52 protein-coding genes and 1 other annotated feature (2 of these 53 only partly in view) are annotated in these 56,747 nt (G+C 56.8%); of the genes, 27 read left to right on the forward strand and 25 right to left on the reverse strand.

Going from position 1 to position 56,747, the window contains the following annotated elements:
* The 5 genes from ppiB to mnmH all read left to right on the forward strand — a co-directional run.
* Positions 1-151: the 3' portion of a peptidylprolyl isomerase B gene (ppiB, locus tag ACNQ0T_RS10145; RefSeq protein ID WP_000256009.1), read on the forward strand. 344 nt of this gene lie to the left of the window's left edge; only the last 151 of its 495 coding nucleotides appear in the window; its start codon lies beyond the left edge, outside the window; it ends in the stop codon at positions 149-151.
* A 3-nt stretch (positions 152-154) separates the two neighbouring features.
* Positions 155-877, forward strand: a complete 723-nt coding sequence (gene lpxH, locus ACNQ0T_RS10150) for a UDP-2,3-diacylglucosamine diphosphatase (RefSeq protein WP_038415557.1) — start codon at positions 155-157, stop codon at positions 875-877.
* Between the two features lie 118 nt (positions 878-995).
* A complete protein-coding gene (gene purE, locus ACNQ0T_RS10155) occupies positions 996-1,505 on the forward strand; it encodes a 5-(carboxyamino)imidazole ribonucleotide mutase (protein WP_023299481.1) in 510 nt (169 codons plus the stop codon).
* On the forward strand, positions 1,502-2,569 hold the full coding sequence (gene purK / locus ACNQ0T_RS10160; protein WP_023299480.1) for a 5-(carboxyamino)imidazole ribonucleotide synthase: 1,068 nt from the start codon (positions 1,502-1,504) through the stop codon (positions 2,567-2,569). Before purE ends, purK begins: the two co-directional genes overlap by 4 nt.
* A gap of 84 nt (positions 2,570-2,653) precedes the next feature.
* Positions 2,654-3,724, forward strand: a complete 1,071-nt coding sequence (gene mnmH / locus ACNQ0T_RS10165; RefSeq protein WP_032624724.1) for a tRNA 2-selenouridine(34) synthase MnmH — start codon at positions 2,654-2,656, stop codon at positions 3,722-3,724.
* A 122-nt stretch (positions 3,725-3,846) separates the two neighbouring features.
* On the opposite strand, the gene ACNQ0T_RS10170 is transcribed toward mnmH, so the two are convergent.
* The 3 genes from ACNQ0T_RS10170 to ybbA form a co-directional block, all read right to left on the reverse strand.
* Entirely contained in the window at positions 3,847-4,992 is a 1,146-nt protein-coding gene (locus ACNQ0T_RS10170; protein WP_105322513.1) for a porin, read from the reverse strand.
* 182 nt (positions 4,993-5,174) lie between these two features.
* Positions 5,175-7,589, reverse strand: a complete 2,415-nt coding sequence (ybbP, locus tag ACNQ0T_RS10175) for a putative ABC transporter permease subunit YbbP (protein ID WP_063199680.1) — start codon at positions 7,587-7,589, stop codon at positions 5,175-5,177.
* Positions 7,586-8,272, reverse strand: a complete 687-nt coding sequence (ybbA, locus tag ACNQ0T_RS10180) for a putative ABC transporter ATP-binding protein YbbA (protein WP_023299477.1) — start codon at positions 8,270-8,272, stop codon at positions 7,586-7,588. The genes ybbP and ybbA overlap by 4 nt, the downstream gene beginning before the upstream one ends.
* Here ybbA and tesA point away from each other — a divergent pair.
* From tesA to ACNQ0T_RS10195, 3 genes are read left to right on the forward strand one after another with little or no spacing between them, the layout of a single operon-like run.
* Entirely contained in the window at positions 8,243-8,875 is a 633-nt protein-coding gene (gene tesA, locus ACNQ0T_RS10185; protein ID WP_003858933.1) for a multifunctional acyl-CoA thioesterase I/protease I/lysophospholipase L1, read from the forward strand. The genes ybbA and tesA overlap by 30 nt on opposite strands.
* Positions 8,856-9,665 (forward strand): SDR family oxidoreductase, encoded by an 810-nt coding sequence (locus ACNQ0T_RS10190; protein ID WP_096216772.1) that lies wholly within the window; start codon positions 8,856-8,858, stop codon positions 9,663-9,665. Before tesA ends, ACNQ0T_RS10190 begins: the two co-directional genes overlap by 20 nt.
* A 58-nt stretch (positions 9,666-9,723) precedes the next feature.
* Entirely contained in the window at positions 9,724-10,578 is an 855-nt protein-coding gene (locus ACNQ0T_RS10195) for a co-chaperone YbbN (protein WP_417930002.1), read from the forward strand.
* A 49-nt stretch (positions 10,579-10,627) separates the two neighbouring features.
* Here ACNQ0T_RS10195 and fetB read toward each other — a convergent pair whose 3' ends face one another.
* Both fetB and fetA read right to left on the reverse strand, forming a co-directional pair.
* Entirely contained in the window at positions 10,628-11,410 is a 783-nt protein-coding gene (fetB, locus tag ACNQ0T_RS10200) for an iron efflux ABC transporter permease subunit FetB (protein ID WP_022647290.1), read from the reverse strand.
* Complete coding sequence (fetA, locus tag ACNQ0T_RS10205) at positions 11,403-12,074, reverse strand: iron efflux ABC transporter ATP-binding subunit FetA (RefSeq protein ID WP_045621269.1); 672 nt, start codon at positions 12,072-12,074, stop codon at positions 11,403-11,405. Before fetA ends, fetB begins: the two co-directional genes overlap by 8 nt.
* Positions 12,075-12,216: 142 nt before the next feature.
* Between fetA and ACNQ0T_RS10210 the strand changes: the two genes are divergently transcribed.
* The 3 genes from ACNQ0T_RS10210 to ACNQ0T_RS10220 all read left to right on the forward strand — a co-directional run bounded on the left by ACNQ0T_RS10210 (position 12,217) and on the right by ACNQ0T_RS10220 (position 14,589).
* Positions 12,217-13,071 carry a hypothetical protein gene (locus ACNQ0T_RS10210; protein WP_417930003.1) on the forward strand — a complete coding sequence of 285 codons (855 nt, stop codon included), beginning with the start codon at positions 12,217-12,219 and terminating at the stop codon, positions 13,069-13,071.
* Between the two features lie 154 nt (positions 13,072-13,225).
* Positions 13,226-14,140: an SPFH domain-containing protein gene (locus ACNQ0T_RS10215; RefSeq protein WP_003858941.1), complete on the forward strand. Its 915-nt coding sequence runs from the start codon at positions 13,226-13,228 to the stop codon at positions 14,138-14,140.
* Positions 14,137-14,589, forward strand: a complete 453-nt coding sequence (locus ACNQ0T_RS10220) for an NfeD family protein (protein WP_417930005.1) — start codon at positions 14,137-14,139, stop codon at positions 14,587-14,589. The genes ACNQ0T_RS10215 and ACNQ0T_RS10220 overlap by 4 nt, the downstream gene beginning before the upstream one ends.
* On the opposite strand, the gene cueR is transcribed toward ACNQ0T_RS10220, so the two are convergent.
* Positions 14,586-14,996, reverse strand: coding sequence for a Cu(I)-responsive transcriptional regulator (gene cueR, locus ACNQ0T_RS10225; protein ID WP_017383222.1), 411 nt, complete (start codon positions 14,994-14,996; stop codon positions 14,586-14,588). The genes ACNQ0T_RS10220 and cueR overlap by 4 nt on opposite strands.
* Positions 14,997-15,104: 108 nt before the next feature.
* Between cueR and copA the strand changes: the two genes are divergently transcribed.
* The 3 genes from copA (at position 15,105) to ybaK (ending at position 19,179) form a co-directional block, all read left to right on the forward strand.
* A complete protein-coding gene (copA, locus tag ACNQ0T_RS10230; RefSeq protein ID WP_417930006.1) occupies positions 15,105-17,603 on the forward strand; it encodes a copper-exporting P-type ATPase CopA in 2,499 nt (832 codons plus the stop codon).
* A 103-nt stretch (positions 17,604-17,706) separates the two neighbouring features.
* Positions 17,707-18,501: a TraB/GumN family protein gene (locus tag ACNQ0T_RS10235; RefSeq protein WP_023299471.1), complete on the forward strand. Its 795-nt coding sequence runs from the start codon at positions 17,707-17,709 to the stop codon at positions 18,499-18,501.
* Between the two features lie 198 nt (positions 18,502-18,699).
* Positions 18,700-19,179 carry a Cys-tRNA(Pro)/Cys-tRNA(Cys) deacylase YbaK gene (ybaK, locus tag ACNQ0T_RS10240; RefSeq protein WP_063137862.1) on the forward strand — a complete coding sequence of 160 codons (480 nt, stop codon included), beginning with the start codon at positions 18,700-18,702 and terminating at the stop codon, positions 19,177-19,179.
* Positions 19,180-19,300: 121 nt separating this feature from the next.
* Here ybaK and ushA read toward each other — a convergent pair whose 3' ends face one another.
* Positions 19,301-20,953, reverse strand: coding sequence for a bifunctional UDP-sugar hydrolase/5'-nucleotidase UshA (gene ushA / locus ACNQ0T_RS10245; RefSeq protein WP_063147922.1), 1,653 nt, complete (start codon positions 20,951-20,953; stop codon positions 19,301-19,303).
* A 164-nt stretch (positions 20,954-21,117) separates the two neighbouring features.
* On the opposite strand from ushA, the gene ACNQ0T_RS10250 reads away from it, so the two are divergent.
* Together ACNQ0T_RS10250 and ybaL are read left to right on the forward strand one after the other, a co-directional pair.
* On the forward strand, positions 21,118-22,338 hold the full coding sequence (locus ACNQ0T_RS10250; RefSeq protein WP_022647282.1) for an MFS transporter: 1,221 nt from the start codon (positions 21,118-21,120) through the stop codon (positions 22,336-22,338).
* Between the two features lie 232 nt (positions 22,339-22,570).
* The gene (gene ybaL / locus ACNQ0T_RS10255) at positions 22,571-24,247 is read left to right on the forward strand and encodes a YbaL family putative K(+) efflux transporter (RefSeq protein WP_022647281.1); all 1,677 of its coding nucleotides are present in this window, start codon (positions 22,571-22,573) and stop codon (positions 24,245-24,247) included.
* A 106-nt stretch (positions 24,248-24,353) separates the two neighbouring features.
* On the opposite strand, the gene ACNQ0T_RS10260 is transcribed toward ybaL, so the two are convergent.
* The 9 genes from ACNQ0T_RS10260 to ACNQ0T_RS10300 form a co-directional block, all read right to left on the reverse strand.
* Complete coding sequence (locus ACNQ0T_RS10260; protein ID WP_417930007.1) at positions 24,354-25,658, reverse strand: inosine/guanosine kinase; 1,305 nt, start codon at positions 25,656-25,658, stop codon at positions 24,354-24,356.
* Positions 25,659-25,720: 62 nt separating this feature from the next.
* Positions 25,721-26,683, reverse strand: a complete 963-nt coding sequence (gene hemH / locus ACNQ0T_RS10265; protein ID WP_017383216.1) for a ferrochelatase — start codon at positions 26,681-26,683, stop codon at positions 25,721-25,723.
* A 124-nt stretch (positions 26,684-26,807) separates the two neighbouring features.
* Complete coding sequence (gene adk, locus ACNQ0T_RS10270) at positions 26,808-27,452, reverse strand: adenylate kinase (protein WP_022647279.1); 645 nt, start codon at positions 27,450-27,452, stop codon at positions 26,808-26,810.
* 229 nt (positions 27,453-27,681) lie between these two features.
* On the reverse strand, positions 27,682-29,556 hold the full coding sequence (gene htpG, locus ACNQ0T_RS10275) for a molecular chaperone HtpG (protein ID WP_015571245.1): 1,875 nt from the start codon (positions 29,554-29,556) through the stop codon (positions 27,682-27,684).
* A 110-nt stretch (positions 29,557-29,666) separates the two neighbouring features.
* Positions 29,667-30,272: a recombination mediator RecR gene (recR, locus tag ACNQ0T_RS10280; protein ID WP_006809843.1), complete on the reverse strand. Its 606-nt coding sequence runs from the start codon at positions 30,270-30,272 to the stop codon at positions 29,667-29,669.
* A complete protein-coding gene (locus tag ACNQ0T_RS10285) occupies positions 30,272-30,604 on the reverse strand; it encodes a YbaB/EbfC family nucleoid-associated protein (RefSeq protein ID WP_003858972.1) in 333 nt (110 codons plus the stop codon). Before ACNQ0T_RS10285 ends, recR begins: the two co-directional genes overlap by 1 nt.
* A 53-nt stretch (positions 30,605-30,657) precedes the next feature.
* Positions 30,658-32,586, reverse strand: coding sequence for a DNA polymerase III subunit gamma/tau (gene dnaX, locus ACNQ0T_RS10290; protein ID WP_023299467.1), 1,929 nt, complete (start codon positions 32,584-32,586; stop codon positions 30,658-30,660).
* Positions 31,264-31,328: a sequence feature (DnaX frameshifting element), on the reverse strand. (Overlaps the previous gene by 65 nt.)
* Positions 32,587-32,674: 88 nt before the next feature.
* Positions 32,675-33,226: an adenine phosphoribosyltransferase gene (gene apt, locus ACNQ0T_RS10295; RefSeq protein ID WP_000127359.1), complete on the reverse strand. Its 552-nt coding sequence runs from the start codon at positions 33,224-33,226 to the stop codon at positions 32,675-32,677.
* Positions 33,227-33,377: 151 nt separating this feature from the next.
* Positions 33,378-33,755, reverse strand: a complete 378-nt coding sequence (locus tag ACNQ0T_RS10300) for a DUF454 family protein (protein WP_001189855.1) — start codon at positions 33,753-33,755, stop codon at positions 33,378-33,380.
* A 50-nt stretch (positions 33,756-33,805) separates the two neighbouring features.
* On the opposite strand from ACNQ0T_RS10300, the gene priC reads away from it, so the two are divergent.
* Both priC and rsmS read left to right on the forward strand, forming a co-directional pair.
* Entirely contained in the window at positions 33,806-34,333 is a 528-nt protein-coding gene (priC, locus tag ACNQ0T_RS10305) for a primosomal replication protein N'' (RefSeq protein WP_022647276.1), read from the forward strand.
* Positions 34,334-34,345: 12 nt separating this feature from the next.
* A complete protein-coding gene (rsmS, locus tag ACNQ0T_RS10310; protein ID WP_022647275.1) occupies positions 34,346-34,540 on the forward strand; it encodes a pleiotropic regulatory protein RsmS in 195 nt (64 codons plus the stop codon).
* A gap of 33 nt (positions 34,541-34,573) precedes the next feature.
* Here the strand turns inward: rsmS and mscK are convergent, their stop codons facing one another.
* Both mscK and acrR read right to left on the reverse strand, forming a co-directional pair.
* The gene (gene mscK, locus ACNQ0T_RS10315; RefSeq protein ID WP_171932943.1) at positions 34,574-37,951 is read right to left on the reverse strand and encodes a mechanosensitive channel MscK; all 3,378 of its coding nucleotides are present in this window, start codon (positions 37,949-37,951) and stop codon (positions 34,574-34,576) included.
* Between the two features lie 113 nt (positions 37,952-38,064).
* Positions 38,065-38,718, reverse strand: coding sequence for a multidrug efflux transporter transcriptional repressor AcrR (acrR, locus tag ACNQ0T_RS10320; RefSeq protein ID WP_032621623.1), 654 nt, complete (start codon positions 38,716-38,718; stop codon positions 38,065-38,067).
* Positions 38,719-38,859: 141 nt separating this feature from the next.
* Here acrR and acrA point away from each other — a divergent pair, with 141 nt between their 5' ends.
* The 6 genes from acrA to ACNQ0T_RS10350 all read left to right on the forward strand — a co-directional run bounded on the left by acrA (position 38,860) and on the right by ACNQ0T_RS10350 (position 45,696).
* Positions 38,860-40,053, forward strand: a complete 1,194-nt coding sequence (gene acrA, locus ACNQ0T_RS10325; RefSeq protein ID WP_022647272.1) for a multidrug efflux RND transporter periplasmic adaptor subunit AcrA — start codon at positions 38,860-38,862, stop codon at positions 40,051-40,053.
* Between the two features lie 22 nt (positions 40,054-40,075).
* Positions 40,076-43,222, forward strand: a complete 3,147-nt coding sequence (acrB, locus tag ACNQ0T_RS10330) for a multidrug efflux RND transporter permease subunit AcrB (RefSeq protein ID WP_023299464.1) — start codon at positions 40,076-40,078, stop codon at positions 43,220-43,222.
* Positions 43,223-43,731: 509 nt separating this feature from the next.
* On the forward strand, positions 43,732-44,106 hold the full coding sequence (tomB, locus tag ACNQ0T_RS10335) for an Hha toxicity modulator TomB (protein ID WP_006809850.1): 375 nt from the start codon (positions 43,732-43,734) through the stop codon (positions 44,104-44,106).
* 28 nt (positions 44,107-44,134) lie between these two features.
* Positions 44,135-44,353 carry an HHA domain-containing protein gene (locus ACNQ0T_RS10340; RefSeq protein ID WP_015571250.1) on the forward strand — a complete coding sequence of 73 codons (219 nt, stop codon included), beginning with the start codon at positions 44,135-44,137 and terminating at the stop codon, positions 44,351-44,353.
* Between the two features lie 207 nt (positions 44,354-44,560).
* Positions 44,561-45,112 carry a maltose O-acetyltransferase gene (gene maa, locus ACNQ0T_RS10345; protein ID WP_022647270.1) on the forward strand — a complete coding sequence of 184 codons (552 nt, stop codon included), beginning with the start codon at positions 44,561-44,563 and terminating at the stop codon, positions 45,110-45,112.
* A 116-nt stretch (positions 45,113-45,228) separates the two neighbouring features.
* Positions 45,229-45,696, forward strand: coding sequence for a YlaC family protein (locus ACNQ0T_RS10350; RefSeq protein WP_022647269.1), 468 nt, complete (start codon positions 45,229-45,231; stop codon positions 45,694-45,696).
* Here the strand turns inward: ACNQ0T_RS10350 and ACNQ0T_RS10355 are convergent.
* Complete coding sequence (locus ACNQ0T_RS10355; protein ID WP_023299463.1) at positions 45,668-47,128, reverse strand: PLP-dependent aminotransferase family protein; 1,461 nt, start codon at positions 47,126-47,128, stop codon at positions 45,668-45,670. The two genes, ACNQ0T_RS10350 and ACNQ0T_RS10355, sit on opposite strands and share 29 nt — an antisense overlap.
* A 102-nt stretch (positions 47,129-47,230) precedes the next feature.
* Between ACNQ0T_RS10355 and ACNQ0T_RS10360 the strand changes: the two genes are divergently transcribed.
* On the forward strand, positions 47,231-47,941 hold the full coding sequence (locus ACNQ0T_RS10360) for a GNAT family N-acetyltransferase (protein WP_155025761.1): 711 nt from the start codon (positions 47,231-47,233) through the stop codon (positions 47,939-47,941).
* On the opposite strand, the gene ykgO is transcribed toward ACNQ0T_RS10360, so the two are convergent.
* Together ykgO and ACNQ0T_RS10370 are read right to left on the reverse strand one after the other, a co-directional pair.
* Positions 47,938-48,078, reverse strand: coding sequence for a type B 50S ribosomal protein L36 (gene ykgO / locus ACNQ0T_RS10365; RefSeq protein WP_003859006.1), 141 nt, complete (start codon positions 48,076-48,078; stop codon positions 47,938-47,940). The genes ACNQ0T_RS10360 and ykgO overlap by 4 nt on opposite strands.
* Positions 48,079-48,080: 2 nt before the next feature.
* Positions 48,081-48,341, reverse strand: coding sequence for a type B 50S ribosomal protein L31 (locus ACNQ0T_RS10370; protein ID WP_015571255.1), 261 nt, complete (start codon positions 48,339-48,341; stop codon positions 48,081-48,083).
* 215 nt (positions 48,342-48,556) lie between these two features.
* On the opposite strand from ACNQ0T_RS10370, the gene ACNQ0T_RS10375 reads away from it, so the two are divergent.
* Entirely contained in the window at positions 48,557-50,116 is a 1,560-nt protein-coding gene (locus tag ACNQ0T_RS10375; RefSeq protein ID WP_045622297.1) for an EAL domain-containing protein, read from the forward strand.
* 51 nt (positions 50,117-50,167) lie between these two features.
* Here ACNQ0T_RS10375 and ACNQ0T_RS10380 read toward each other — a convergent pair whose 3' ends face one another.
* The 3 genes from ACNQ0T_RS10380 to ACNQ0T_RS10390 form a co-directional block, all read right to left on the reverse strand.
* Positions 50,168-53,257 carry a beta-galactosidase gene (locus tag ACNQ0T_RS10380; RefSeq protein ID WP_417930009.1) on the reverse strand — a complete coding sequence of 1,030 codons (3,090 nt, stop codon included), beginning with the start codon at positions 53,255-53,257 and terminating at the stop codon, positions 50,168-50,170.
* Between the two features lie 103 nt (positions 53,258-53,360).
* Positions 53,361-54,431, reverse strand: a complete 1,071-nt coding sequence (locus ACNQ0T_RS10385; RefSeq protein ID WP_045307885.1) for a LacI family DNA-binding transcriptional regulator — start codon at positions 54,429-54,431, stop codon at positions 53,361-53,363.
* A 75-nt stretch (positions 54,432-54,506) separates the two neighbouring features.
* On the reverse strand, positions 54,507-55,118 hold the full coding sequence (locus ACNQ0T_RS10390; protein WP_022647263.1) for a YczE/YyaS/YitT family protein: 612 nt from the start codon (positions 55,116-55,118) through the stop codon (positions 54,507-54,509).
* Positions 55,119-55,202: 84 nt separating this feature from the next.
* On the opposite strand from ACNQ0T_RS10390, the gene ACNQ0T_RS10395 reads away from it, so the two are divergent.
* Positions 55,203-56,624 carry a PLP-dependent aminotransferase family protein gene (locus ACNQ0T_RS10395; protein ID WP_022647262.1) on the forward strand — a complete coding sequence of 474 codons (1,422 nt, stop codon included), beginning with the start codon at positions 55,203-55,205 and terminating at the stop codon, positions 56,622-56,624.
* Positions 56,625-56,694: 70 nt separating this feature from the next.
* Here ACNQ0T_RS10395 and ACNQ0T_RS10400 read toward each other — a convergent pair whose 3' ends face one another.
* Positions 56,695-56,747, reverse strand: partial view of a hypothetical protein gene (locus tag ACNQ0T_RS10400; RefSeq protein WP_006809861.1) — the 3' portion only. The gene runs 163 nt beyond the window's last position; 53 of the gene's 216 nt are visible here — the last part of the coding sequence; its start codon lies off the right edge, out of view — the gene reads right to left on this strand; its stop codon occupies positions 56,695-56,697.

A 56,747-nucleotide genomic window follows, 5' to 3' on the forward strand; every position in this document is an offset into this window, starting at 1 on the left:
GCAAGGCTGGGGCTACTGCGTATTCGCAGAAGTGGTTGAAGGCATGGACGTGGTCGACAAGATCAAAGCCGTTTCTACTGGCCGCAGCGGTATGCACCAGGACGTTCCTAAAGAAGACGTTGTGATCACAAGCGTGACCGTCAGCGAGTAATTCGTGGCGACACTCTTTATTGCGGATCTGCATCTGCAAACAGAAGAACCGGCGATAACCGCCGGTTTTCTGCGTTTTTTACGCGGTGAAGCGAAAAGCGCCGATGCGCTGTACATTCTGGGTGACCTGTTTGAGGCCTGGATAGGCGACGACGATCCGAACCCGCTGCACCGTGAGATGGCAGCGGCCATTAAAGCGCTGGTGGATTCCGGCGTCCCCTGCTATTTCATTCACGGCAACCGTGATTTCCTGATCGGCCAGCGCTACGCCCGCGAGAGCGGCATGACGCTGCTGCCGGAAGAGCAGGTGCTTGACCTCTATGGCCGCAATATTCTGATCATGCACGGCGACACGCTCTGCACTGACGATACCGGCTACCTGGCGTTTCGCGCCAAAGTTCACACCCCGTGGATCCAAAAAGTGTTCCTCGCCCTGCCGCTGTTTATTCGCAACCGCATCGCCGCCAGAATGCGCGCGGGCAGCAAGGCCGCCAACAGCAGCAAATCGATGACCATCATGGACGTCAACCCGCAGGCGGTAGTGAAGGTGATGGAGAAGCATCGCGTTCAGTGGCTGATCCACGGCCATACCCATCGTCCCGATGTGCATTCCCTTATCGCCAACGGCGAGCCCGCCCATCGCGTGGTTTTAGGCGCCTGGCACAGCGAAGGATCGATGGTCAAAGTCACGCCGGAAGGTGTGGAACTGATCGCCTTCCCGTTTTAACCCTCCTCGTTTTTTCGCCCATTTCACGACCACGCAACCGTTTTCCTTGCCGGTATTACATGCTATTCTCTGTGCCCTCGAAAGCAGTGTGTTCCGCACCACAGGAGTTTTAAGACGCATGTCTTCCCGCAATAATCCGGCGCGTGTCGCCATCGTGATGGGGTCCAAAAGCGACTGGGCTACCATGCAATTCGCCGCCGAAATCTTTGAAATCCTGAATGTTCCGCACCACGTCGAAGTGGTTTCCGCGCACCGTACGCCGGATAAACTGTTCAGCTTCGCCGAAAGCGCCGAAGAGAACGGTTACGAGGTGATCATTGCCGGTGCGGGCGGCGCAGCACATCTGCCGGGCATGATTGCCGCCAAAACCCTGGTGCCGGTACTGGGCGTGCCGGTACAGAGCGCCGCGTTAAGCGGGGTTGATAGCCTGTACTCTATCGTCCAGATGCCGCGCGGTATCCCTGTCGGTACGCTGGCGATTGGTAAGGCGGGTGCCGCAAATGCCGCCCTGCTGGCCGCGCAGATCCTCGCGACGCATGATAATGACTTACATCAACGCCTGGCGGAGTGGCGTAAAGCCCAGACCGACGAGGTGCTGGATAACCCGGATCCGCGGGGTGCAGCATGAAGCAGGTTTGCGTTCTTGGTAATGGTCAGCTTGGCCGGATGCTACGTCAGGCCGGTGAGCCGCTGGGTATTGCCGTCTGGCCCGTCGGGCTGGACGCCGAGCCGGAAGCCGTGCCGTTCCATCAGAGCGTGATCACCGCCGAAATTGAACGCTGGCCGGAAACCGCCCTGACCCGCGAGCTGGCGCGCCATAACGCCTTTGTGAACCGCGACGTCTTCCCGATCATCGCCGACCGTCTCACGCAAAAGCAGCTGTTCGACAAGCTCGGCCTTGCGACCGCGCCGTGGCAGCTGTTGTCCGACAAAAGCGAGTGGAATGACGTCTTCGCCATGCTGGGCGATCTGGCGATCGTGAAGCGTCGTGTCGGCGGCTACGACGGTCGCGGGCAGTGGCGCCTGCGCGCGAACGACACCGCCGAGCTGCCGGACGACTGCTACGGCGAGTGCATCGTTGAGCAGGGCATAAACTTCAGCGGTGAAGTGTCGCTGGTGGGCGCGCGCGGGCATGACGGGCACACCGTTTTTTACCCGCTAACGCATAACCTGCATCAGGACGGGATTCTGCGCACCAGCGTCGCCTTCCCGCAGGCCAATGCTGACCAGCAGGCGCAGGCGGAAGAGATGCTCTCTGCCATCATGCATGAGCTGGGCTATGTGGGCGTAATGGCGATGGAGTGTTTCGTCACGCCATCGGGTCTGCTGATCAACGAACTTGCGCCGCGCGTGCACAACAGCGGCCACTGGACGCAAAACGGTGCCTCCATCAGCCAGTTCGAGCTGCACCTGCGCGCCATCACTGACCTGCCGCTGCCGCAGCCGGTGGTGACCAGCCCGTCGGTGATGATCAACCTGATCGGCACCGATCTGAACTACGACTGGCTGAAGCTGCCGCTGGTGCACCTGCACTGGTACGACAAAGCGGTGCGCCCGGGTCGTAAGGTCGGCCACCTGAACCTGAACGATACCGACACGGACCGCCTGAGCGCCACGCTGGAAGCGATTGTTCCCCTGCTACCGCCAGAATACGCGAGCGGGATTGTCTGGGCGCAGTCAAAACTGAAGTAAGTAACCCCCGCCGGGGAGTTGACCTTCCCCTTCCCCGGCGTACAATTCCCGCCCATTGCTGCTTAGCTTTCTTCTGGAACCACCATGAACGATGGAACGGACTATCGCGCGATCCTCGCGTCCGATACCCCTTTAATCGACGTTCGCGCGCCGATCGAATTTGTCCAGGGTGCGATGCCCGCCGCACTCAACCTGCCCTTAATGAACGACGACGAGCGTGCCGCCGTCGGCACCTGCTATAAACGCCAGGGTCCGGACGCCGCACTGACGCTCGGCCATAGCCTGGTCAACGGCGAGACGCGAGAGGCGCGCATCAACGCCTGGCGCGAAGCCAGCCTGGCCCATCCTAAGGGCTACCTTTGCTGCGCGCGCGGTGGCCAGCGCTCACATATCTCCCAGGCCTGGCTTAAAGAGGCGGGAATCGATTATCCGCTGATCCGCGGCGGCTATAAGGCCCTGCGCCAGACGGCAATTCAGGTGACGATTGAGCAGTCACAAAAACCGATGGTGCTTATCGGTGGCTGTACCGGAAACGGCAAAACGCTGCTGGTGAAGCAGCATGCGCAGGGCATCGATCTGGAAGGGCTGGCGCACCATCGCGGCTCGTCATTTGGCCGCACGCTCACCCCGCAACTTTCTCAGGCGAGCTTCGAGAATCACCTTGCCGTCGAGCTGCTAAAAAAAGATGCCGCGCGCTGGGTGCTGGAGGATGAGGGCCGGATGATTGGCTCTAACCACCTGCCGGAGTGCCTGCGCGACCGCATGGCGGAAGCGCCTGTCGTTGTGGTCGAAGATCCGTTTGAGATCCGTCTTGAGCGGCTGCGCGAAGAGTATTTCGACCACATGTGGGCCGACTTTTCTGCCGCCTACGGTGAAGAAGCGGGCTGGAAAGCCTACAGCGAATACCTGCATCACGGCCTGTTCGCCATCCGCCGTCGTCTGGGGCTGCAACGATTCGCGGAATTTACCGCGCTATTGGATTCCGCGCTTCTGGAACAACAGCGCTCTGGAAGCACTGACGCGCACTTCAGCTGGCTTGTGCCGCTGCTGAAGGACTATTACGACCCGATGTACGGCTATCAGCTGGAGAAGAAAGCGGAGAAGATTGTTTTTCGCGGGACGTACGAAGAAATTGCCGAGTGGCTTGATCGCTGAAAAAAGCCGGGTGGCGAGGTAAAAGCAAAACGGCAACCTGGGTTGCCGTTTTTAATGTTTTTTCCCTCTCCCCGTGGGAGAGGGTCAGGGTGAGGGCATCAGGCCGCACCCTACATGACAACTCAGAAGTCGTAACGCAGACGCACCAGGTTCATGTCGCCCAGGTTGTCGGTGCTGGAGGTGAACACGTGTTCGTAATCCACGCGGAAACCGTAGTCCAGCTGGAAGCTGATACCTACGCCGTTGTCGATGCGCTGGTAGTTACGGCCGTTCACGTACTCAATGCGGTCGCCCATGAAGTACGGCTGAATGGATTTCACCGCATACTGACCGACCGGGAATTTGTATCCTGCGAAGTATTCAATACCCCATGCATCACCGGCGAAGTAGTCGTTAACGGACACTTTTTTGGTGGTCATGAAGTTCTGATACCAGCCGCCGCCTGCGGAGAAGGTCCAGTTATCCGGCGTCCAGCTCAGTGCGGTGCCGAGAATGTTCTGGTCGTAGGATTTGCTGTCGCCGTTGTCCGGATTACGCATGTCCGCGCGGGTGTAGTTCCACGCTGCGCCCCAGGTCAGATCGGTGGTCAGGTGGTAATCGATACCCAGTGAACCGCCGCCTTTGCGCTTGTAGCGCAGGCCGTTGCCCGGCAGGTATTCGCTGTCTTCAAACAGGTAAGAGGCGTAGATGTCAGCATCGCCCACGGTTTTCTTGTACTTCAGCATCTGGCGTGAACGGTAAGAGCCGTCGTAGTCGCCGTTGATCCCGTTACCCGACGCCTGACCAATCATGTCGTAGTCCCAGATATCGGTTTTCGCGCCCACCACGTCATAGTACACGCTGTTCTGCTGGCCGAAGGTCAGCGTACCCCAGGTGTCGCTCTTCAGACCGGTGTAGAGCATACGGCGTGAGGTGTCGTGCGCGCCGTCGGCGTAGTGGTTATCCCAGTTAAACTGCGCCGGAATGTTCACACCCAGCTCGTAGTAGGTGATCCAGCTGATGTCATCGAACAGGTAGTAGTCTGCCGCGAAACGGAAACGGGTACCGCCGTCAAAACCGTTACGCTTGTAGCCGTTTTTGCCGTCATCACCGGTCATGTTCTGGAACTGAGGACGGATGCTGCCGCCAACGGTGAAGTTCAGACGGCTCAGCGGGTTACCCGCCTGCGGATCCTGTTTCAGAAGGGTGATTTCCGCCTGAGATGCGAAAGAAGCCAATGCCACTGCTGCGCCGATCGTTGTCGCCAGCGCTGTTTTTCTTATAGTCATTCTTTTTCCTTGATAGACACGCTGCTAAATATTTAGCTGGTGAATATTAACTGGAAAAATTCGGGCTGTGTGGGCGGGTTTTTAATGTTTTGTGCTACTAAATGCATGGGTATTAACGATTTGTGCTATTAAGCGATGACACACCAGCAGAAATGCCGGTGCGTCATCATCACGCAAGTAAACTAACTGACAAACTGGCGGAACAGCGCTTTACCTTTCAACAGCCGCGTCCCGAGCCAGCCACCGCACAGGGACAGCAGCACCGCGCCGCAGACGGGCAACGTTAACCACAGCCGCCAGTCAGGCTCCCATGGAAAATCAAAGACTTTCGTCTGAAGCACCGCCAGTGCGGTTTCCGCCCCGATGGCCGCCACCAGGCCCGCCACCAGCCCGAGCAGGGCAAATTCGCTCCACAGCGTGGCGCGCAGCAGCCGTTTACTGGCCCCCAGCGTGCGGTAGACCACCAGCTCCTGATGACGCTGACGCATGCCGACCTGCACCTGCGCCAGCAGCAGCAATAGGCCGCAGACGGTCACCAGCACCACCATCACCTCCAGGGCGCGGCTCACCTGTTCCAGCACCTGCCCGACCTGTTTGAGGATCGCGCCGATATCCAGCAGGCTCACCGTCGGAAATTCCCGGTTCAGTTGCGTCAGCATGCCGTTGCCGTTTTCCCAGCGGAAGCTGGTCAGCCAGCTCTGGGGCTGTCCGTCCAGCGCGCCCGGCGGGAAGATGAAGAAGAAATTTGGCCGCAGGCTTTCCCAGTCCACTTTGCGCAGGCTGGTGACTTTGGCGGTGAAATCCTGGGTATCACCGGTAAAGGTCACGCTATCGCCGAGCTTCACGTTCAGGCGTGTCGCCAGCCCCTCCTCCATCGACACTTCCCCCGCTTTCGGCGGCCAGGTGCCGGCAACGATCGGGTTATGGTCCGGACGTTTCGCCTGCCAGGTCAGGTTGAGCTCGCGGTTGAGCGATTCATCCTTATTTCCCTCCGTGGACTGGCCGTTGATCTGCGTCAGGCGGGCGCGCACGATCGGATAGAACGATTCCGGAATAATGTGATGCTCAGACAGAAACCCCTTCAGCGGCGTCACCTGTTCGGGAGCAATGTTGATCAGGAAATAGTTCGGGCTTTCCGGCGGAAGCTGCTGCTGCCAGCGATCCAGCAGATCCCCGCGCAGCACCAGCAGAAGCGCCAGCAGCATAAACGACAGCGAAAATGCCGAGAGCTGGCTGAGGGTAGACCACGGCTGGTGCAGCAGTCGGTTAACCGCCAGCCGCACCGGCAGCGATCTCACCGTCAGCTTTTTGAGAAGATTGAGCAATAGCCAGCCCACCACGCCGCACAGCAGCGCCAGCACCACCGCGCCCGCCAGCACCGCCCACAGCAGCGTACTGCCGCCCATCAGCCAGGCCAACAGCCCGACTGCCACCGCAATAATCACCGGCAGATAGAACTTCAGCGGCCAGACGCTGGCCACCACATCCCGGCGCAGCACGCGCAGCGGCTGGGTGGCGAGCAGCAGCCGGTAGGGGCGTAACCCCACCAGCAGGGAGATCGTCGTCATCGCGCCGATGGCCCACAGCCACGGCCAGAGGCTGGCAGGCGGCAGCGCAGCGGGCAGGACCGGTTTGAGCAGCACCATCAGCAGCTTTTCAAACAGCAGCCCTATCGCCCCGCCGGTCAGAGCCGACAGCGCCAGCACCATCAGCCACTGGCCGACAATCAGCTTGCGCAGCTGTGCCCGGCCCGCGCCGAGAGTTTTGAGGATCGCCACCAGATCGTAACGGCTGCGGCAGTAGTGCCCCATTGCCACGGCAACGGCCGCAATGGCCAGCAGCAGGGTTAACAGCGCCGACAGCAACAGAAACTGCTGAGAACGCTCGAGGGATTTGCCGAGCGCCCCGTCATCCTGCTCCAGCCCGTACCAGCGATGTTCCGGCTTGAGCTGAGGCAGGAGCCATTTTTCATACGCCTCCAGTTGAGCAGGCGTTCCGCCAAACTTATACCGCCATGTGACGCGGCTACCCGGCTGGACGGCGTTGGTTTTCGCCACATCAGCGGTGTTCATCAGCAGGCGCGGCGCGAGCTGGAACGGATTAAATCCGGAATCGGGCTCCTGCACCACTTCCCCGGCAATTTTGAGGGTCGCGTCGCCGACGTCGATACTGTCGCCGGGTTTCAGGTTCAGCAGCGCCATCAGACGCGATGCCAGCAGTACCGTACCGGCCGTCGGTTTTAGCCCCGGCGGACTGGTTTGTAAGTCACCATACATCGGGTAGATGTCATCCACGGCTTTTACGCTCGCAAGCTGTGGCGTGTCGCCCGCAAAGGTCATGGTCTGGAAGGTGATTTGCTCTCCCACCTTCAGCCCCTCTTTGCGCGCTTCCTCAATCCAGCCCGGCGGCACGGGGCGAGAACTTTGCAGAGCCCGGTCCCCCGCCATAAATTCCCGACTCTGCTGGCTAAGCCCTTTCTCCATACGATCGCTGACGCTGCCGAGCGCCAGCACGCAGGCCACCGCCAGGCTCAACGCCAGCCAGACAATCAGCAGAGAGGGCGAGCGCCATTCGCGCCAGAACCAGCGGGCAATCATGCTTCCTCCTGAAGAACACCGTTCACCAGCCGCAGGCGGCGGTCGCAGCGGGCGGCCAACTGCGGGTCGTGGGTAACCAGAATCAGCGTGGTGCCGTGTTCGCGGTTGAGTGAAAACAGCAGATCGGCAATTTTGTCCCCGGTTTTACGGTCGAGATTGCCCGTGGGCTCATCGGCAAACAGCACTTCCGGGCGCCCGTTAAACGCCCGGGCCAGCGCCACGCGCTGCTGCTCACCGCCGGAAAGCTGTGCCGGAAGGTGGTCGAGACGTTTTCCCAGCCCCAGCTGTTCCAGCAACGCTTTGGCGTGATCGCGGCTTTCGCGGGTATTTTCACCGCGCAGCAGGCCGGGCAGCTCAACGTTTTCCAGTGCGTTGAGGGTTGGGATCAGCATGAATGACTGAAAGACAAACCCGATATGCCGGGCACGCAGCGCGGCGCGCGCCTCTTCATCAAGCGCGTGGAGGGGCTGGCCGACCAGGTTCACTTCCCCGCTGCTGCCATCGTCCAGCCCGGCGAGAATGGCCAGCAGCGTGGACTTACCGGAACCGGATTCGCCAATCAGGGCGATGGTTTCGGCACGTTTGACAACGAGTTCAACTCCGGTGAGGATGGAAAGCTCGTGTTCTCCCTGACCGACGGACTTCTTAAGACAATGAACTTCAACAATGTTTTCCGCTGGCATTTGCCCTTCCTGTTTTTGATGCTGATGACCTTCCGCGCGGCGGCTGCGGACACGTTATTGATTCTGGGCGACAGCCTGAGCGCGGGCTATCGTATGGCCGCCAGTGCGGCCTGGCCCGCCCTGCTCAATGATAAATGGCAGTCCCGGGCGTCTGTCGTTAACGGCAGCATCAGCGGCGATACGTCGCAGCAAGGCTTATCGCGCCTGCCTGCCCTGCTTAAGCAGCATCAACCGCGTTGGGTGCTGGTCGAACTGGGCGGTAATGATGGTTTGCGCGGCTTCCAGCCACAGCAAACGGAGCAAACGCTGCGGACTATTTTGCAGACCATTAAGGCTGCTAACGCCCAGCCGCTGCTGATGCAAATTCGCCTGCCCGCTAACTACGGCCGTCGGTATAATGAGGCGTTTAGCGCGATCTATCCTAAGCTTGCCAAAGAGTTTGATATTCCGCTGCTGCCATTTTTCATGGAAGAGGTCTATCTGAAACCCCAGTGGATGCAGGATGATGGCATTCACCCCAATCGCGATGCCCAGCCGTTCATTGCCGACTGGATGGCAACCCGGCTGGCTCCTTTAGTAAAACATGACTCGTCAAACAGCTGAGAACCTGACAGGTAAAGTTATGCAAAAATCGGTCTTAATAACAGGATGTTCCAGCGGAATTGGCCTTGAAAGCGCCCTTGAACTGAAACGTCAGGGGTTTTGGGTGCTGGCAGCCTGCCGCAAACCCGAAGATGTCGAACGCATGCGAGGGCTGGGATTTACCGGCATTCTGCTGGATCTCGATTCGCCAGAGAGCGTGGAGCAGGCCGCCGATGAGGTTATCGCCCTGACCAGCAACCGTCTTTACGGCCTGTTCAACAATGCGGGCTACGGCGTGTACGGCCCGCTACAGACCCTCTCGCGGGAACAGCTGGAGCAGCAGTTCTCCGCAAACTTTTTTGGGGCGCATCAGCTCACCATGCGCCTTCTCCCCGCCATGCTGCCGCACGGCGAAGGGCGGATTGTCATGACCTCCTCGGTGATGGGCCTGATCTCCACGCCGGGACGCGGGGCTTACGCTGCCAGTAAATATGCGCTTGAAGCCTGGTCCGATGCGTTGCGCATGGAGCTGCGCCACAGCGGCATTAAGGTCAGCCTGATTGAACCGGGCCCCATCCGCACCCGCTTTACGGAAAACGTTAACCAGACGCAGGCGGACCAACCGGTCGAAAATCCCGGTATCGCGGCGCGTTTTACGCTTGGGCCAGAAGCCGTGGTTGCCAAAGTGCGCCACGCATTTGAGAGCGATACCCCTAAAATGCGCTATCCGGTGACGCTGGTGACCCATGCCGTCGGCTGGTTGAAACGCCTGCTGCCGGGGCGGATGATGGACAAAATTTTGCAGGGTTGAGTTGAAGCGACGACGCTTACCCCCATGTAAAGAGTAAACCGATAAAAGAGAATGCCGCATGTCCGTACAGAATATCGTCAACATAACTGAAGCTAACCTGCAACAGACACTCGAACAGTCAATGACTACACCGGTGCTGTTCTACTTCTGGTCTGAACGCAGCCAACACTGCCTGCAGCTGACGCCGGTCCTGGAAAGCCTTGCCGCGCAGTACAACGGTCAATTCATTCTGGCGAAGCTGGATTGTGACGCCGAATCGATGGTGGCTTCCCAGTTTGGCCTGCGTGCGATCCCAACCGTCTACCTGTTCCAGAACGGTCAGCCGGTGGATGGCTTCCAGGGGCCGCAGCCGGAAGAGGCGATCCGCGCCCTGCTGGATAAAGTCCTGCCGCGCGAAGAAGAGCTGAAAGCGCAGGAAGCCATGGCGCTGATGCAGGAAGGCAAGTACGACGAGGCGCTGCCGCTGTTAAAAGACGCGTGGCAGCTGTCGAACCAGAACAGCCAGATTGGTCTGCTGCTGGCAGAGACCCAGATTGCGCTGCACCGCCCCGAAGACGCGGAAGCCGTGCTGAAAACGGTGCCGATGCAGGATCAGGACACCCGCTATCAGGGCCTGGTGGCGCAGATTGACCTGCTGAAACAGGCGGCGGATACCCCTGAAATTCAGCAACTTCAGCAGCAGGTGGCGGACAACCCGGCGGATGCCGCGCTGGCAAGCCAGCTGGCGCTTCAGCTTCACCAGGTGGGGCGTAATGAAGAGGCGCTGGAGCTGCTGTTTAGCCACCTTCAGAAGGACCTGGGCGCCGCAGACGGTCAGGCGCGAAAGATGTTCCAGGAGATCCTGGCCGCGCTCGGCACCGGTGACGCGCTGGCGTCTAAGTATCGTCGTCAGCTGTACGCATTGCTATACTAACAAAAATGCCCGGTGGCGCTAACGCTTGCCGGGCCTACAAAAGCCGATATTACCCCGTCTTTTTCAACTGCGTCACCACCAGCTGGTGGCGCGCGTTGTAAAACTTCCGATAGGTCAGATAGCAGGCAATAATCGTCGACAGGCTCGCCGTAGAGAGCAGCATAAACGTCACCATAATCTGGTATTTAATCGCTTTTACCGGATCGATACCGGCAAAAATCAGCCCCGACATCATGCCCGGCAGGCTCACCAGACCCACGGTTTTGGCGGAATCCACCGTTGGGATCAGCGATGAACGAATGCTGTCGCGGATCAACCGCGCCGAGGCCACCTTCGGCGTCGCGCCCAGGCTTAGCTTCTCCTGAAGCTGTTGCTGTTCACTGCTGAAGCGTTGCCCCAGATTGTTGTAGCATAACCCGACCGCCACCATCGCATTGCCCGCAATCATCCCGGAAATGGGGATCACCTGCATCGGCGTAAATTCTATCGAGCCGGAGAGCACCAGTACCGCCAGCGTTAACGCGGTCCCGGTGGTGATGGCAATAAACGACGAGAGGAACGCTTTATCGATGTATTTACTGCGTTTCTGCGCGTTCCATGCCGCGTTAAAGCAGATAAACAGCACCATCAACAGGGTCAGCACGGCATGATTGACGTTGAAGATGTATTTCAGCACATAGCCGACGATGATGAGCTGAATGACCGCGCGAACGATACTCCACAGAATATCTTTTTCCAGCCCCAGCTTCTCCCGGTAGCTGACCACAATCGCCACCAGCACCAGGACCATCGACAGCGCCAGCGATTCGTTGGTTATGTTATGTTCACCCACGGTGAGCCTCCTCCATTTTCCCGCCCTGCGGCCTGAGCGTGATGACATCATCCGCATGGCTAATTTCGTTTGAATCGTGCGTCACCCACAGCACGGCAATATCCTGTTCACGGACGTAGCGATGAATAATCTCATTGACGTTGCGCGTGTTAGCGTCATCCAGCGCGCTGGTGATTTCGTCCAGCAAAAGCACCTTCGGCAGGAATTGCAGGTTACGGATCAGCGAGACGCGCTGCTTTTCCCCGCCTGACAGTTCGGCAGTCGATTTGGTCAGCGTCTCCGGCGGAAGCCCAAAACGGGTCAGATCGTCCGCAAACTTTTTCGGATCGGGCGTTTGGTTGCGGATGTGCCAGGGGAAAACCAGATTGTCGTACACCGTGTCGCCAAACAGGGATGGCGTTTGCACGCAGTATGACACCTGCTGGCGATAGCTTTCCGGTGTAAGCGTGGCGATATCTTTCCCTTCAAACAGGATGGTTCCCTCCGTTGGACTCAGTAGCGAAGCCACGATTTTCAGGAGGGTGCTTTTGCCGCAGCCGGAAGGGCCGGTTATGAGTTTAAATTCGCCCGGAGAGAGACAAAAATCGACGTGCTGAAGGATGGTGTTATCACCCACACGAAAGCCAACATCCCTGATATCCAGAAGATTTTTTTTATTATTCATTCCGATTCCGTTAACCGCTGTGATAAGAACAGCCTTTAGCATAATCCTTTCCGCTACGCTGCGCGAATAGCCTTAACCTATCGCAAGTGTTAAACTTTTTGTTCGGTAATTGTCACCTCTATAACTACAGGAAGTCAGCAACATGACACATATCTTTTATGAGTTCTCTTCCCTGAAGCCTGGTGTTCCAGATGTGGAAACATTAATGGAAGTCATCAATTCTTCTGAACTCACGCGTTTTGTCATGGGTGCAGAGGTGGTCGATTTTGTTAAGAAGGCGCTCATCGTTAACACCACGATCGGAAGCTTTAAAAACTGCTATTTTGCTTTCGATGATGGGGCTTACTTTCTCGAGTTTGACGGCAAGGGTAAATCCAGACGCTTTACTGAGGTGCCTGACTGGTTCGTTTCCCCCGCGGAATTTGCCCGCTCGCAATGGCTGATTAACCATGATCTGGCCGATGTGAAGGCGACGGCGTTTATTGACGTGCTAATGTCCTACCCGCTTAAAGAGCGCCGGTCGCACTGCAATCTACTGTTTGGTCTGGATCTGCATAAGGTCAATGTGGTTCCGGCGCCTACAGCCCCTGCCGGAAAAATGGGCAATAAAAACGGAAAAACCACCAAGCCTCGCGTCACGGATCTCGGCTCTTTTGAGCTTTTTACCGCGTTCTTTGCACGCATGAAAACCGCCGTCAATGCAAATGAGTTCCCCACCTTACAGGTGCTGACAGGCCAGAAGGATCTTGCAAAAGCGCCGCACAGCTTAAAGCAAGGGATCAGAACCTGGTTTAAGGGGATTACCGGCGATCTGCCGCCGAACAACAAACGTGTCGGAGCGGGCAATGCAGTACTGTTCTGCGCTCCCGTGCGCGAGCAGATCCAGCAGATAGAGGCCATCGGCCTGGAAAAATACTATCAGGGCTTATCGAAAGCCATCGCTGACGCCGGGGATGGGTTTATCACCGACTTCAGCTATACCTGGTCTGAAGAGTAACGCTATGCGCCCCGCTCTCCTGGCGGGGCGTTTTAATTTTACCAGTCCGGTTCCCACCTCTTTACAGGGGCGAAATCCCGCCCGTTAACCGATATACTTACGTTCAACAAATACGCAATTTTTCTCGTTACGGCATGCAAAACAGGAGGTTTTTATGCTCATCGTTGTTCCTGTCCTTATTTTCGTTGCGCTGGTTATCGTGGGCGCAGGCGTCAAAATTGTCCCGCAGGGTTACCAGTGGACCGTCGAACGTTTCGGTCGCTACACCAATACCCTTCAGCCGGGTTTAAGCCTGATCGTCCCCTTCATGGACAGAATTGGGCGTAAAATCAACATGATGGAGCAGGTGCTGGATATTCCTTCCCAGGAAGTCATCTCTAAGGATAACGCCAACGTCACCATCGATGCGGTGTGCTTTATTCAGGTGATTGATGCGCCGAAAGCGGCCTATGAGGTGAGCAACCTGGAGCTGGCGATCGTCAACCTGACGATGACCAACATCCGTACCGTGCTTGGCTCGATGGAGCTGGACGAAATGCTCTCCCAGCGCGACAGCATTAATACCCGCCTGCTGCACATTGTTGATGAAGCCACCAATCCGTGGGGGATCAAAGTGACCCGCATTGAGATCCGCGACGTGCGCCCACCGGCAGAGCTGATTGCTTCCATGAATGCGCAGATGAAGGCCGAGCGTACCAAACGCGCCTATATTCTTGAAGCCGAAGGGGTGCGTCAGGCCGAGATCCTGAAAGCGGAAGGGGAAAAACAGTCGCAGATCCTGAAAGCCGAGGGCGACCGTCAGTCTGCCTTCCTCCAGGCAGAAGCGCGTGAACGTTCGGCAGAAGCGGAAGCCCGCGCGACGCAAATGGTTTCCGAGGCGATTGCCGCCGGGGATATCCAGGCTGTGAACTACTTCGTCGCGCAAAAATATACCGATGCGCTGAAGGAGATCGGCTCTGCGAACAACAGCAAAGTGGTGATGATGCCGCTGGATGCCAGCAGTCTGATGGGATCTATCGCCGGAATTGCCGAGTTGATCAAAGACGGCGGAAACGAGCGTAAAAAATGATTGAGCTCATCGTTGCACATCCTCATGCGTTCTGGCTAAGCCTTGGCGGCTTGCTGCTGGCCGCCGAGATGCTTGGCGGCAACGGTTATCTGCTGTGGAGCGGTGTTGCCGCTGTGATTACCGGGCTTGTCGTCTGGCTGCTGCCTGTCGGCTGGGAGTGGCAGGGCGCGCTGTTTGCCGTGCTGACGCTGCTGGCCGCCTGGCTGTGGTGGCGCTGGCTGAACAAACGGGTGAAGGCGCAGAAGCCGGTCGACGCGCATCTCAATCAGCGTGGGCAGCAGATCGTGGGTAAACGTTTTACGCTTGATAACGCGCTGATCCACGGACGCGGTCATATGCGCGTGGGGGACAGTTCATGGCCGGTAGTGGCCGATGATGACCTCAGCGCCGGCACGCGGGTTGAGGTCATTGCGGTAGAAGGCATTACCCTGCGGGTTAAAGCCTGTTAGGCGTGGGTTTTACGGTGGCAGCAGCCGGAAAGATTGTCGATAATCGGGCACTCGGCGCTGTCATCTCCCGGGCAGGATTCTGCCAGCTGTAGCAGTTGCTCACGCATCGCCTGTAATTCGATGATATGGCGTTCGATCTCCGCCACTTTTTCCAGCGTACGTTTTTTCACGTCGGCACTGTGGCGTTTCGGATCGTTAAACAGGTTAACCAGCTCGCCGCACTCTTCAAGGTTAAATCCTACCTGTCTTGCCTGGCGCAGTAACGTCAGTTCATCAAGATGCAGCTGCGTATAGCTGCGGTAGCCGTTCTCACTGCGCAACGGTGGCGTCACCAGCCCTTTTTCCTCATAAAAGCGAATCGCTTTGCTGGTTAAGCCGGTTTTTTTCGCAACATCGCTGATATTCACATTTCCCCCTTGACCTTCCCCTTGATGGAAGGTTTAACCTTCATAACAGTTAGCGAAAAGCAGAGTGAAGGTCAACAATTGACCAGAACATTATACGGGAGTTTTGTTATGTCTCACACTATTGACCTGACACTGGACGGCCTCTCCTGCGGCCACTGTGTCAAACGTGTTAAAGAAAGCCTGGAGCAGCGTCCTGACGTGGAAAGCGCTGAGGTGACTATCGATCATGCCGCCGTGACCGGCAGCGCCAGCGCCGACGCGCTGATTGATACCATTAAACAGGCCGGTTACGGGGCGGAGTTAAGCCACCCAAAGGCTAAACCGCTGGCAGAGTCATCATCCCCGTCGGAAGCACTGACAGCGGCCACTCCTGAGCTTCCGGTAGCTGATGATATTGATGACAGCCAACAGCTGCTGATCAACGGCATGAGCTGCGCCAGCTGTGTCTCTCGGGTACAAAACGCCTTACAGGCGGTACCGGGCGTCGCACAGGCACGGGTAAACCTGGCGGAGCGTACTGCGCTGGTGATAGGCAGTGCCTCCGCCGCAGATTTAGTGCAGGCCGTGGAGAAAGCGGGCTACGGGGCGGAGGCCATCGAAGATGATGCCGAGCGCCGCGAGCGCCAGCAGGAAACGGCTGTCGCCACCATGAAGCGCTTCCGCTGGCAGGCGATTGTCGCCCTGCTGGTCGGTATTCCGGTGATGGTGTGGGGCATGATGGGTGACAACATGATGGTCACCGCAGACAACCGCACCCTGTGGCTGGTGATTGGTCTGATTACCCTTGCGGTGATGGTGTTTGCAGGCGGACATTTCTATACCAGCGCCTGGAAGAGCCTGAAAAACCGCACCGCGACGATGGACACGCTGGTCGCGCTCGGGACGGGCGCTGCGTGGCTGTATTCGATGAGCGTTAACGTCTGGCCGCAGTGGTTCCCGATGGAGGCGCGCCATCTCTATTATGAAGCGAGCGCGATGATTATAGGTCTGATTAACTTAGGCCATATGCTCGAAGCCCGCGCGCGTCAGCGCTCGTCGAAAGCGCTGGAGAGATTACTCGATTTAACCCCGCCGACGGCCCGCGTGGTCACCGACGATGGGGAAAAAAACGTTCCTCTCTCAGAGGTGCAACCCGGTATGACGCTGCGTCTCACCACCGGCGACCGCGTACCCGTCGACGGTGAAATCACCCAGGGCGATGCCTGGCTTGATGAAGCCATGCTAACCGGTGAGCCGATCCCCCAGCAGAAATCTCAGGGCGATGCGGTGCATGCGGGTACGGTGGTACAGGACGGCAGCGTGCTGTTCCGCGCCAGCGCCGTTGGCAGCCATACCACACTGTCACGCATCATTCGGATGGTCCGCCAGGCGCAGAGCAGTAAGCCGGAAATTGGTCAGCTTGCCGATAAAATCTCCGCCATTTTTGTGCCAGTGGTGGTCGGTATTGCCCTGCTGAGCGCGGCAATCTGGTATTTCTTCGGCCCGGCGCCGCAGATTGTCTACACCCTGGTGATCGCCACCACGGTACTGATCATCGCCTGCCCTTGTGCCCTTGGTCTGGCCACGCCGATGTCGATTATCTCTGGCGTCGGACGCGCCGCCGAATTTGGCGTACTGGTCCGTGATGCTGACGCCCTGCAACGGGCAAGCGCGCTGGACACCCTCGTCTTTGACAAAACCGGCACGCTCACCGAGGGCAAACCGCAGGTAGTGGCCGTTAATACCATTGGCTGTACGGAGACGGATGCCCTGCGCCTGGCCGCCGCGCTGGAACAAGGCTCCAGTCACCCGCTGGCGCGCGCCATCCTTGAGAAAGCCGGTGATGCCCGCCTGCCGCAGGTAAGCAACTTCCGCACTCTGCGCGGTTTAGGGGTCAGCGGTGAAGCAGAAGGCCATACGCTGCTGCTGGGTAACCAGGCACTGCTAACTGAACACGGTGTTGATACGTCCGTGCTGGACGCTGAGCTGAACGCGCAGGCCTCTCAGGGCGCGACGCCGGTTCTGCTGGCGAGGGATGGTCAGGTGGCGGCGCTGCTGGCCGTGCGCGATCCGTTACGCCAGGACAGCGTGGATGCCTTGCAACGCCTGCACCATGCGGGATATCGCCTGGTGATGTTAACCGGTGATAACCCGACTACCGCTAACGCCATCGCCAGAGAAGCCGGGATTGATGAGGTGATAGCCGGCGTACTGCCAGATGGCAAAGCGGACGCCATCAGGAAATTGCAACGTGATGGTCGTCAGGTGGCGATGGTCGGCGACGGCATCAACGACGCCCCGGCGCTGGCGCAGGCTGACGTAGGTATTGCGATGGGCGGCGGGAGCGATGTCGCCATTGAAACCGCGGCAATCACCCTGATGCGCCACAGCCTGATGGGCGTGGCGGATGCGCTGGCGATTTCGAAAGCCACGTTGCGCAACATGAAGCAGAACCTGCTGGGGGCCTTCGTCTATAACTCGCTCGGCATTCCGATTGCCGCCGGGATTTTGTGGCCGCTGACCGGCACCCTGCTGAACCCGGTTGTTGCGGGTGCGGCGATGGCGCTCTCGTCAATTACCGTGGTGAGCAACGCTAACCGTCTGCTGCGGTTTAAACCGAAAGCGTAGAATCCCGGAAGCAGGCCGGGTAAGCGCAGCGCCGCCCGGCTTTCGCCTATTGCGCCCCCCTTCCCCACGCGCTAGCATGAACCTTTCCGTTTATGGAGCGCGTATGGGTCTGTTTAATCGTATAAAAACATCGTTTCGCGCCCTTTTTCCCCGCCGTTATGCCTGGCCCGGTATGGATATTTCGCTTCCGGGTGGGCAGCAACTGCACCTGGTGGGAAGCATTCATATGGGCACGCAGGATATGTCCCCCCTGCCCTCCGGCCTGATTAAACTACTGAAGCGCGCCGACGCGCTGATCGTCGAAGCCGACATCTCCGGCCATGAATCGCCGTTTGCCGGGCTGGAAAGCGACCGCCCCCTGGCTGAACGTCTTAACGAAACGCAGCTGGCTGAGCTTACCCGTCTTGCGGATGAGTCCGGCGTCTCGCTCTCAATGCTCGACACCCTGCCCCTGTGGCAAATTGCCATGGTGCTACAGGCAACCCAGGCGCAGCGCCTGGGGCTGCGCGGTGATTACGGTATCGATTATCAACTGCTGAATGCGGCAAGGGCGTGCAACCTGTCCGTCATTGAACTGGAAGGCACGGACAGCCAGATTGCGCTTCTTCGCCAGCTTCCTGATGACGGCAAGATGCTGCTGGATGATACCCTGACCCACTGGCACACCAACGCGCGTCTGCTGCAAACGATGATTGGCTGGTGGCTGGATGCGCCGCCCGCAGACGGTAAGCTGGCGTTACCGTCGACGTTCAGTGAATCGTTGTATGATGTGCTGATGAACGCGCGCAACCAGGCGTGGCGGGAGACGCTGTATGCCCTGCCTGCCGGTCGTTATGTTGTCGCGGTTGGCGCGTTGCATTTGTACGGAGAAGGGAATTTGCCGTCGCTGCTGAAATAAAAAAATGGCCAATATTTCTATTGGCCCGTCAAAGAGGAATTTCATCGTTTTTATTATACCGAAGTGACCTTCGGCTACGCCGATTGTCGCTCAAAGTAACCATCACTGCCAATACTATTGCGCAAGATGGTGCTATTTTTTAGACAAACGTCAGGCGTATGCTGCTGGCATGAACCGTCTGTCGTAAGAAGGATAGCCATGACTCCCGCCGTTAAATTACTCGAAAAAAACAAAATTTCTTTCCGGATCCACACCTACGATCACGATCCGAACGAAACCAACTTTGGTGATGAAGTGGTGCGCAAGCTGGGGCTGAACGCGGACCAGGTCTACAAAACGCTGCTGGTCGCGGTGAACGGCGATATGAAGCACCTCGCCGTGGCAGTGACGCCCGTCGCCGGACAGCTTGATCTGAAGAAAGTGGCCAAAGCGCTGGGAGCGAAAAAGGTCGATATGGCAGACCCGCTGGTTGCGCAACGCACTACGGGTTATCTGGTCGGCGGGATCAGCCCGCTCGGCCAGAAAAAGCGTCTGCCGACCCTGATCGATGCGCCTTCGCAGGAATTTGAGACGATCTATATTTCTGGCGGCAAACGCGGGCTGGATATCGAACTGGCCGCAGGCGATCTGGCGAAAATGCTGGACGCGAAATTTGCGGATATTGCGCGCAGGGATTGAGAAAATTGCCCGGTGGCGCTGCGAGGTAAAAGCAAAACGGTAACAGGCGTTACCGTTTTTTTGTGTTCGCGCCCTCTCCCGGTGGGAGAGGGTTGGGGTGAGGGCATCAGGCCGCACAACACTACTGCCAGCTCACCTCGCCCTTCGGCTCATACGCGTTCACGTCAATCGGTGAATTTTGCTGGATAAACTGCTTCAACACTTCCGCATCAATAAACCCGGTATTTACATAGCCCGGTTTGTTATCGATATGCGGATAGCCGTCGCCGCCGGTGGCGTTAAAGCTTAACGTTGCCAGGCGGTAGGTTTTCGCCGGATCAACAGGTTCGCCTTTGATTTTGAGATCGTTGAGCTTACCGTCCTTCGCGACGAAGCTGACGTTAGCAAACTGCGGATACGCTCCGGAGTCCGGCTTCATCTGCGCCACGGCGGTCAGGTAGTCAATTACCTCTTTCCCGCTCATGTCCGCATACACCACCACGTTGCCAAACGGCTGCACTTTGAGCACGTCTTTATAGGTGATGTTTCCGCCATCGATGGAATCACGAATACCGCCGCCGCTCATCACGCCGAAATCCGCATTCGTGCGCGCCATCTGCGCGGCCAGCACCAGACGCCCCATGTTGGTTTGTACGAAGCGGACTTTGCTGCGGTCCCCTTCCAGTCGTCCGTTAAGCGTGCCTATCTTCACGTCCAGCTGCGCTTTCCCTTTGCTCTGGAACGGCGTCAGCAGGGAGAGCATCTGCTGGTTTTCAGCGATCTCTGGCGTGTAGAGTACCCGCTCGCTTTTGCCGTCCGGGTAGGTTACTTTCTTCTTCAGGTTGACCGGGATGAGCTGATAGTGCACCAGCTTCATCTCGCCGTTACGGAATTCGAAATCCGCACGGCCTACGTATTTACCCCACTCGTGGGCCTGTACAATCCAGATCCCGTTCTGACGATCCGGCGCGCACGGCGTGCCGGGCACATAATCTACCTGCTTTTTATTCTCAGAAGCCATGCAGACCGGATCCTGTGAGTGACCGCCCACAATCATCGCCAGCGAGCCCGCAGGAAGGCTGCGCGCCATCTCCACGTCGCCCGGCGCGTTAGAGCCGTGCTGACCGTTGTCGTAATGCCCCATGTGGGTGGTAGCGATAATCACATCCGGTTTTTCATTCTGCTGCAACTCCTGGATCACCAGCTTCGCTTCGTCCGCCGGTTTACGGAATTCGATGTCGGTGAAAAATTCAGGGTTGCCAATTTTGGCCGTATCGTCGGTGGTTAAGCCGATGACCGCGATCTTCAGATCCTGACGCTTAAACAGCGCCCACGGTTTAAACAGGCGCTCGCCGGTGCTTTTCTTATAAATATTGGCGGAAAGGAACGGAAATTTGGACCACTTTTCCTGCTGGCGCAATACGCTCAGCGGGTTATCAAACTCGTGGTTTCCGACCGCCATCGCGTCGTAACCAATTAAATTCATGCCGCGGAAATCAGGCTCGGCATCCTGCAAATCAGATTCCGGTACGCCGGTATTAATATCCCCGCCCGACAGCAACAGCACGCTGCCGCCCTGAGCCGAGACCTCTTTACGAATGCCGTCCACCAGCGTTTTTTGCGCCGCCAGGCCATATTCACCGTATTCGCTGCGCCAGAAATGGCCGTGATGATCGTTAGTATGCAGAATGGTAATTTTATAGGTTTTATCTTTTTCATACGCCTGCGCGGGCAGGCTTGTCAGCCCCCATGCGGCGATGAGCGCCAGCGCGACGCCACGCTTTATTAACTTCATCTTCTCTCTCCCTGACCCATAGACAAACGCAAAAATTACAGTGACTCACAAGAATAGACAAATAAGTTTTCAGAATTGCGACTTTCTTCAAATGTCACGGACGAGTATGTTAGTCGGATAATAATTACTCCCTGCATCTCTAATTACAAATTGACGTGGTATTTATGGCAATCAGTGAATCAACCCAGCCTGTTCAGGGCGTTCCGGCGTCGCCGCCGAAATCGCGCACTTCCTTCAAAGTATTAGGCGCAATCAGTCTCTCTCATCTGCTCAACGACATGATCCAGTCGCTGATTCTGGCGATCTACCCGCTGTTGCAGTCTGAGTTCTCATTAACCTTCGTGCAGATCGGGATGATTACCCTGACCTTCCAGCTGGCCTCTTCGCTGCTACAGCCGGTGGTGGGCTACTGGACGGACAAATACCCGATGCCATGGTCGCTGCCCATTGGGATGTGCTTCACCCTGAGCGGGCTGGTGCTGCTGGCCATGGCGGGCAGCTTTGAGGCGGTACTGGTTGCCGCGGCGCTGGTAGGAACCGGTTCATCGGTGTTCCATCCGGAATCGTCCCGCGTGGCGCGTATGGCCTCCGGCGGACGCCACGGGCTGGCGCAGTCTCTGTTCCAGGTGGGGGGGAACTTTGGTAGCTCCCTCGGTCCTCTGCTGGCGGCGGTAATTATCGCGCCTTACGGCAAAGGCAACGTGGCGTGGTTTGTGCTGGCCGCGCTGCTGGCGATTGTCGTCCTGGCGCAAATCAGCCGCTGGTATGCCGCGCAGCATCGCGTAAATAAGGGAAAACCTGTCGCAAAGATAACTAATCCCCTTCCGCGTAATAAGGTGATCCTTGCCGTCAGCGTGCTGCTGGTGCTGATTTTCTCGAAATATTTCTATATGGCGAGCATTAGCAGCTATTACACCTTCTATCTGATGCAAAAATTCGGATTATCGGTACAAAACGCCCAGTTCCATCTCTTTGCCTTCCTGTTTGCGGTGGCGGCAGGCACGGTGATTGGCGGCCCTGTGGGAGATAAAATCGGACGTAAATATGTGATTTGGGGCTCTATCCTCGGCGTTGCGCCGTTTACGCTTGTTTTACCGTACGCAACGCTGGAATGGACCGGAATATTGACAGTGATTATAGGTTTTATTCTCGCGTCGGCGTTTTCAGCCATTCTGGTCTATGCGCAGGAGCTGCTGCCGGGACGTATCGGTATGGTTTCCGGTCTCTTTTTCGGTTTTGCCTTTGGCATGGGCGGCCTTGGCGCCGCCGTGTTAGGGATGGTTGCAGACCACACCAGCATCTTCCTGGTCTATAAAATCTGCGCTTTCCTGCCACTTCTGGGGATGTTGACCATATTCCTGCCTGACAACCGTCATAAAGCGTAACTACACGGCTGCCAAAGTTAAACTTTGGCAGCCGGATAACCTGATGCCATAAGGCTTTCCTCTCCCTCCCCTCAGCAAATTTATCAAAATCTGCCTTTTTTCGTGCTTATTGCCTTTTTATTGTGATTTCAACAATTATTCATAAACATAAGCGTAAAAATTGTCATAAACTATTAATCGGCTTTTTGGTATTTGCACCAAAAATGGATCACCCATCGCGAAAGGAGACGGAATGCACCACGCCACACCGCTTATCACCACCATTGTTGGTGGACTTGTGCTCGCTTTTATCCTCGGCATGATTGCCAACAAACTGCGTATTTCGCCCCTGGTAGGCTATTTGTTAGCGGGCGTGCTGGCAGGACCCTTTACGCCGGGTTTTGTCGCAGATACCAAACTTGCACCGGAGCTGGCGGAACTGGGCGTTATCCTGCTGATGTTTGGCGTCGGACTGCATTTTTCCCTGAAGGATCTGATGGCGGTAAAGTCGATCGCCATACCGGGAGCGATCGCCCAGATAGGGGTGGCGACGCTGCTGGGCATGGCGCTTTCGGCGGTGCTGGGCTGGTCAATCATGACCGGTATCGTATTTGGGCTGTGTCTTTCAACCGCCAGTACCGTGGTGCTGCTGCGCGCGCTTGAAGAGAGGCAGCTGATAGACAGCCAGCGCGGGCAAATCGCGATTGGCTGGCTGATAGTTGAAGATCTGGTGATGGTGTTGACGCTGGTACTGCTGCCCGCCGTCGCCGGGATGATGGAAAAAGAGAATATCGGCTTCGCTTCGCTGGCGCTGGATATGAGCATTACCATCGGTAAGGTTGTGGCGTTTATTGCCATCATGATGCTGGTGGGCCGCCGTCTGGTGCCGTGGATCATGTCCCGCAGCGCCGCCACCGGCTCGCGTGAACTGTTCACGCTTTCGGTCCTTGCGCTGGCGCTGGGCATTGCCTTTGGCGCTGTCGAGCTGTTTGACGTCTCCTTTGCGCTGGGCGCGTTCTTCGCCGGGATGGTGCTGAACGAGTCCGAGCTGAGCCACCGTGCCGCGCACGATACTCTGCCATTACGTGATGCGTTCGCGGTGCTGTTCTTTGTCTCCGTCGGGATGCTGTTCGACCCGATGATCCTCATCCAGCAGCCGCTGGCCGTGCTGGGTACGCTGGCAATTATCATCTTTGGTAAGTCCGTTGCCGCCTTCTTCCTGGTGCGGATGTTCGGTCACTCGCCGCGCACGGCGCTGACCATCGCCGCCAGCCTGGCGCAGATTGGCGAGTTCGCCTTTATTCTGGCTGGTCTGGGAATGGCCCTGAATCTGCTGCCACAGGCTGGGCAAAATCTGGTGCTGGCGGGGGCGATCCTCTCCATCATGTTGAACCCGGTATTGTTTGCCCTGCTGGAGAAATATCTCGAGAAGACCGAAACCCTCGAAGAGCTGACGCTGGAAGAGGCGACAGAAGAAGAGAAACAGATCCCGGTGGATATCTGCAACCACGCGCTGCTGGTCGGTTTTGGCCGCGTCGGCAGCCTGCTGGGTGAAAAACTGATGGCTCAGGGCATTCCACTTGTAGTGATTGAAACGTCACGCACTCGCGTCGACGAGCTTCGCGAGCGCGGCATCCGCGCGGTGCTGGGCAACGCGGCTAACGAAGAGATTATGAATCTGGCGCATCTGGACTGCGCTCGCTGGCTGCTGCTCACTATCCCGAACGGTTACGAGGCTGGCGAGATTGTCGCCACAGCCCGTGAAAAATGCCCGCATATCGAAATCATAGCCCGCGCCCATTATGATGACGAAGTGGAGTACATTACCGAGCGCGGCGCGAATCAGGTGGTGATGGGTGAGCGTGAGATTGCGAATACGATGCTGACAATGCTGACGAAGCCGCCAGTTGAAGAGGCGGTGACGGGGTAAGTTTTGTGCGGCCTGGTCCCCTCACCCCAGCCCTCTCCCCAAAGGGGAGAGGGTGTTCAAGTTCCCTCTCCCCTTTGGGGAGAGGGCCAGGGTGAGGGGTCTTCTTTTACCTGTCCCAATACGCCTCTTCGAGGCTGTCTTCCCGTTCCGGCAGCCCACGCGTTAAGCGCGGTGAATGCTGGTTCAGCACCTGATAACTCACGCGGTTCGCGTACTTGCACACCTGCGCCAGCGAGGAATAGGTCAGCCAGTTGAAGGTGTGTTTGCTGGAATTCGGCACATTGGTTTTGTGGTAGGCGTTAGCGGTGATGTCGTGCAGCAGCGCGGCCAGCGCACCGTCGCCCGCGCCGTTAGTGTTCATGATCTTCTCGGGGCCACCCATATACGGTGCAATGTGGGAGAAAATACGCAGCGGGTTGATGCAGTCTTTATGACGCATGGCGCGGCTGAACTCGTACTGGTTAAATTCGGCGATTGCGCCCGGCAGCAGCGGGTGCTGGGTTTTCCGCTTGCTCTCTTCTTCCGTGAAGCCCGCCATGTACAGCCCGACCGGCCCGGCGGTGCAGAGCACCAGATCCACCCAGTCCAGCGCCTTATCAGACGCCAGCAGCGGATCGCTTTCGTCGGTCAGCGCTTCGGCTTCTTCTTCATTCATCGCCAGAATCGAGACGTGTTCTTTCAGGAAGGCCTGCCACCACTCCGGGTTGTCGGCAATCACGAATTTGGTGCCCAGCGTCAGAACCACAGGCACGTTGTATTTCTTCGCATACTCAATTGCCTTCATGGTTGCGTCCGGCATTGGTTCGCCCGGCTTGCAGCGCACCAGATAAGACGTCAACACCAGCGCAGACGCGCCCGCGATCACCTCTTCCGGAATACTTTCAGCGCGTAGCTTGTTCATATGGCCGGGGCTGATGGCAAAGGTACGCTCGCCGGAATCGCTTATCAGCGTAAAGCAACGACCAATCGGCCCGTCAACGCCCTGCAAATAGTTCAGATCGGTGCGGCTGGAGGTATTGCACAGGTAGCGGTAGGCGTAGCCACCGATTTCGATATTGCTGCACATCACGCCAAGCAGCACCGAGCGGTCGTCTGCCAGAACGGAGTAGTTGTGCATGGTGTTACCGATGGTGCCGCCAGCAAACTGGTGGGTGATAAGATTTTCGCGCATCAGGTCCTGATACAGCGCTTCGGCAACGTCATCCTCAATCACCAGCGAGTGCCCGGCGCTCAGACCGTAACGTGCGACAAACGCATCATCCACTTTGGCTTCAATGTCCACCAGCGTCTGATCGATACCGACCACCCAGGCAGCGCTGGTTTCGCTTTCCTGCTGAATTTGCTGTAACAGCGGATCGCGGGCATCGACGGGGAAATAGTGTTTGGACTTACGTTTACCGGGAAATTTCATGGTCTGAACTGTGCAAAGAATACGGGCCGGGAATGGTAGCACAAACCCGGCCCGTAACGCGATCAGCGGCGGGTGGTGACCAGTGACACCATCATATCGATGTGTTCAGGGGAGTCGTTAAGCGCAGGAATGTATTCGTATTTCGTTCCGCCGGCCTCCATGAAGAACTCTTTGTTCTGGACGGCAATCTCTTCCAGCGTTTCCAGACAATCCGCCGAGAAGCCCGGCGACATAACCTGAATGTGCTTCACGCCCTTCTCGCCCAGCATTTTTAGCGTTTCATCAGTATACGGGGTCAACCACGGTTCACGACCGAAGCGCGACTGGAAGGTCATCATCACCTTCTCAGGCGGCAGGCCGAGGGCGGAGACCAGCTCGCGGGTGGTATCGCGGCAACGCTGGGGGTAATCGTCCCCTTCGTTCGCGAAACGCTGCGGAATACCGTGATAGGAGAGCAGCAGCAGATCCGGCTCGCCGTGTTTTTCAAACGACGCGCGCGCGCTGCTGGCAAGCGCCTGAATGTACAGCTCGTTATCGGCGTAGTCGCGGATAAAGGTGATGCCCGGTATACGGCGGCGGGTCGCCAGAATGCGTGCCAGTTCGTCCCAGACGGCAGCCACCGTGGAGCACGAATACTGCGGATAAAGGGCCAGCACCACAATGTGTTCAACGCCCTGCGCCAGCAGAGAGTCGACGGCGCTTTCCAGGGATGGCTTACCGTAGCTCATACCGAGCGCAACGGGCATGTCCGGCAGACGGGCGGCCAGCGCCTTCTCCTGACGACGGCTGTAGACCATCAGCGGCGAGCCTTCTTCCATCCACACGGACTGATAGAGCTTTGCTACACGCGGAGAACGAATCGGCAGAATGACACCACGCAGCAGTGGCCACCACAGCAGTCTTGGGGTATCCACGACGCGCGTGTCGCTTAAAAATTGTCGCAGGTAGCGTTTTACCGCCGCTGGAGTAGGTGCTTCTGGGGTGCCCAGATTGGCAAGCAGGATGCCGGTTTTCGCCTGACTCATTCACGCCTCTTAACCATTTGATAGGCTGTCAATTGTAGCGGAAATGCGTTTAAACGAAACCCATTGCTGTAATAGGTAAGATGAGAATTTTTCTCACCCGGGGCTCCGGGTGAGAGAGGTGCGCTTAGCCGAGGATTTTTTCCAGCTCTGCACGTACGTCAGCCACGGCTTTGGTGCCGTCAACTTTCGCGTATTTGGTGTTACCCGCCTGCGCCTCTTTGGAGTAGTAGCCGATCAGCGGTGCGGTCATCTGATGGTATTCCACCAGGCGTTTACGCACGGTTTCTTCCTGGTCGTCTTTACGGGTGGTCAGCTCTTCGCCGGTCACGTCGTCTTTGCCTTCAACCTTAGGTGGGTTGAATTTGATGTGGTAAACGCGGCCAGAGGCAGCGTGCACGCGACGGCCAACGATACGGTCAACGATCAGTTCGTCCGGTACATCGAACTCCAGCACGTAATCCACGTTGATGCCCGCTTCTTTCATGGCGTCAGCCTGAGGAATGGTGCGCGGGAAGCCGTCCAGCAGGAAACCATTGCGGCAGTCTTCCTGAGCAATGCGCTCTTTTACCAGCGCGATAACCAGTTCGTCGGTCACCAGCTTGCCTGCGTCCATGATGTCTTTAGCTTGTTTGCCCAGCTCGGAGCCAGATTTAACAGCGGCACGCAGCATGTCACCAGTAGAGATTTGCGGAATACCGTATTTCTCCATGATGAACTGAGCCTGAGTTCCCTTACCCGCGCCCGGAGCGCCAAGCAGAATAATACGCATTGCGAAAATCCCCTCAAATGTCGATTCAATTTTTCAAAAGCGCTAAACAATACCACCAGAACGGGTATCGCTCAAGGAAGGCGGGGAGGCTGAAACGGTTAACGGGGGGAGATTATTTGGGTTAGTGCGAGAATGCCCCCTCACCCTAACCCTCTCCCCAAAGGGGAGAGGGGACGATTATACCCTCTCCCCTTTGGGGAGAGGGCCAGGGTGAGGGGTAGGTTTTGTATTACGCCAGCAGCAGCGCATTCACACGTTTAATGAACAGGTTAGGATCTTCCAGGGTGCCGCGCTCGGCCAGCAGGGACTGATCCAGCAGCAGTTCAACCCACTCCGCAAAGCGGGCGTCGTCCTGGGTATCCGCCGCGCGTTTCACCAGCGGATGATCCGGATTAAGCTCAAAGATATATTTCACTTCCGGCACGGCCTGGCCCGCCGCCGCGAACAGTTTCGCCATCTGGGTGCTCATTTCGTCCGCATCGGTGGTGACAATGGCTGGCGTATCGGTCAGACGGTGCGTGAAGCGCACCTCTTTCACGCGGTCGCCCAGCAGGGTTTTCACGCGCTCAACGAACGGCTCCAGCGCCTTCTCGGCTTCCTTCGCGCTGTCGTCCACTTCATCCGCCAGCTTATCGATAGACTCGTCGGCTTTAGCAACGGACTGGAAGGATTTACCGTCGAACTCGGTCAGGTAGTTCATCATCCACTCGTCGATGCGGTCAGACAGCAGCAGCACTTCGATGCCTTTCTTACGCAGCAGCTCCAGATGCGGGCTGCTCTTCGCTGCCGCATAGCTGTCGGCGGTGATGTAGTAGATCTTCTCCTGCCCTTCTTTCATGCGGGAGACGTACTCTTCCAGCGATACGGTCTGGGCGGAGGAGTCGTTGTGCGTAGAGGCGAAGCGCAGCAGTTTAGCGATAGCTTCCACGTTCGCGGTGTCTTCCGCCGGGCCTTCTTTCAGCACCAGGCCGAACTGTTTCCAGAAGGTCTGGTATTTTTCCGCATCGTCTTTCGCCAGTTTTTCCAGCATCTGCAACGCTCGCTTGGTCAGGGCGTTACGCAGGTTACGGGTGACGGTGCTGTCCTGGAGAATTTCACGGGAGACGTTCAGCGGCAGATCATTGGAATCTATCAGGCCACGCACAAAGCGCAGGTAGTTCGGCATGAACTGCTCGGCGTCGTCCATGATGAAGACGCGCTGCACGTACAGCTTCAGGCCGTGCTTGTGATCGCGGTTCCACATGTCCCACGGCGCCTGCGCCGGAATGTACAGCAGGCTGGTGTACTCCTGCTTCCCTTCCACACGGTTGTGGCTCCAGGTCAGCGGGTCGGTAAAGTCGTGGGCGATGTGCTTGTAAAACTCGTTGTACTCGTCGTCTTTAATTTCAGCTTTGTTGCGCGTCCACAGCGCCTGCGCCTTGTTGATTTTCTCCCAGGAAACCACGGTTTCGCCGTCTTTCTCTTCCTGTTTTTCAATCTCAACCGGCAGCGCGATGTGGTCAGAATATTTGCTGATGATGGAGCGTACGCGCCAGTCGTTCAGGAAATCGTCTTCGCCTTCGCGCAGGTGCAGAGTGATTTCGGTGCCGCGATCCGCTTTGGTGATATCATCAACGGTGTATTCGCCTTCCCCTTTGGATTCCCACAGCACGCCGTTTTCGGCGCTGTCGCCCGCAGCGCGGGTGCGCACGGTGACTTTATCCGCCACGATGAATGCCGAGTAGAAGCCTACGCCGAACTGACCGATCAGCTGGCTGTCTTTCGCCTGGTCAGAGCCCATGGACTCGAGGAACGCTTTGGTGCCGGATTTAGCGATGGTGCCGAGATGGTCGATCACCTCGTCGCGGTTCATCCCGATGCCATTATCGGCAATCGTCAGGGTGCGGTTCTCTTTATTAAAAGAGACGCGCACGCGCAGTTCGCCATCGCCTTCGTACAGATCCGGGTTGGACAGCGCGCGGAAGCGCAGCTTGTCCGCCGCATCGGAGGCGTTGGAAATCAGCTCACGCAGGAAGATTTCTTTGTTGGAATACAGGGAATGGATCATCAGGTGCAGAAGCTGTTTTACTTCTGACTGGAAACCACGGGTTTCTTGTCCTTTCATCTAAGTCGACCTCAACAATGCCATTTAATGGGGTTGTAAAACGTTGAGTGAGAGATGGGGATAAGGGGGGGGATTTTCAAGCGGAGGCCGCGCACGCAGCCTCCGTTTGGTCAGAAAATAATCTTGTGTCGTCCGGCCAGCGAGTGCGACAGCGTGGTGCCGTCGACCATCTCCAGCTCACCGCCGACCGGCACGCCGTGGGCGATGCGGCTGGCGTCAACGCCGTACTGCGCGCACAGCTCGGCGATGTAGTTGGCGGTTGCCTCCCCTTCCACCGTCGGGTTGGTGGCGAGGATCACCTCTTTGATTGTCTCGGACTCAAGACGCTGTTCAAGACGATCGAGACCGATATCATCCGGGCCGATGCCGTCCAGCGGGGAGAGATGCCCCATCAGCACGAAATAGCGGCCGGAAAACTGCCCGGTTTGTTCGATGGCGTAGATGTCCGCCGGACTCTCCACCACGCAAATCTGACCGTTTTCCTGACGACGCGGGTTCGTGCAGATGTTACAGACGTCCTGCTCGGTAAAGGTCCGGCAATCCGCACAGTGACCAATTTCTGACATGGCGCGGGTCAGAGCCTGCGCCAGGCGCATCCCGCCGCTGCGGTCGCGCTGCAATAGCGTAAACGCCATACGCTGCGCCGACTTCGGGCCAACGCCCGGCAGGCAGCGCAGTGCTTCCATTAACTGCGTGAGCAGCGGACTGGTTTGCATCAGAATGGCATCTTAAAGCCCGGCGGCAGTTGCATACCGCTGGAAACAGAGGCCATTTTCTCTTTCTGGGTTTCGTCGATACGGCGAGCGGCATCGTTAAACGCGGCTGCAACCAGATCTTCCAGCATCTCTTTGTCGTCTTCGAGCAGGCTCGGGTCGATTTCAACGCGACGGCAGTTGTGCGCACCGTTGATGGTCACCTTGACCAGACCGGCACCCGATTCACCCGTGACTTCCAGCTGAGCGATCTCTTCCTGCATCTTCTGCATTTTTTCCTGCATCTGCTGAGCCTGCTTCATCAGGCCACCCAGACCGCCTTTTCCACCAAACATAGGCTTCTCTCTTCTTTCACGTTAAGGATTACAACCGTAAGTCAGACTCACGATCAAAGGGGGCGAATACTCTCTTCATCCAGATCGGCGTCGAAGAACCGGCGCAGGGTCTGGATGTTGTTATCCGCGATAATCGACTCGCGCGCCTGCGCGAGCTTCTCTTCATAAATCGCCTGTCGCCACTCGAGCGGCGTTTTCACCGCCGGATTATCATCTTCAATGATAGTCAATTCAACCGGCACACCCTGTAAGGCGGTAAGCGCCTCGGCCAGCGCCTTTTGCGCACCAGGGGAATTCAGATGTCGCTGGCCCGGACGCAGATGCAGACGCACCTGATTGCCTTCCTGCTCTTTCCAGGCATTCAGCGCGACCTGCTCCACCAGCTTCGGCAGCTGAAGTTTGCTGACCTCAGCGGCCCAGGCGTCGCGCTCGATGGACTCTTCCGCGAGCTTCGCGGACAGCTCCGGCGTTTTTTCATGCTCAAGCGCCTTTTTCAGCGCTTTTGGCGTGGCGACCACTTCCTTGACCGTTTCAACAACGGTAGTCGCCTTCCAGCGGTATGCCTCTTCTTTCGCCGGGGCTTTTTGCTCGAGCGCGGACGGTGCCGGACGCGACTGCACGCGCTCCGTTACCGAGGCCAGTCGTTCAAGCGCGGCGTTGTTCACCGGCCGCGCTCTTGCAGGCGCTGCCGGTTCACTCTTTTTTGGTTTGGTTGCTCCCTGCGCACGTTGCAACTGGCTTCGTGCGGCAAGCACCGAACTGGTGGCATCCGACAGCGGCACGTTCTGCGGCGGCGGCGATGCCGGTTGCGGTGGCACCTGCTGCGGTGACATTACCGCGGTCGGCGCAACCGGCGCAAAGGACTGCCGGGGCGTTTCCGGCTCCGGCAATGGCTTGCGCGGATGGAAGGCCAGCGCGCGCAGCAGCGTCATTTCAACGCCCATCCGGCGATCCGGTGCAAACGGCAGCTCTTTGCGGCCAATCAGCAGCGTCTGATAATAAAGCTGAACATCAGCCGGCGGCACGGTGCGCGCAAGTTCACGCATCCGCTGTTCAATGGTCGCCATGTCCGCGCCAATGGCCGACGGAGATAATTGCAGCATCGCCACGCGATGCAGCAGGCTGAGCATCTCGACCAGCAGCGCTTCCCATTCAATACCACGGGCGGCGGCATCGTTGACGAGGGTCATTACCCGCTCACCGTTGGCGGCAATCATCGCTTCGATAAGCGACAGCGCCTGATCGTCATCCAGCGTGCCGAGCATGGTGCTGACCGCGTCAGTGGAAAGCTTACCGTCACCGCTGGCAATTGCCTGGTCAGTCAGGCTCAGCGCATCACGCAGGCTGCCGTCCGCCGCGCGGGCCAGCAGCTGCAGGGCGCGCGGCTCGTGAACGATCTTCTCTTCATCAAGAATGTGTTCAAGCTGTGCGCGGATCTGCTCAACGTCCAGCGCCTTCAGATGGAATTGCAGGCAGCGCGACAGGATCGTGACCGGCAGCTTTTGCGGATCGGTGGTCGCCAGCAGGAATTTGACATGCGCAGGCGGCTCTTCCAGCGTTTTCAGCAGGGCGTTGAAGCTGTGGCGCGACAGCATGTGCACTTCATCGATCAGATAGACCTTGAAGCGGCCGCGCGCCGGGGCGTACTGCACGTTGTCGAGCAGATCGCGGGTGTCTTCCACCTTGGTGCGCGAGGCGGCGTCGATCTCGATCAGATCGACAAAACGCCCCTGCTCGATCTCGCGGCAGTTGTCACATACGCCGCACGGGGTGGCGGTGATCCCGGTTTCGCAGTTCAGACCTTTTGCCAGCAGACGGGCAATAGAGGTTTTACCGACGCCACGGGTGCCGGAGAAAAGATAGGCGTGATGGATGCGACCTAGCGACAAGCCGTTCGCCAGGGCCGTCAGCACATGTTCCTGACCGACAACGTCAGCAAAGGTTTGTGGTCGCCATTTACGGGCTAACACCTGATAACTCATGGGCAGGCTCTGCAACGCTGGAAGGTGAATTAATGGAGGGGAATGCTATCACAACCTCACCCATTGAGCGAGGTTGTGAGATACGGGATTAATGTCCCGGGAAAGGCACCAGGCTGTAGCTGGTAATACCCTGTTTTTCCAGGCGCTGCTCGCCGCCGAGATCGAACAGGTTGATGATGAAGGCCGCGTCGGTCACTTCCCCGCCCAGACGACGGATCAGCTTCACGGTCGCTTCGATGGTGCCGCCGGTTGCCAGCAGATCGTCCACCACCAGCACTTTGTCGCCTGGCTTGATGGCATCAACGTGAATTTCCAGCTGATCGGTGCCGTATTCCAGCTCATAGCTCTCAGCAATGGTTTCACGCGGCAGTTTGCGCGGCTTACGCACCGGCACAAAACCCACGCCCATCGCCAGCGCAACCGGTGCGCCGAACAGGAAGCCACGGGCTTCGGTACCTACTACTTTGGTGATCCCGGCGTTTTTATAACGCTCAACCAGCAGTTCAATGCTGAGGGCGTACGCTTTCGGGTCTTCCAGCAAGCTGGTGACATCACGGAAAAGAATGCCAGGCTTTGGATAATCCTGGATACTTTTGATGCTATTTTTCAGATATTCAAGCTGCTGTGCAGTTGCGGTCATCGGTTTGTGCCTAAATGAAACAGTGTTACTCACGGCGCGCGACGAGTCGGTCAAAGTAACAGTTGTTTAACCTTTGACCAGGCGCACCTGTGCTCGAAAACGGTCGAATTTACTGGCTGTGCGCCATAATTGCAACCGCCATGATGAGGCTTCAGTGCTTTTGTTGCTTTTCATCAACCACGGGGATCCGCCACATGAAGATCAGCAGGCAGGCCAGGATCGCCAGCAGCAGAATGCGCACCCACATCATTTTCACCAGCCATAACGAGACGGCGAAGGTGATCAGGATGAAGGCAATGGCGCGCGGCTTGGCCCCGGGCGGCATGGCCCGGTGTTTTTGCCAGTGCCGCAGGTAGCCGCCAAACCACGAACGGTACAGGAGCCAGTGGTGAAAACGCGGCGACGAGCGGGCGAAGCACCAGGCGGCCAACAGGATGAACGGGGTGGTCGGCAGCAAGGGCAATACGATGCCCAACGTACCCAGCACTACCGCGAGCCAGCCAATGATGATTAAAATAGTACGCTGCATAATGCGAATCGTTATCAAACTGAACGGCTACTTTACCACTGGAGAGCGCATTGAAAACAGCACTGCTTCTTGAGAGGCTGCAAAATCAGCTGATCGCGCTGCGGGCGCAGGCCACACCGCTGATGGGACATGCTACGCTGAAACCGCGCTTTGACCGGCAGCTCTTCCGCACCCGCAGTACCGTCATTCAGGATTACCTTGCTGAGATGCAGACCAACCTCGACGAGCTTCGCCACGCGGTTGAGAGTGAACAGCAGGAACAGGTGGTGTGGCTTGCGGAGCATCTTACTGAGCAGATCACCGCCCTGCACCGCGAAATCGCCGCCTGGCCGCTACGGGCGTGGGACAGCGCCTCGCCTGGGCTCGGAAAATGGCAGCGCAAGCGGCTGGAGAACCAGGAGTTTGAGCGGCGTCTGTTTGAGATGAAGTGTGAGCGCGAAGCCCGCCTGACCACCAGCGAAACGCTGCAAGAGCAGCAGTTATTAATGCGTGAAATCAGCGCGCTGGAAGGCCGCATCGTCCGCTGCCGTCAGGCGCTGGATGAGATTGAACGCGTCATTGAACGCCTGACCCGTTAACAGGAGCCACTAATGTCACTGGAAAATGCCCCCGACGAGGTCAAGCTGGCCGTCGATTTAATTATGCTGCTGGAGAATCACGAGATCCCGGCGGAGACGGTGCTGAAAGCGCTGGAGATTGTGCGGCGGGATTTTGAGGGAAAGGTGAAGGCCGGTTGCCCTCACCCTCACCCTAGCCCTCTCCCTGGAGGGAGAGGGGACCGTTAGGTGCGGTTTGAAAGATCTGCCCTGATTCGCTTTTTACCCTCTCCCCTCTGGGGAGAGGGTAGGGTGAGGGGCGGAGTTTTCGTCACCCTTAATCTCGCGCTTCACTTCCGTATGTTCGTCACCTTTCTCATTGCGCAGGTGAACCTCAAGCTGGTTGAAGGCGATATTAATGTTGTTTTCACGGCACAGACGGTCAATGGTGCGGTTCAGCTCATCGACGGTGTAGCTGCGATCGCGTAGTTCGCGTACGTACAGGCGCAGCTCATGATCCAGCGTGCTTGGCCCGAAGGTGGTGAAGAACACGTCAGGCGCAGGATCGTGCATCACTTTAGGATGTGATTTCGCGGCTTCCAGCAGGACCTCTTTCACTTTATCCAGATCTGAACCATAGGCCACCCCGAGTCGGACCACCACGCGCGTCGTAGTATCCGAAAGCGACCAGTTGATCAGTCGCTCGGTCACGAAGGCTTTGTTCGGGATGATCACCTCTTTACGATCGAAGTCAGTGATGGTGGTCGCACGAATACGGATTTTGCTGACGGTCCCGGAGAAGGTGCCGATGGTGACGGTATCGCCGATACGCACCGGACGTTCGAACAGGATTATCAGGCCAGAAACAAAGTTACCGAAGATCTCCTGCAAGCCGAAGCCCAGACCTACCGACAGCGCCGCCGCCAGCCACTGGAGTTTATCCCACGAGACGCCCAGCGAGCCGAATACCGTCATCGCCCCGACAATAATAATAACGTAGTTCAGGATGGTGGTAATGGCATACGACGCCCCCTGACGCAGGTTCAGCCTTGAGAGCACCAGCACTTCCAGCAGACCAGGCAGGTTGCGGATCAACGCCCAGGCCACCACCGACGACACCAGCGCAAAGAGCAGGCTGCCCATGGTGACGCTTTTCATTACCGCAGCGCCCGCTTCGGTACCGTTGTATTGCCAGAGGGTGATACTGTCGAGGTAGGCGAAGACGGTAATTAAATCAGACCAGATGGCCCAGAACATCACCGCAAACAGCGCAATCATCACCAGCATGGTAATACGCATCGTTTGCTGGTTGACCTGCTCCAGGGCAATGGTCGGCTCTTCCTGCGGCTCAGCCCCTTCAGCCCCCTCTTTAACCTGATGCTGTCGACGGGCAACAGCGCGACGATACGCAATGCGGCGCGCCGCCACGCTCAAACCGCGCAGCACGGTCTGGAACAGCAGGTTCCACAGGATCACCAGATACACGGTTTCAATCCAGCGGCCTGACAGACGAAGCGTGGTATAGAAGTAACCCGTTGCCGTCAGCACCATCAGCGCCAGCGGAATGATCGCCAGCACCGTTACGGTAACCAGACGAAGATTGTGGGACTCTTTATCACGCCAGCTGTCGCGGCACATCGGCCACATCAGGACGGCTATCAGCAGCAGGTTCAGCATAATTACCAGCTGTCCCAGCACGTCATCCATCAGATGCAGCGGCGAAAGCTCGGCCACAACGGACCAGAAGTGCAGCGGCAACAGCGCGAGGCTGATACGTACAATCTGGCGACGCCAGTGGCTGGTGAGTTTTTCCGGCATGTTGAAGTGTCGGACCGCGACGCCGTCTTTTTCCAGCACTTTCCAGCACAGACCAAACACCAGCCAGAACAGCGCCAGCTTTTTGCTGAACGCCCACAGCAGGTCGCTGATATTGAGCTGCATGGTCAACAGGATCAGGCCGACGGCGAGGATCAGCAGGCAGACCGGCAGAGCACGGATCAGATCGATCAGGATCGCTTTCGGGGTGTGCAGCTGGCTGTCGTTACGCAGTTGCCCCACTTCCGAGGCCAGCTTCGCCTGGTACTGCTTCAGCCATTTCAAACGCCAGCGTATTACTCCGGCGATGAGCAGCAAAGGCAGACCCGCAAGGAAGGCAATCATTACCGCAGGCCAGGCTTTCTCCCAGTTCACGGTAATTTTCATGCTTTTGATCTGGGATTTCAGCGTTTCAGGGAAAGATTTAAACCAGTCCCAGTCCATGGGTTTGTTGCTGTTCACCCAGAAAATCTGCTGGGTCAGGATCTCCTGGAGGCTTTTAGACACGCTCACCAGCTGCTGCTGGTTGATTTGCAGGTTAATCGCCATCATCAGCTGGTTGCCCAGCTGCTTATTAAGCTGATCGAGCAGTTCGCGGCGCATATCCACAACCTGCAACAGCGCGTCGTGAACTTCACCGTTTACTTCACTTGAATGGCCTTCTTCCACTTTGGCAACAAACGTATCGCTCTGGAACAGGGCATCGCGCTGCTGGTTAACGTCAAACTGTTCAAGACGCAAATCCGCAATGCGGTTGGTCATGTCTTCCAGCTCGTCTGCGGACGGCAGCGTCTGCTGCTGCTGGTAAAGAATGCGCGACAGCAGCAGGCTTCCCTTCAGGACGGCAATCTGCTCTTTGACATTGCGCTCAGCCTGCAAAGCGCGATCCAGCCAGTTTTTGACTTTAATATTCTGCTGCACCAGCGCGCTGCCGCTTTCAGTCGCCTGAATCAGGCGCTCGCTCAGCTGATGGTTAATTTCCAGCTCCTGCTTCACCAGCGGATTGGCCTGGATACGCGCCGTTTCGTCTGGCGAGACCGCTTCCTGCGCCGTTTTTTCGGTCAGCGTCAGGCGCTTGCTGTTCACCGCCTCCTGCAACAGCTGAAGCTGATGCTCGAGCCGGTTGATATTCGCGTTCACGTAGTCACGCTGTTTTTGCAGCGCATCCTGCAACACCGTGTTGCCTTCCAGACTCTTACGCTGCTGTTCAATCTCCGCGTTCAGCAGCGTCTGCTGGATGTTCAGCAGCGTTTGCTGGGTCGGTCGAAGCGCCCCTTCCCCCACGGTAATGCCATTCAGACGGTTACGTATCTGCTGTAGCTGTTGCGATGCAGAATACATGGCGTTCTGCACGCGCTCAGGCTGGGTTTGCAGCGAAACCAGCTGGCTGTTATAGGTCGAGAGATCGGACTGCGCCGTTTGCAGATCGTCCAGCAGCTGCGCCACGCGCGACTCGAGCTGGCGCAACGAAAGCGTGGCAAGCGTTTTTCGGGTTTCATCGTCGTTATCAACGTCGCTAAGCGCGTTCAGGGCCTCCGTTGCTTTACGCATGTTCTCCGGCGCCTGAGCGACCTTCTGCCGCAGCTGGGCCGTTTCGGCTTTGATGCGATCGATCTTATCCAGCGTATCCAGGGTTTCCGTCAGGTCCTGCTGAACGAGCTTTTCCTGGGCGGAGAGATCTTTTTGTTTATTCAGGGTGTCGAGTTGCGACTGAACCTCGGCACGCGTCGGGACGTCACTGCCGTTGTCTGCACGGGCCCAGGAATGCGGTGCGGCTGCAAAGAAAAACAGCAGGATCAAAAAAACGGCCAGAACAGAATGTGTCGAGCGATAGGTGTGCAGCATAGTCGTGAATGTGATCTGAGAAATGACCGAAAATAGTCGGGCGTGAAGAATATCACGCCCGGCTAAAGCAGAATAGCGGGAAGGTAATCCTCTAAGACATTTCCTGGAAAGATTCAGGCAGTAAGCGGCGATCCCTCGCTGCGGAGGGTTGGGCAAAGCTGGCACATCTCCAGGAAAATCGCGACGTAGCTGCGCGCCTCTGATTTCAGATCGAACGATTGCGGGGCGAAAAGCCAGTTTTCCATCAGGCCGGAAATATAGCTGCGCATCAGGATCGCCGCCCGGCGCGTTAACAGCGTAGCGGGAAGCATGTCGGCCTGCATACATTCCTTAAGAACTTGCTCGATGCGATCGTAGCTTTCCAGACACAGGTCGCGCTGCGCCTGCTGAACCACCGCCATTTCGCCAACAAACTCACATTTATGGAAGATGATTTCCATCATCAGACGTCGGCGTTCTTCCACAACAGTCGCTTCAAGGATATATACTAATATTTCTCTTAATACTGAGAGTGGATCGTGAGGGAATTTTGCCCGATACTCACTCTCAAGATCGCTGATGCTGGACTCTGAAAGCTCCCAGATTTCACCAAACAGATCTGACTTGTCTTTAAAATGCCAGTAAATCGCTCCCCGCGTGACGCCCGCGGCCTGAGCAATCTGCGCCAGCGAGGTTGCCGAAACACCCTGCTGTGAGAACAAACGCATTGCCACATCCAGAATGTGTTGTCGGGTTTCCAGCGCTTGTTGTTTGGTTTTTCGTGCCATACGTTGATGAATTTACAGGAGTCAGATTTACATACATTTATGAATGTATGTACCATAGCATGACGATAATATAAACGCAGCAATGGGTTTTTAGACTCAGGACCCTTGATCAATTTGAAATCGGACACTCGAGGTTTACATATGAACAAAAACAGAGGGTTAACGCCTCTGGCGGTCGTTCTGATGCTCTCAGGCAGCTTAGCGCTTACAGGATGTGACGACAAAGAGGCTCAACAAGGAGCTCAGCAGGTGCCAGAAGTTGGCGTCGTGACGCTCAAATCCGAACCTCTCCAGATGACAACAGAACTACCGGGCCGCACCAGCGCCTATCGCATTGCAGAAGTACGTCCGCAGGTGAGCGGTATCATCCTGAAACGTAACTTCACCGAAGGCGGTGATGTGAAAGCAGGTGAGTCTCTTTATCAGATTGATCCAGCAACCTATCAGGCGTCTTATGAGAGCGCTAAAGGCGATCTGGCGAAAGCAGAAGCGGCAGCCAAAATTTCGCAACTGACGTTGAATCGTTACAAGAAACTGCTCGGCACGCAGTACATCAGCCAACAGGATTACGATTCTGCCCTGGCCGATGCACAGCAAGCCAATGCAGCCGTTGTGGCGGCGAAAGCGGCGGTAGAAACCGCGCGTATTAACCTCGCCTACACCAAAGTGACCTCCCCTATCAGCGGTCGTATTGGTAAATCAGCCGTCACCGAAGGTGCGCTGGTGCAGAACGGTCAAACCAACGCGCTGGCCACCGTGCAGCAGCTTGACCCGATCTACGTTGACGTTACACAGTCCAGCAACGATTTCCTGCGTCTCAAACAGGAGCTTGCCAGCGGACAACTGAAACAGGAAAACGGTAAAGCCAAAGTTGAACTGGTTACCAACGACGGTATCAAGTTCTCACAGACAGGCACACTGGAATTTTCTGATGTGACCGTCGATCAGACCACCGGCTCTATCACCATCCGGGCTATTTTCCCGAATCCGGATAAAACCCTGCTGCCGGGTATGTTCGTACGCGCCCGTCTTGAAGAAGGGACTAACCCAAGCGCCATTCTGGTTCCGCAGCAAGGTGTGACCCGTACGCCACGCGGCGATGCGAGCGCGCTGGTTGTGGGTGCCGATAACAAAGTCGAAACACGCAATATCACTGCAACGCAGGCGATTGGCGACAAGTGGCTGGTAACGGAAGGTCTGAAAGATGGCGATCGCGTGATTATTACTGGTTTGCAAAAAGTTCGTCCTGGCGCGCAGGTCAAAGCTCAGGAAGTGAAATCTGACGACAAACAACAAGCGTCGGCCGCTGGCCAGTCAGAACAAACCAAGTCTTAACTTAAACAGGAGCCGTTAAGACATGCCTAATTTCTTTATCGATCGCCCCATATTTGCGTGGGTGATCGCCATTATCATCATGCTGGCCGGGGGACTTGCGATCCTGAAGCTGCCTGTTGCGCAATATCCAACGATTGCGCCGCCGGCAGTGACGATCTCCGCAACCTACCCGGGCGCTGATGCCAAAACGGTGCAGGACACCGTTACGCAGGTTATCGAACAGAACATGAACGGTATCGATAACCTGATGTACATGTCCTCAAACAGTGACTCAACCGGTACAGTTCAGATTACCCTGACCTTTGAATCCGGTACGGATGCGGACATTGCGCAGGTTCAGGTGCAGAACAAACTGCAGTTGGCGATGCCCCTGCTGCCGCAGGAAGTGCAACAACAGGGTGTGAGCGTCGAGAAATCGTCCAGTAGCTTCCTGATGGTTGTCGGCGTGATTAACACCGATGGCACCATGACGCAGGAAGATATTTCCGACTACGTGGGCGCCAACATGAAGGATGCCATCAGCCGTACGTCTGGTGTGGGTGACGTTCAGCTGTTCGGTTCACAGTACGCGATGCGTATCTGGATGGATCCGAATAAGCTGAACAACTTCCAGCTGACCCCGGTTGACGTGATCAGCGCAATTAAAGCGCAAAACGCCCAGGTTGCAGCCGGTCAGTTAGGCGGCACGCCGCCGGTGAAAGGCCAGCAGCTTAACGCGTCTATCATCGCGCAAACGCGTCTGACCTCGGCGGATGAGTTCAGTAAAATTCTGCTGAAGGTGAATCAGGACGGTTCGCAGGTTCGCCTGCGTGACGTGGCGAAAGTGGAGCTGGGTGGCGAGAACTACGACGTTATTGCGAAGTTCAACGGTAAACCGGCTTCCGGTTTAGGTATCAAACTGGCGACTGGGGCGAACGCCCTGGACACCGCGACGGCTATCCGTGCAGAACTGAAGAAGATGGAACCTTTCTTCCCGTCAGGTCTGAAAATTGTTTACCCGTATGACACCACGCCGTTCGTTAAAATTTCGATTCACGAAGTGGTAAAAACCCTGGTTGAGGCGATCATCCTCGTCTTCCTGGTAATGTACCTGTTCCTGCAAAACTTCCGCGCAACGCTGATCCCAACCATCGCCGTGCCGGTTGTACTGCTCGGCACCTTCGCGGTTCTGGCGATATTTGGCTATTCGATAAACACCCTGACGATGTTCGGGATGGTGCTCGCCATCGGCCTGCTGGTGGATGACGCCATCGTAGTGGTCGAAAACGTTGAGCGTGTGATGGCGGAAGAAGGCCTGCCGCCGAAGGAAGCAACCCGTAAATCAATGGGCCAGATCCAGGGCGCGCTGGTCGGTATCGCGATGGTTCTGTCTGCGGTATTTATCCCGATGGCCTTCTTCGGGGGTTCAACCGGTGCGATTTACCGTCAGTTCTCTATTACCATCGTTTCCGCGATGGCGCTGTCGGTGCTGGTAGCCCTGATCCTGACGCCAGCCCTGTGTGCGACCATGCTGAAGCCGATTAAGAAAGGTGGCCACGGCGAGCACAAAGGGTTCTTCGGCTGGTTTAACCGCATGTTTGATAAGAGTACGCACCACTACACCGACAGCGTGGGGAACATCCTGCGCAGCACCGGTCGTTATCTGCTGCTCTATATCATCATCGTGGTGGGCATGGCTTTCCTGTTTGTTCGTCTGCCAAGCTCGTTCCTGCCAGATGAAGACCAGGGCGTGTTCCTGAGCATGGCTCAGCTTCCGGCGGGTGCGACGCAAGAACGTACGCAAAAAGTGCTGGATGAGATGACCGACTACTTCCTGACCAAAGAGAAAGACAACGTCGAATCCGTGTTTGCGGTTAACGGCTTTGGCTTCGCGGGTCGTGGTCAGAACACCGGTATTGCCTTCGTTTCTCTGAAAGACTGGTCCGAACGCCCGGGTGATGAGAACAAAGTTGAAGCCATTACCAACCGGGCCATGGGTACCTTCTCACAGATTAAAGATGCGATGGTCTTCGCCTTTAACCTGCCAGCGATTGTTGAACTGGGTACGGCGACCGGCTTCGACTTCCAGCTGATTGACCAGGGCGGTCTGGGCCACGAAAAACTGACTCAGGCGCGTAACCAGCTATTTGGCGAGGTGGCTAAACACCCTGACCTGCTGGTGGGCGTGCGTCCTAACGGTCTGGAAGATACGCCGCAGTACAAGATCGATATCGACCAGGAAAAAGCACAGGCGCTGGGTGTGTCCATCAGTGACATCAATACCACGCTGGGTGCAGCCTGGGGTGGCAGCTACGTCAACGACTTCATCGACCGTGGTCGCGTGAAGAAAGTGTACGTCATGTCCGAAGCGCAATACCGTATGCTGCCGAACGATATCAACAACTGGTACGTTCGCGGCAGTGATGGCCAGATGGTGCCGTTCTCCGCCTTCTCAACTTCGCGCTGGGAATACGGTTCGCCGCGTCTGGAGCGTTATAACGGCTTGCCTTCGATGGAGATCCTCGGTCAGGCGGCGCCGGGCCGAAGCACCGGTGAAGCCATGAACCTGATGGAAGAGTTGGCCAGCAAACTGCCTGCGGGTATTGGCTACGACTGGACCGGTATGTCCTATCAGGAACGTCTGTCCGGTAACCAGGCCCCTGCCCTGTACGCCATTTCACTGATTGTGGTGTTCCTGTGTCTGGCGGCATTGTATGAGAGCTGGTCGATTCCGTTCTCCGTTATGCTCGTGGTTCCGCTGGGGGTTATCGGTGCGCTGCTTGCCGCAACCTTCCGAGGGCTGACTAACGACGTTTACTTCCAGGTGGGCCTGCTGACAACCATTGGCTTGTCGGCGAAGAACGCGATACTTATCGTCGAATTCGCCAAAGATCTGATGGAGAAAGAAGGTAAAGGCCTGATTGAAGCAACGCTTGAAGCCGTTCGTATGCGTCTGCGTCCAATCCTGATGACGTCCCTGGCGTTTATCCTCGGCGTTATGCCGCTGGTTATCAGCTCAGGCGCAGGCTCCGGCGCACAGAACGCGGTAGGTACCGGTGTAATGGGTGGTATGGTCACTGCGACCGTTCTCGCCATCTTCTTTGTACCGGTGTTCTTCGTGGTGGTACGTCGCCGCTTTAGCCGCAAAAATGAAGATGTGGAGCACAATCATTCGGTAGAACATCACTGATACCGGTTTCACATGATAAAAAGGCCGCATTTGCGGCCTTTTTCATTTTCAGAAAAATTCATAAAATAGTCTTATTGTCGTTTTATTTATTTTCACCCGTCCTGATAAGACTTATCATAATAATCCGATAAGCTAATCGTAGAATTCAGCATTCTTTTTATATCAATTCATCGCCTAAAATATTCGGACAAATCCTAAATCATCGTAAATGCCGAAGACATCTGAATCCGGACTTCAATTGAAACATTGCGCTAACTCAATGAATCTTAAGGAACGGATTAAAAAAAGGGTTTCTCTCGATAAAAGTGTTCGCGTCTGAGGTCACATTTGCGTAAGCGCTCGCAAGGAAACGTTTTAATTGTAATTTTTCGTAATAGCGCGGTGAAATCCTGATCAGAGTGGCTTATAGTTAGAGTTATCAGGAACACAGCTCCCGTGTGGCTAAGCAAGTTGTATCCATCCCGACATGATGTTCGGTGAGTAAAAAATCACTCAGAAGGGGATGCGCTATGGACGAGTACTCGCCAAAAAGGCATGATATCGCGCAGTTGAAATTTCTCTGCGAATCCTTGTACCATGACTGCCTTGCCAATCTTGAAGAAAGTAACCATGGCTGGGTGAACGATCCTACGTCTGCTATCAATTTACAGCTTAATGAGCTGATCGAGCATATCGCAACCTTCGCACTTAATTATAAAATTAAGTACAATGAAGATAATAAGTTGATAGAGCAAATTGATGAATACCTGGACGACACCTTTATGTTGTTCAGCAGCTACGGCATTAACGCACAGGATTTGCAGAAATGGCGTAAATCAGGAAACCGTCTATTTCGCTGCTTCACGAATGTCAGCAGAGCTAATCCGGTTAGTCTTTCCTGTTAAAATTATTACAAATACTAAGGTGAATTTTATGTCTGATAAACCATTAACTAAAGTTGATTATTTGATGCGCCTGCGACGCTGTCAGTCAATTGACACGCTCGAACGTGTTATTGAGAAAAATAAATACGAGCTGTCTGATAATGAACTGGCGGTATTTTATTCAGCTGCCGACCATCGTCTTGCTGAACTGACCATGAATAAACTCTATGACAAGATCCCCTCTTCGGTATGGAAATTTGTTCGTTAGTCGTTGAAGAGAGACTTTAAGGCACTACGCCCGTTGTTAAGCTGAATTTACCTTTCGTATTACGCTTCAAGTGCAAACGCCAGGTCCCCGTATAAAACGTATTTATACGCAAGAATGTTGTGACTCCTGTCACAGTCACTTTTAGGGAACGTTCCCTTTCTGGCTAATCCTCTTTACGCTACGTAAAACGATTCCAGAGAGGTTCCCATGAGTGAAGAAAAACAGAAGATGATTGCCGGTGAATATTATCGCCCCGGCGATGACACGCTGAGGGCTGACCGTTTACGCGCTCGTCATATTGTTCACCGCTATAACCATACCGCACCCGATGAGAAGGCCGAACGTCGCGCCTTATTAGCTGACCTGCTGGGTCAAAGCGAAGGCGCTTATATTGAGCCGAGCTTCCGCTGCGACTACGGCTATAACATCTATCTGGGCAACAATTTTTACGCCAACTTCGACTGCGTCATGCTGGACGTCTGCCCTATCCGCATTGGCGATAACTGTATGCTCGCACCGGGGGTGCACATTTATACGGCCACGCATCCTCTGGACGCGACCGAACGTAACAGCGGGCTGGAGTACGGTAAATCGGTCACCATAGGCCATAACGTCTGGATCGGCGGACGCGCGGTGATTAATCCGGGCGTGACCATTGGCGATAATGCGGTTATCGCTTCCGGCGCGGTAGTGACCAAAGACGTGCCGGCCAATGCGGTAGTGGGCGGGAATCCGGCGAAAATCATTAAAATGATCTAAGCGCATCCTGAGTAACTGTTATGCTTTTTCCTGGCATAACTGTTACTTTCATCGCATAAACCCCTCTCATAAAATAGGCAGATCACCTGTATTTTTAACAATCATAAAGGCAAAAAATGACAGAGATACAGCGCCTGCTTACCGCCACCATCGACGAGCTCAATACCCGCGAAAAGCGCGACAATCGTCCGCGCTTTAGCATCAGCTTTATTCGCAAACATCCCGGATTGTTCGTCGCCATGTACGCCGCCTGGCTGGCAACGCTTATCGTCATGCTGAAGTCTGAAACGCTGGTCGATTCCGTCTGGCTGCTGGTTGTGCTGTTCGTGGTGTTTAACGCGTTTTTCTTTTTCGACGTCAATCCGCGTTACCGGTATGAAGATATCGACGTACTCGATTTCCGCGTCTGCTACAACGGGGAGTGGTACAACACGCGTTACGTGCCGAAGGAGCTGATCGACAGCATCCTGCACTCGCCGGCTGTCGAAGCCGGGCAAAAAGAGAAGTTGCAGAAAATGGTCATCACCAAGGGCCAGCTCTCTTTTTATGATGTCTTTACCCTTTCCCGCCCCGCTGCTGTGTAATGAGCGCCTGAAGACGTCGAATACCCGGCGCAAACTGCGAAGCAGAGGTATTGCCGTAACCTAAAACCAGACCGGTTTGCCCCTGCGTCGTCTCAAGGTAGTACCCGCTCAGTGCAGCGGGTGCCAGCTGAAACGCTCTTGCCTGCTCCACCAGCCGCTGGTCGTCGATACCGTCAATCGCCAGCGCCAGGTGCATCCCTCCTTCTCCGGCAAGAACACGGTGCGGCGTATGAAGCTCTGCACTTAGCACCTCCCGCAGCTGGCGGTATCGCTTACGATAAAGTCGGCGCATGGCGGCAAGATGTCGCGCATAGTGGCCTTCCTCAATAAATAGCGCCAGGGTGCGCTGTTCAGCGCGATGCCCGCCGCGCAGCAGCGAGCCGATGGCCGGACGCGCTGCCTTCGCCAGCGCTGGCGGTAATACCATGAACCCCATTCTGAGCGACGGAAACAGCGTTTTGCTGAACGTCCCCAGATATACAACGGGCGCATTGTTGACCATTCCCAGCATCGCCGGTACGGGCTCACCGGCATAACGGAATTCGCTGTCGTAATCGTCCTCAATGATCCACGCGCTGTGCTGCCGGGCCAGTTCCAGCAGCGCCAGACGCCGCCGCGCGCTGAGCACGCTTCCGTAAGGGAACTGATGCGATGGCGAGGTAAAAATCAGCGTGGGTGAAGGCGCACACAACCCTTCCCAGCACATCCCCTCGTCATCAACCGGTATGCCGCTCATCGCCAGGCCGGTTTTGACGAAAGCGCTTTTAGCACCGCTATAGCCGGGATTTTCAACCCAGGCGACATCCCCCGGCTCGCTTAACAGCATCGTGCACAGATTGACGCCCTCCAGTGCCCCTTCGGTTATCACAATCTGGCTGGCATCGCAGTCAATGCCGCGGGAGAGCGCAAGATGGCGGGCAATGGCGGCCCGTAGCGTCGGCTCGCCGGCCGGGTCGCCATACCCTAACAGGGCGCTCCCCTCCTCGCGCAGGACGCGATCGTATAACCGCCGCCACAGCGGCAAGGGGAAATAGTTGATGGCAGGCGTTCCTGGCGTAAATGCCATCACCGGAGTGTCGCGCGGCACAGGCGCGGGCAGCAGGGCAACACGTTTTGTCAGCCTGACGTCCGGGTCCGGTAATGTCCGGGCAATCGTACGATGCGCGAATTGCCCCACCCGCGTACCCTGGCGGCTACGCAGCAAATAACCTTCGAGCGTGAGCTGGTCCAGCGCCGCATTAACGGTGTTTCGGGACACCGAGATCTGCTGCGCCAGCGTTCGCGAGCCGGGCAAATGACTGCCGGACCGAAGCCTTCCGCACAGTATGGCCTCCCGCAAAGCAAGGTAGAGCGCGCGCTGGAGCGTTTCTTCCCCACGTTTTTTCAGCGCAGCATGGAGCAGGGTGTATAGCTCATCACCCGGTATATTCATCTTTACCTCCTCGTGGTACCAGCAAAACATAGCCTGGTGGTTCTTTTTAAGGAACCAGTAATTCACTAATCTGGAGATCTTTTCAACATCGTGGAAATAAAGATGAGTGTATTCAATGAGTTTGGACAACCTGTAGGGGAAAGCCTTACCGACTGGCAGCCTCGCCCGCACCCGTCCCGGGTGGTACTTCAGGGTCGCTATTGTCGGCTTGAGCCGCTGCGCGTGGAGCATGCCCACGCGTTGTTCGCTGCGTATTCCCTGGCCGGAGATACCCGAAGCTGGACGTGGCTGCTGCGTGAACCCGATGCCACCGCAGAGGAGTTTGCCGAATGGGTGGCGAGCGTAAGCAAATTATCCGATCCCATCCACTTTAGCGTTATCGATAACCAGACCCAATCTCCTGTCGGGACGCTGTCCCTTATGCGGATCGATCCTAAAAACGGCGTTGTAGAAGTGGGACATGTTCACTTCTCGTCACTGTTAAGCCGCACGCCCATGTCGACAGAAGCGCAGTATCTGCTGATGCGGTACGTGTTCGATACCCTGGGCTACCGACGTTATGAATGGAAGTGCAACAGCCTGAACGAACCCTCTCGCAAAGCGGCCCTGCGTCTTGGGTTTCAGTTTGAAGGGCGTTTTCGCCAGGCGCTGGTCATTAAAGGCCGAAACCGGGACACCGACTGGTTTTCAATTCTCGACAAAGAGTGGTCAGCGCTGGCGAGCGCGTTTGAAAGCTGGCTTGCCACCGACAATTTTACCGTCGATGGCAAACAGAAAAGATCCCTGGAAAGCTGGCGAGAAATGCGCGTCTAGCGTCTTTTTTTACGCCCCTGCACCGCCTTAAAGCGCGGGTTAGATTTGCAAATCACGTATAAGCGTCCCTTGCGTTTGACTATCTGGCAATCCGGGTGACGCTGTTTTGCACTGCGCAATGAGTTAAGCACCTGCATGATTAGCCTCGCTTCGCATCAAGAAAGCCACCAAAACGCTTGCGGAAGCGTGCCGCGCTGCCATCCGTCGAGAAGGTCTTCTGCTTCCCGGTATAAAACGGATGTGATTTAGAGGAGACATCAAGAGTAACGTAGGGATACGTTTTCCCCTCAAGCTCAATTTCACGGTCTGTCTTAATCGTTGAGCCAACTTTAAAATATTCATTAGCCGTGGTGTCGTGAAACACAACGGTGCGATAGGTTGGATGGATATTCGGTTTCATCTCTGGCCTTCATGCATTGTTATAACATAACAAAATACTATCTGAGCTTTGCTGCAAAAACAACCCCTGTGACGCACAGCCTGTTTTTGAAAGGTTTTTTCAAATACTGCCAGAGACTGTTACATGCTATAACTATATCATTTAGCGATAAAAAATTTTTCATCTGGCGCGCAAACTCCATGCCCTGGTCGGGCATATGGAAAGGATACAGCAGCATGCGAACCCGACATCTGGTCAGCCTGGTGACAGGCGTACTGATCTTCTCTGTGCTGGTCCCTGTGTGCCTCAGTATCTGGCTGGCGCATCGTCAGGCAGAGGCGAAATTTGTGGATGCACTGGACAGATATGCCTCGCGCGTCCTGATCCGTACCGACAGAGTCGTTGCGCAGGCAAAACAGGCGCTCACGCACCTACAGTTGTTCAACGCCCCGCCCTGCACTCCTCCGCACTTACGCGAAATGCGTCGTGTCGCGTTCTCATGGCGCTATATTCAGGAAGTGATGTATATCGATAACCAGAAGCCGCTCTGCTCCTCTCTGGAACAATCCAGTAATACGGCGATCTTACCGCCCCCGATGCGGATCACCGCAGACGGATATAGCGCGTGGCTCACCTCGCAAAACGACCTCGGCATTCACCGTTATATGGCCGTTCTGGGGAAAGGACATTATCTGGTAATGGTCGATCCGGCGTCGCTTGTGGATGTTGTCCCGTTCGGTGACATTTCGATGGATGCCGCCCTGGTGGGAAGCGAAACCCATCGGATATTTGCCAGAAGCAATATTCTCGACCCGTATATTCTTTCTGTCGTTAAGGAGCAGCAGGACGTTAAGCGCGTGCAATACAACGGCTCGATGTACGTGTTGAAACCGGTGCCAGAACTGGGGCTTACGGTTATTGCCTGGGCATCGTTAAAACCGCTCGCGGCATCCTGGCATCAGCAGCTGATCATCTGGCTACCGGCAGGCATACTGATAAGCCTGGTTGCAGCCCTTATTGTGCTTCGCATCCTCCGCCGTTTGCTTTCCCCGCGTAACCGGCTGATCGACGCGATCAACAACCGGGAGATCGAGGTTTACTATCAGCCCATTGTGGCGCTATGCAGTGGAAAACTGGTGGGTGCAGAAGCGCTGATGCGCTGGCCGCAGCCAGATGGCAGTGACCTGTCGCCTAATCTCTTTGTTCCCCTGGCGGAGCAGACGGGGCTTATTTCAACGCTGACACAGCTGGTGGTGAATAAGGTGTTTGAGGATTTAGGTGCCTGGCTGCATCATCACCCGGAACTGCACATTTCTGTCAACCTTGCACCATCCGATTTAACGTCCCCCGAGCTGCCTCGCCTGCTGAGTCAATTGCTCAACAAATGGGGCGTCCACCCGCGCCAGATCGCCCTTGAATTGACCGAGCGCGGCTTTGCCGATCCTGCCGTCAGCGCCCCTGCCATCGCTGCGTTTCGGCGCTCCGGGCATGCCATCTACATTGATGATTTTGGTACGGGTTACTCCAGCCTGAGCTATTTGCAGGATCTTGATGTCGATACCCTGAAGATTGATAAATCCTTTGTGGACGCGCTGGAGTATAAGAACGTGACTCCCCACATCATCGAAATGGCCAAATCGCTTAAGCTGGCGATGGTCGCAGAAGGCATTGAAACTGAAGGGCAGCTCGAATGGTTGCATCGCCACGGCGTGCAGTACGGACAGGGCTGGTATTTCAGCAAGGCGCTGCCTAAAGAAGATTTCATTCGCTGGGCCGAGCACAACCTCAGGAAATAAACCCATTGCGCGGTGTTACGTGCGGCCACGGCAGTGGCCGCACGTATCGGCTCAGCCGTTCTGCTGCCAGCAAAACGTGTAGCGCAGCCGACGGTTTTGCAGAATGAAGGCGGGAGCTACGCTCGGGCTCCATGAGTCGTCCCCCCCCACGCCCATGTGGAAGGCATCAAGATTCAACCAGCAGCCAGCCTCTTCCCGCAGCAAGTGCTGATGCGTTGTCGTATGCAGTTGCTGCTGGCTGTAACGGCTCAGGGAGAAATGGAACTGTCCCTGGAAGTGATGTGAGCCAAACGTCAGCTCACGGGTGTCGCAGCGTAAACCGTTCTCCGTCGGGAAGATATACGGCGTCTGCATGGCGTCCAGCGGTAACGCCCAGCGCCCCTGCTGCGCCGCCAGTTTTCTGTCCGGATAATTCTCCAGCGGGCCCAGCCCCAGCCAGCGCACCGTTTGCGGGATATCCGCCAGCATAACGCTCAGGCCCACGCGAGCGGGTTCAGGAATGTCAGACGCCACCGTCACCTGCACATCACCGTGCAGTAACCCGTGGTCATCAATCCGCCAGACCTTGTAGCTGATAAACAGCGCTTTACCCTGATGCTCCCAGACGTGCTGCGTGGTCACCACCACCTCACGGGCATGCTGTTCCGCTTCACACTGGATAAGGCGCGAGGATATCTCATACATCCCTGCCGCTTTCCAGCGTTCCACCCACGCGTTCGGATCGATGCGGGTCGCCTCGCTGATGCCAATGTCATTATCCAGCGGCGCGCGGGTAAAGTTATCCGTTAGCGGGGAACGGAGCGTTTCAGCGCCCGCGTTCCACCACTGGGTCAGGTTGCCGGTGAGACGGCTAAACTGCCAGCGCTGCTGCTGATGAGTGATGTCCAGCACCTCTTCCTGCACCGTTAACTGTGGTGGGGTTCCGTCTGCTTTCGGTGGCGTAAGGTACAGCGGAGCCGGGAGCGGCCACTGATCCCAGGCACAACGGTGGCCGGACGGCGACCACGGCGTGGCCTGCGGCTGAACGATCTCCACGTTGAGCCAGACCTCGCCCGGTTCAGCGCCGAATTCAGTCTGCGGGATCTCAACGCGCTGTGTTCCCTGGGGCGCAACAGAAAGGGTTATTTCGCCGGAAGCCAACACCGCACCGTCACGCGCCACCGACCATCGCAGACTCTCGTTGTCAGTATGACGGAACAGATAATCGCTCTGGATAACGACGACCAGCGGAGCGGTGCTCACCAGCGTAAAGGTAAAGAACTGCTGGGCACGCTGTGCCTCGTAAAGGGCGGGATGCGGGGTGCGATCGGGAAACACCAGCCCGTTGAGGCAGAACTGACGATCGTTGGGCTTATCGCCAAAATCGCCGCCGTAGGCCCAGAATGCCGTGCCGTCTTCCGCTTTTTTCGTCAGCGCCTGATCGACCCAGTCCCAGACAAAGCCGCCCTGCAACCGGGGATGGCTGCGGAATGCCTGCCAGTAGCTGGCAAAGCCGCCAAAGCTGTTACCCATCGCGTGGGCATACTCGCACAGGATCAGCGGACGGGTTTCGTCCGGCATACCAATCCACTTTTTAATCGACCACTTTGGCACCGCCGGGAACGGCTGATCCTGATCGACGCGGGCATACATCGGGCAAATAATATCAGTTGCCGCCGTACTGGCCCCCCCGCCTTCGTACTGCACCGGCCGCGTGGGATCGGTGGTTTTCAGCCAGCGGTACAGCGCATCGTGATTCGCCCCATGCCCGGACTCATTCCCCAGGGACCAGATGATGATGGACGGATGATTCCGGTCCCGCTGCACCATACGCGTTACACGTTCGCTCATGGCAGGCAGCCAGCGCGGATCGTCCGCCAGGCGGCTCATCGGCACCATGCCATGGGTTTCAATATTCGCCTCATCGACCACGTACAGGCCGTAGCGATCGCAAAGCGTGTACCACAGAGGGTGATTCGGATAATGCGAGCAGCGCACGGCATTGAAGTTATGCTGCTTCATCAGTTCGATGTCGCGGCGCATGGTCGCCTCATCCATCACCTGCCCCTTCTCAGGATGATGTTCATGACGGTTCACGCCGCGGATCAGCAGCGGTTTGCCGTTAAGCTTCAGCAGGCCGTTGCTGATTTCGACGCGTCTGAAACCGACATCGCAAGCTTCAGTCTCCAGCATGTTGCCCTGCACATCCCGAAGCGACATGGTCAAACGATAGCGTTCCGGTGTTTCAGCGCTCCACAGCGCGGGATTGTTCACGGGTATCGCCACCGTGAGCCGCTCCGCCCAACTGCCGCGTTCGTCCACGATGGCCGATCCGGGCTGTTGCGTGATTTGCGCGCAGGCTTCGCCGTTACGCCACAGGGTAAACGCCACCTCGCATTCGGCATAGCGTAAGCCTTCCAGCGCAACGTCAACCCGGAGCAGCGCCCGATCGCATTCGGCATTCAGATCGGTCACGATCTGATAATCGGCAATCTGCGTTTCCGGCTTGTGCAGCAGCGAGACGTCACGGAAAATGCCGCTCATCCGCCACATGTCCTGATCTTCCAGGTAGCTTCCGTCGCACCAGCGTAACACCATCACCGCCAGGCGGTTCTGCCCCGGTCGCAGCACCGCGCTGAGGTCGAACTCCGCAGGCAGACGGCTGTCCTGGGAATAGCCTATCCACTGGCCGTTACACCACAGATGAAAAGCTGAATTCACCCCATCAAAGATAATGCGGGTTTGCCCGCTGAGCAGCCAGGCATCATCCATCTCAAATGTGAGCGAGTAACAACCGGTTGGGTTTTCAGCCGGAACATAGGGCGGGTTCACATTTATTGGATAGGTGACGTTGGTGTAGATGGGGGTATCGAATCCCTCCATCTGCCAGTTCGACGGCACGGGCATCTCAACGGCATCAGACAGATCGTCCGTTACCCATGCCTCGGGCACCTGCTCTGGTGCCGGGAAAAAGCTGAATCGCCAGATGCCGTTAAGCAGACGCTCGCTCAGCGAAGGCTTATCCTCCCGGGCGAGGGTTTCATCGCGCCAGCTATGAAAAGGCGCGTGTGCGGCCAGACGATTCCACTGCGTCACGCCCGGGTTTTCCCAGTCACGACGAGCCAGAATTGCGCTGAGGGTCAGCGGCAATGTGGAAGACATATCAACCTCTTTGCGAAGCGCTCACAATTTTAGTCAACATGCCATGGTAAACGGTGGCGGTAAAGACTTTGATCGTCACCAGGCGAGCACGATCACAAAAGCGCTAGCTGCGCGCCAGTTTCTCCGCCAGCAGCGCCAGCGTTCTTAGCTGTTGCGCCAGCTCTTCACGATCGGCCTGTTGTACGGCGCGCGGCGCGGTGGAATGACGAACGATCAACGTAACGGGAAGTTGTTGTTGCCAGGGTTCGGCGTGACGGGCTGTTGCCAGGAGCCACTCCACGCTGCGTTCACCGGCCTCGCGGAACGCCTGCCGAACGGTGGTCAGCGGAGGGGAAAACCACGCGCTGTCAGCCGTATCATCAAACCCGACAACCGAGATCTGCCCCGGTACCGCAACGCCTTTTTCCGCACAGGCGCGTAAAACGCCAAGCGCCATCTGATCGTTCGCCACAAGGATCGCTTCCGGCAGCTGTGCGCCCGCCAGAAGCTGATGCCCTTTCTCGTAGCCCGAGGCCGCGCTCCAGTCGCCCTGCGCCACCGCAAACGCCTCAACGCCAGCCTGAGCCAGCGTAGTTTTCCATCCCGCCAGACGAGCCCGGGCAGAGACAGAACTTTCCGGCCCGGCGAGCAGCGCAATTCGCCGGTGCCCCAGCGAAAGCAGATGCTCCGTCCCCAGGGCAGCGCCCTGTTCAGCATTGAAAACGAGGCTGTTAACCCGAGCTGTGGGGGAAACATCAAGAAAAAGAACCGGGGTCGGCGAGGCCATTTCCTGAAGCATTTCTGCCTGAGCATCTTCCAGCGGAACGTTCACCAGCAGCGCCTCCACGCGCTGCGCCAGTAACTCCTGCAAAGCAGCCTGACACTGCGCGGGCTGCTCCACCATAGAGATGAGCACGCCAGCCCCCTGCTCCACTGCCCGGGATTTTACAGCTGAGGCGATTTGCGACGGCGCATGCAGCGCCAGATCGCTGGTCATCAGCCCCAGCGTGCGGGTGCGTTTTCCGGCCAGCTGCTGCGCGCCACGGTTAGGTACATAGTGTAGCGCCGCCATGGCCTGTCGGACCTTTTCCCGCGTACGGGCAGAAACGTGTTCCGCGTCGTTAATCACCCGGGAAACGGTCTGATAAGAAACGCCCGCCACGCGGGCAACGTCATAAAGAGTGATCGCTTTCATAGATTCTGGCGTCGTAAAAGGTAGTCACTATTCTGACACAGTTACGCCATTATAGCCTGTGAGCGCTTCGCAAAATTAAGCAATCCGCTCCGGCTGCGCGGCTTTCTGCATGCGCGGTCTCTGGCGAAACCACGGCAAACAAAGCTGGATCAGCGGGCCGATGGTTAACGCATACAGCACGGTTCCGACGCCAAACGCTCCCCCGAGGAGATAGCCGACGATCAACACGGTCACCTCGATTGCGGTACGCACGCTGCGGATCGACCAGCCCAGCCGGGCGTGTATGCCGGTCATCAGACCGTCGCGCGGGCCTGCGCCAAAACCCGCGCCGATATACATTCCGGTGGCAAGGGCGTTAACCACAATGCCGGAAACCAGCAGGGTGATGCGCACGGGCAGCGAGGTGAGTTCCGGGATCAATGCCATTGATGCATCTGCCGCCAGGCCAATACAAATCACGTTACTGACCGTACCCAGCCCCGGAAGCTGACGCAGCGGGATCCATAGCAGCAGCACCGCAGCCCCGGTTAAAATCATCACCGTGCCGATGCTCATTCCGGCCTGGATGGCGACGCCAAGGTGAAAAACATTCCAGGGATCAACACCCAGATCCGAACGAATAAACATCGCGGTTGAAAGTCCGTAAAGGGCTAAACCGACATAAAGTTGTACCAGACGACGCACCATTTTCTCTTCTCCGAAGAACCAGCTTCCATCTTCGCTGAAAATGGCACTATGATTAATGTCCAGTTTTCAAATAGTGGACTGCACATGTCATCACGTCGTTTTGGAAGCCAGTCTCTGGTTCGCCTGTTAGGGCACTGGCAACAAACCTCTTCCCGCACCCCGCGGTGGCGCCAGCTGGCTGACGCGTTACGCCTGTTAATTCTGGATGGCAGGCTGGCGCTAAACACTCGCCTGCCCGGAGAGCGGGAACTGGCCGCCGCACTGGACGTCAGCCGCACCACCATCAGCAGCGCGCTGGCGCATCTGCGTGAAGAGGGTTTTCTGGAGAGCCGTCACGGCAGCGGTTCCCGGGCGATCCTGCCAGACAGCCGGGCCGTGCCCACGCTTTCCACTGCCAGCGCGGCGCTGGATCTCTCAACCGCCGCGCTCAACGCAGGGCCAGAGATCCATCAGGCCTACACCCACGCGCTGACGACCATTACGCCGAATCTGGCGCTGACCGGGTACGATCAGCTTGGGCTTCCAGCGCTGCGTGAAGCTATCGCCGCCCGCTACACCGCACGCGGTCTGCCCACCCGGGCAGACGAAGTGATGGTGGTGAACGGTGCCGTCAGCGGCTTCGCCCTGATCTTAAGAATGATGACCGGGCCCGGGGATCGCGTGGTGGTGGATCATCCCACCTACCCGCTGGCGATAGCCGCGATTCAGGGGGCGCAATGCCGGCCCGTGGGCGTCTCGCTGCCAGAAACGGGCTGGGATACCGATGGTTTTGCCGCAACGCTTGCCCAGACAGCCCCGCGTCTGGCCTATCTAATGCCGGATTTTCATAATCCGACCGGGCGCTGCATGGATGCCGCGACGCGTCAGACCATAACCGACATCGCCGCGCAAACCCGCACCACGCTGGTGGTGGATGAAACCATGGTCGATCTCTGGTTCGATGCTCCCCCGCCGCCGCCGCTGGCCGCCTTTAACCCGGAGGCCGCGGTGATTACGCTGGGTTCCGCAGGCAAAAGCTTCTGGGGTGGGCTTCGTCTCGGCTGGATCCGCGCCTCGTCCCGTACTATCGCCACGCTCGCACAGACGCGCGATACGCTGGATCTGGGCTCTCCGGTGCTGGAACAGCTGGCCACGCTGTGGCTTATCGAAAACAGTGAAACCTTCCTGCCTGCCCGGCGGGAAATGCTGGCAGAACGGCGTGACCGCTGCGGCCAGATGTTACGGGAGCATTTCCCCGAATGGCGGTTTCAGGAAGCGGAGGGAGGACTTTCATACTGGATTGAACTACCCGGCATGCTGGCGACTCAACTGGCGGCACGTGCGGAAACGACAGGCATCATTATGGGCACCGGCACGCGCTTTGGGCTTTCAGGCGCGTTTGACCGCTACCTGCGTATGCCCTTCTCACTCAATTCGCCAGAACTTGAAGAGGCATTACTGCGTATCAAACCGCTGTGGCTTGCCTTAAATAAAAGTACACCGCCAGTAAAACGGAGCCTGGTGTAAATTATTCGCCAGAAACAATAAAAACAGCTGACTGTAACGCATGCAGTCAGCTGTTTTCATGAAGAACAACTTAATGTTGAGGAGGAATCGGGAAGCCTTTCAGCGAAATAATGAAATTTTCAC

The organism is Enterobacter cloacae complex sp.6700776, from assembly GCF_048284255.1.
Taxonomy (GTDB): domain Bacteria; phylum Pseudomonadota; class Gammaproteobacteria; order Enterobacterales; family Enterobacteriaceae; genus Enterobacter; species Enterobacter intestinihominis.

What these genes read in the sequence shown, in the direction of transcription:
- ACNQ0T_RS10170 (WP_105322513.1), bottom strand. Translation starts at nt 4,992, where the DNA reads ATGACTATAAGAAAAACAGCGCTGGCGACAACGATCGGCGCAGCAGTG.
- purE (WP_023299481.1), top strand. Translation starts at nt 996, where the DNA reads ATGTCTTCCCGCAATAATCCGGCGCGTGTCGCCATCGTGATGGGGTCC.
- ACNQ0T_RS10380 (WP_417930009.1), bottom strand. Translation starts at nt 53,257, where the DNA reads ATGTCTTCCACATTGCCGCTGACCCTCAGCGCAATTCTGGCTCGTCGT.
- fetA (WP_045621269.1), bottom strand. Translation starts at nt 12,074, where the DNA reads ATGAATAATAAAAAAAATCTTCTGGATATCAGGGATGTTGGCTTTCGT.
- ACNQ0T_RS10370 (WP_015571255.1), bottom strand. Translation starts at nt 48,341, where the DNA reads ATGAAACCGAATATCCATCCAACCTATCGCACCGTTGTGTTTCACGAC.
- ACNQ0T_RS10350 (WP_022647269.1), top strand. Translation starts at nt 45,229, where the DNA reads ATGACAGAGATACAGCGCCTGCTTACCGCCACCATCGACGAGCTCAAT.
- ACNQ0T_RS10355 (WP_023299463.1), bottom strand. Translation starts at nt 47,128, where the DNA reads ATGAATATACCGGGTGATGAGCTATACACCCTGCTCCATGCTGCGCTG.
- mscK (WP_171932943.1), bottom strand. Translation starts at nt 37,951, where the DNA reads ATGCTGCACACCTATCGCTCGACACATTCTGTTCTGGCCGTTTTTTTG.
- ACNQ0T_RS10375 (WP_045622297.1), top strand. Translation starts at nt 48,557, where the DNA reads ATGCGAACCCGACATCTGGTCAGCCTGGTGACAGGCGTACTGATCTTC.
- hemH (WP_017383216.1), bottom strand. Translation starts at nt 26,683, where the DNA reads ATGAGTCAGGCGAAAACCGGCATCCTGCTTGCCAATCTGGGCACCCCA.
- ACNQ0T_RS10360 (WP_155025761.1), top strand. Translation starts at nt 47,231, where the DNA reads ATGAGTGTATTCAATGAGTTTGGACAACCTGTAGGGGAAAGCCTTACC.
- ybaK (WP_063137862.1), top strand. Translation starts at nt 18,700, where the DNA reads ATGACTCCCGCCGTTAAATTACTCGAAAAAAACAAAATTTCTTTCCGG.
- ACNQ0T_RS10215 (WP_003858941.1), top strand. Translation starts at nt 13,226, where the DNA reads ATGCTCATCGTTGTTCCTGTCCTTATTTTCGTTGCGCTGGTTATCGTG.
- ybaL (WP_022647281.1), top strand. Translation starts at nt 22,571, where the DNA reads ATGCACCACGCCACACCGCTTATCACCACCATTGTTGGTGGACTTGTG.
- ACNQ0T_RS10385 (WP_045307885.1), bottom strand. Translation starts at nt 54,431, where the DNA reads ATGAAAGCGATCACTCTTTATGACGTTGCCCGCGTGGCGGGCGTTTCT.
- ACNQ0T_RS10285 (WP_003858972.1), bottom strand. Translation starts at nt 30,604, where the DNA reads ATGTTTGGTGGAAAAGGCGGTCTGGGTGGCCTGATGAAGCAGGCTCAG.
- ybbA (WP_023299477.1), bottom strand. Translation starts at nt 8,272, where the DNA reads ATGCCAGCGGAAAACATTGTTGAAGTTCATTGTCTTAAGAAGTCCGTC.
- tomB (WP_006809850.1), top strand. Translation starts at nt 43,732, where the DNA reads ATGGACGAGTACTCGCCAAAAAGGCATGATATCGCGCAGTTGAAATTT.
- rsmS (WP_022647275.1), top strand. Translation starts at nt 34,346, where the DNA reads ATGTCACTGGAAAATGCCCCCGACGAGGTCAAGCTGGCCGTCGATTTA.
- ACNQ0T_RS10260 (WP_417930007.1), bottom strand. Translation starts at nt 25,658, where the DNA reads ATGAAATTTCCCGGTAAACGTAAGTCCAAACACTATTTCCCCGTCGAT.
- htpG (WP_015571245.1), bottom strand. Translation starts at nt 29,556, where the DNA reads ATGAAAGGACAAGAAACCCGTGGTTTCCAGTCAGAAGTAAAACAGCTT.
- tesA (WP_003858933.1), top strand. Translation starts at nt 8,243, where the DNA reads ATGAACTTCAACAATGTTTTCCGCTGGCATTTGCCCTTCCTGTTTTTG.
- ACNQ0T_RS10220 (WP_417930005.1), top strand. Translation starts at nt 14,137, where the DNA reads ATGATTGAGCTCATCGTTGCACATCCTCATGCGTTCTGGCTAAGCCTT.
- acrA (WP_022647272.1), top strand. Translation starts at nt 38,860, where the DNA reads ATGAACAAAAACAGAGGGTTAACGCCTCTGGCGGTCGTTCTGATGCTC.
- purK (WP_023299480.1), top strand. Translation starts at nt 1,502, where the DNA reads ATGAAGCAGGTTTGCGTTCTTGGTAATGGTCAGCTTGGCCGGATGCTA.
- mnmH (WP_032624724.1), top strand. Translation starts at nt 2,654, where the DNA reads ATGAACGATGGAACGGACTATCGCGCGATCCTCGCGTCCGATACCCCT.
- ACNQ0T_RS10210 (WP_417930003.1), top strand. Translation starts at nt 12,217, where the DNA reads ATGACACATATCTTTTATGAGTTCTCTTCCCTGAAGCCTGGTGTTCCA.
- ACNQ0T_RS10195 (WP_417930002.1), top strand. Translation starts at nt 9,724, where the DNA reads ATGTCCGTACAGAATATCGTCAACATAACTGAAGCTAACCTGCAACAG.
- apt (WP_000127359.1), bottom strand. Translation starts at nt 33,226, where the DNA reads ATGACCGCAACTGCACAGCAGCTTGAATATCTGAAAAATAGCATCAAA.
- ACNQ0T_RS10340 (WP_015571250.1), top strand. Translation starts at nt 44,135, where the DNA reads ATGTCTGATAAACCATTAACTAAAGTTGATTATTTGATGCGCCTGCGA.
- acrR (WP_032621623.1), bottom strand. Translation starts at nt 38,718, where the DNA reads ATGGCACGAAAAACCAAACAACAAGCGCTGGAAACCCGACAACACATT.
- ACNQ0T_RS10390 (WP_022647263.1), bottom strand. Translation starts at nt 55,118, where the DNA reads ATGGTGCGTCGTCTGGTACAACTTTATGTCGGTTTAGCCCTTTACGGA.
- ACNQ0T_RS10250 (WP_022647282.1), top strand. Translation starts at nt 21,118, where the DNA reads ATGGCAATCAGTGAATCAACCCAGCCTGTTCAGGGCGTTCCGGCGTCG.
- ACNQ0T_RS10395 (WP_022647262.1), top strand. Translation starts at nt 55,203, where the DNA reads ATGTCATCACGTCGTTTTGGAAGCCAGTCTCTGGTTCGCCTGTTAGGG.
- ACNQ0T_RS10300 (WP_001189855.1), bottom strand. Translation starts at nt 33,755, where the DNA reads ATGCAGCGTACTATTTTAATCATCATTGGCTGGCTCGCGGTAGTGCTG.
- adk (WP_022647279.1), bottom strand. Translation starts at nt 27,452, where the DNA reads ATGCGTATTATTCTGCTTGGCGCTCCGGGCGCGGGTAAGGGAACTCAG.
- ACNQ0T_RS10190 (WP_096216772.1), top strand. Translation starts at nt 8,856, where the DNA reads ATGACTCGTCAAACAGCTGAGAACCTGACAGGTAAAGTTATGCAAAAA.
- ybbP (WP_063199680.1), bottom strand. Translation starts at nt 7,589, where the DNA reads ATGATTGCCCGCTGGTTCTGGCGCGAATGGCGCTCGCCCTCTCTGCTG.
- ykgO (WP_003859006.1), bottom strand. Translation starts at nt 48,078, where the DNA reads ATGCAGGTGCTTAACTCATTGCGCAGTGCAAAACAGCGTCACCCGGAT.
- ushA (WP_063147922.1), bottom strand. Translation starts at nt 20,953, where the DNA reads ATGAAGTTAATAAAGCGTGGCGTCGCGCTGGCGCTCATCGCCGCATGG.
- maa (WP_022647270.1), top strand. Translation starts at nt 44,561, where the DNA reads ATGAGTGAAGAAAAACAGAAGATGATTGCCGGTGAATATTATCGCCCC.
- dnaX (WP_023299467.1), bottom strand. Translation starts at nt 32,586, where the DNA reads ATGAGTTATCAGGTGTTAGCCCGTAAATGGCGACCACAAACCTTTGCT.
- ACNQ0T_RS10235 (WP_023299471.1), top strand. Translation starts at nt 17,707, where the DNA reads ATGGGTCTGTTTAATCGTATAAAAACATCGTTTCGCGCCCTTTTTCCC.
- acrB (WP_023299464.1), top strand. Translation starts at nt 40,076, where the DNA reads ATGCCTAATTTCTTTATCGATCGCCCCATATTTGCGTGGGTGATCGCC.
- recR (WP_006809843.1), bottom strand. Translation starts at nt 30,272, where the DNA reads ATGCAAACCAGTCCGCTGCTCACGCAGTTAATGGAAGCACTGCGCTGC.
- copA (WP_417930006.1), top strand. Translation starts at nt 15,105, where the DNA reads ATGTCTCACACTATTGACCTGACACTGGACGGCCTCTCCTGCGGCCAC.